We start from the raw sequence: 50,892 nt of genomic DNA, 5'->3' as shown, positions 1-50,892 counted from the left end.
TTGCCGTCCCACTCCACATCCGCCAGCGCTTTGCGGGAAGCCTCCGCGGCGTCGTCCAGGCCACTGGCCAGGTGCCGCCACTTCTTCGCGATCTCGCGTACCCCGTCCGGGTCCACCGCCGGATCCGTGAGACCCAGGAACTCCAACTGGGTGGCGAGAGTGTCGCCGAACATGTGGTTGTACTTGTTGATCCCAGTGCAGCGGGTTGATGTCGACCATGATGCTGCCGCTCAGCCCCTCTGACCCCGGGCCGCGGCCGGGATCAGCAGCTGCTTTGTCAGGTCCGACATGTCACCCGCCCCCGTACTTCACTCTGTGCACATGCCAACCCACGACATTAGAGAGAGGGGGTATGCGGCAGGTATGGCGAGCGCCAAGGGCGTGTAAAGATCGTCAACACGTTGGACGCCGGACAGGCGGTCAGCGCTGTGGCTGACCGCCCTTGTTGTCCGGTGAGGTGCGGCCTTGTCAGAAGGCCTTGTTGTCGCAGCCCATCTTCGAGCCGAGCTGGGCGTTCTGGGCCGCCGGGTCGCCCTCGCCGTTGAGGCCGTTGCCGAGTACGCCGTCGAGCAGGCCGACCGCACCGAGGATGTCGATGTTCAGGTCGTGGGAGCGGCAGGTGGTGCTCTGCTGGACGCTGACCTGACCGCCGCCCGGGCCCGTGCCGTCGGCGTGGGCGGTGCCGGCGGCCAGGATGCCGACGCTGCCGAGGGCGGCGAGCAGGACGGCGGCCTTGTGAAGCTTGTGCATGTCATCTCCGGTGAAGAGGTAGATGCGAGACGCGAAGGATCGACTCCTTACAGCCACCGGAGATTAGTGACAAACGTCCCAAATGGTCCCAGGGCGCGCCGGTGTTCATCCGGGGCGTCGGCGGGGGAAGAGGGCGCGGCGGGTGGGAGTGGGGGAGGGGGCCGGTCAACGGGTCTGCCCGCAAGCGGAGTTGAGGGAAACGCCTGGTGCGGGCGGGTGTTGGGTGGGGTGTGGCAGGCGGGTGGCCTGTGGGCGCGGTGAGTTACGCCGTTTCGGCGCGCAGGCCGTCGCGCAGCCGCCGGAGGTCGTCGGCATGGCGGCCCAGGCCGTTGAGGCGCAGCCGGGCGGCCTCCGTGCGCGGGGTCGGGTGGAGGGTGAAGGCGAGGTTCAGGGACTCGCGGAGCATCCACAGGTCGTAGGCCAGCAGCCGGGACGCGTGGGCCTGGACCGCCACCAGGTCCGGCTCGGTGAGATGCAGGTCCTGCAGGCGGGCGCGCAGCCGGTGCAGGGCGATGCTCTGCTGTCCGCAGGAGCGGGCCGTCTGGCGGGAGACCGGGCCCGGTTCGCCGCAGGCCGCCACCGCCGCGTCGGCCGGCGTCTGTGCGCTCACCGCCTCGTCCAGGACCGTGAGCAGGCCGTGCAGCTGGGCCGGGCGCGAGGGGCGGGCCGCGGCCGGGTGGTGATGGAGGCGCGCCAGGGTCCGCATGGCACGGTGCCACGGCGCGGTGCCCGGGGGTGGGCGTCTGCGCATGCCTCCAGTGTGCGCCTGTGCCGCCGGTCCCCGGCAGCCCCCGGTACGGACGGAAAAGCCGGTCAGGGAGCGGTCGACCGGCGTTCCTCGTCGGTCAGCGGCGGGCTCTGGAGGTGCGGCGTGCGCGGGCCGAAGAGCAGCGGGATCAGCATGTCCGGCGAGAACAGGCGGGGTGCCGGTTTCGACAGGCTCATGACGTCCAGCAGGGCGCCCAGCGCGCGCGGGCTGCGCGCGCCGGTGGCGACCGCGCGGTCGATGAACCGGCTCAGGCCGCGTTCCACCGCCGTCGGGGGCGTGCTCGCGGCGCCCGGGTAGAACACGTCCTGTCCCACGGCCAGATTCCAGGCGGCGCCGACCGGGCGGGCCGCGGCGCGCTGCAGGCGGCGGGCGGTGCCGGGGGCGGTGAGCGCGGCCGAGCGCAGGACGGCGCGGACGGCGAGCGCGCACTGGGCGGCGACGGTGACGCCGTGGCCGTAGACCGGGTTGTAGCCGGCGATGGCGTCGCCGAGGACGGTGAAGCCGTCGGGCCAGGGGCGCATCTTCTCGTAGTAGCGGCGGCGGTTGGCGGTGCTGCGGGTGGTGACGACGCCGCCGAGCGGCTCGGCGTCCTTGATCAGTTCGCCGATGACGGGGTCGCCGAGCGTGAGGGCGAAGTCCGCGAAGGCGTCGGCGTCGGCGGTGGGTTCGCCGCCGCGGGTGCCCGAGAGGGTGACGATCCAGCGGCCGTCCTCGACGGGCAGGATGATGCCGCCGCGCCCGGGCGCCTTCGCCGGGTTCGCCTGGACGTTGACGATCGGGAAGGCTCCGGCCGCTTCGCCCGGGGCCCGGTAGAGGCGGGTGGCGTAGGCGACCCCGGCGTTGACCTCGCGCTCGGTGACCTGGGGCAGGCCGAGTTCGGTCAGCCAGCGCGGGGCCTGGGAGCCGCGGCCGGAGGCGTCGACGACGAGGTCCGCGGTGAGGGTGAGGTCCTCGTCGCCGGTGCGGACGCGGACGCCGGCGACGCGGGTGGCGTCGCCTTCCAGGGACAGGGCGGTGGTGTTCGCGCGGAGCGTGACGCGGTCGTCGGCGAGGACCCGGGCCCGGATCACCGCGTCGAGCAGGTCGCGCGAGCACACCAGGATGCGGTGCTCGGTGGAGGTGAAGCGGCGGAACCAGACCTCGTTGGGGGCCCGGGAGACCATGTCGCCCATGATGTGCGGCAGATGGGCGCCGGCGTCGACGATCTCTCGCACCAGCCCGGGCAGCAGCGCGTCGAACGCCCTTACGCCACCGGTCCACACGAGGTGCGCGTGCCGTGCCTGGGGGACGCCGCGGCGCGGCTCGGGCCGCTCGGGGAGCGTGTCGCGCTCGACGACGGTGACGTCGGCGAACTCGGCGAGCGCCGCCGCCGCGAACAGGCCGGAGATGCTGCCGCCGACGACGACGGCACGGGGCCGGCGGGCGGTGGGTCTGTCAGGCATGGGTGCTCGTGCTTTCTGTGCTGTTCAGCCGTCGCCGGAGGGCGTCGACGGTGTGCGGGCGGCGCAGCGCCCGCGAGACGGACTCGAGGTCGCCGGTCACCAGGGTGCCGGTCGGTGCGGAGCCGGCGCCGGCCGCGCCCGGCGCACCCGCGCGCCGGGCGTCGACGGCGGCGAGGACCACGACGGCACCGGCCGTCCCGCGCGCCCTCTCCTCGTCGTGGTCGAGCAGCGCGGCCTCGTAGGCCCGGTGGTAAAGCCCTTGGTCGAAGTACGGGTTGAGCAGGCGCAGCGCGTCGTGGATGCGCTGGCGGCGCTGCATCAGACGCAGGTCCAGCGGGGCCCACAGGCCGAGGCGGGCCGGTGCCGCGGACGCCCCGAGGACGTGCACCGCCCGCGACAGCGGCCGTAGCCGCAGGTGTTCGCGCTGGTCCCGGATCCACCGCTGGAAGAACGGGCCCACCTGCGGCACCAGGAATCCGAGCGCCACCAGGGCGGCCTCCAGGAGCGCGAAGGGCGGGGCCGCCCGGGTGCTCAGGCCGTCCCAGTCGGTGCCCGACCAGCGGGCGCCGATCGCCGTCAGCTTCGCCGCGTCGAAGAGCAGGCCGGAGGCGAAGCCGAGTTGGAGCAGGACGACGCCGGTGCGCAGCCAGCGGTTCTCGATCTCCGGGAACCACTTCCACAACATGGAGGCGGCGACCAGGGACGACACCATGTGCGCGGTCAGGTAGAGCAGGATGTGCTCGCGCATCCACGGAGTGCCGGCGTAGTAGGTGTCCAGGTCGTAGATCCGCGGCTCGGGCGCGTGCGCCAGCAGGAAGGTCCCCCACAGGGCGACGACCACACCGGCGTAGACCCAGTAGATACGGCGCATCCGGCGCCGGCGGCGCTCCGAGGGCTCCTCGCGCCAGCGGATGATCATCGTCAGGCCGGTGGCGCAGAACGCGGTGAGGAACGAATACGCCCAGGGCGAGGCGATGTTGGGGACGCCCGTCAGCTCGTTGAGCCGCTGGATGTTGACGGGGGTGATGACGACGAGGACGGCTGTCGCCCAGGTCAGCAGCAGGGTGGTGGCCCGTACGTCGGGGTCGCGCCAGGCGCGCACGAACGTCGGGAGCTTGACCAGCAGCGCCGTCGCCAGCAGCGCGGTCGGCACGGCGTAGGGGATGTGGAAGTGGTCGGCCATCAGAGCAGGCGCCCGCCGCGGTTGCTCAGCGACAGGTTGATACGTCCCTCCACCGTGGCCGGCGTGACCGGGCCCTGCGCGTACCGGCCCGTCATCCAGGTGCGCACCTCACGGGCGAACAGCAGGCCGAACGTCTCGGCGTCCACCTCGTGGTCGTCGGCGCAGGCCGAACGCGCCGCCACCGTACGGCAGACGTCGCGGGGCACCTCCTCGGAGGCGAGGATCTGCCGGGCGGCCCGGCGCAGCAGCTCGGGGGTCCGGCCGCCGTCGAGGGCGCGGGCGGCCGCCGGGCCGACCGGGTGGTCCTCGCAGGAACCCTGCTCCTCGTGCCACAACTCGTGTCCCAGGATGACCAGTTGGGCCTCGGGGACGGTGCTCTCCTCGACCACGATGATGGACCGGTCCCCGCAGTCCAGGCGCATGCCGGAGACCGGGATCTCCGGCGGGAACGCCCGGAACACCAGCTGTACGGGCCGCTCGACGCGCACGCTCATGGCGTGGCAGAACCCCTCCATCACGGTCCGCGGCTCCGAGGGCCGCGGGACGGACTTCGACGCCTCCCGGCCCAGCGCGGCGAGCAGGGACTTCATCGCCCTGGTGGTCATCGCAGGCTGTCCCTCTCCAGCGCCTCGCGCGCCGGCGCGTCGTGCGGGACCGCGGAGCGGATGACGCCCTCCAGCAGGCGGTCCAGCTGCTCCGGGGTCATCGCGCCGTGGCGCCGCAGGTCCGCGGCGCGTACGCCGTAACGGTCCATCAGGGCCCGTACCGGATCCGGCTGTTCGGACCGGCGCTCCAACGTCCGCAGGGCGGGCTGCAGGACGCGTTCGAGGGCGTCGGGGGCCGGGGCGGTGAAGAACGCCTCGCCGCCCTCGACACCGAAGAACTCCACCAGTCCGTGCAGGAATTCGACGCTCGGCACCTTCTTGCCGGCGCAGACCTGGCGGGCCCAGTACTCGGAGACGCCCAGATGGGCGCGGACGTCGGCGGCGAGATCCGACATCCGGCCGCCCGTGCGGGCCAGATGGGCCTCCGCGAGGGTTCTCAGCCGGGCGCAGACACGGTCGTTGACCTTGTCGGCCGGGGTGGCACCGCCCGCCAGCAGGGTGCGCACGGTGCTTTCGGGCAGGGCCGTCCTGGCGGCCAGTTCGCGTGGGTCGAGCACGTCGGACCGGGTCAGGCCCTGCTCGTCGGCGAGTGCCTCGAGACGCCGAAGGGTCTCGGGGAGGTGTGTGGGCGGCTCCACCATGTGCTTCGTCATGCGTTCCCTGAGCCCGGCTCGACAGCTGTGTGTGGCGCCTCGCAGCCTAGGGCCAGTTTCGCCTCTCTCAACGATCGTTTATCGGCCAAAAAACGATCGTTGAACGGTCAGCGGGTTACAGCGACCGGATCGCAGGAGAAGAAGAGAGGGAGAGACGCCTAGGGGGCGTCTCCTCCCCGGGGAGTAGCGGACGGCGGGCCCGCTCCTGCTGCGGAGGCAGTGCAGATGCCTCCGTGGGCACGATGTGCCGGAGGGCCGCGCGGACCAGGCTGGTTCACATCAGCCAGTAGGCCGAGAGGCTCGAGGAGGGCGTCATGAACCGCCAGATCCGTGTCCGCGTCATCCGCCGGCCCAGCGCGCCCCGCGACACCCCGATCGACCGCAGGACGCCTTCGGGACGGGTGCTGCCGTACTGAGCGAAGGCCCCTCGTACCGAGCGAAGGCCCCCAGGTACTGATGCGAAGGTCCCCCGGGACCCGTGCGAAGGCCCCCCATCTGGCCGGAAGCGATCGTGCCGATCGCGCGGCCGGTCGTGCCGGGGCCTTCGCGATGTCCGGGAATGCCGGTCGCGACCCGGGGTAAATGGGTCGTACATGGACCGACGTATCGAGGTGATCACGTCATGAGCGTGACCGAGTGCCGCACCGGCCCGCTCCCCGCCGTCGACCCGTTCGTGCACCCGGCCCTCTTCTACGCCGACGCGCACGAGTACCTCGCGGGCACGCTGCCCTTCGTACGCGACGCCCTCGCCGCCGGCGAGCCCGTGGCGGTGGCCGTGCCCGCGGAGAACCTCGCCCTGATCCGGGACGGGCTGGGCGCGGACGCCGGCGCCGTGCAATTCGTGGACATGCGGGAGGCGGGCCGCAACCCCGGCCGGATCATCCCCGGTGTGCTGCGCGCCTTCGCCGACGCGCAGCCGCCCGGCACCCGCGTCAGCATCGTCGGCGAACCGGTCTGGGCCGGCCGGGGACCCGCCGAGTACGCCGCCTGCGTCCAGCACGAGGCGCTGATCAACGACGCCTTCCGCGGCCGGGAGGCCACCATCCTGTGCCCGTACGACACCCGGCGGCAGGCCCCGCACGTCATCGCCGACGCGCACGCCACCCATCCCACCGTCGTACGGGGCGGCTCCGGGCGCCAGGAGAGCAGCCGGGCCTACGCGCCCGCGGACGTCGTGGCCCGCTACAACCAGCCGCTGCCGTCCGCGGCGCACGGGCCGGCCTTCCGCTTCGAGGAGGAGTCGCTCGGCGACGCCCGGCACTTCGCGGCCGACGAGGGCGCGCGGCTCGGCCTGACCTCCGCGCGGCGGGGCGATCTGGCGCTGGCCACCGCCGAGCTGGCCACCAACAGCGTGGTGCACGGCGGGGGTTCGGGCACGCTCGCGCTGTGGGCCGAGGACGGGCACGTGGTGTGCGAGGTGCGCGACCGGGGCCATCTCACCGATCCGCTGGCCGGGCGCCGGCCCGCCTCCCGCGAGCAGCGCGGCGGCCGCGGGCTGCTGATGGTCAACCTCGTCGCGGACCTCGTCCGCATGCACACCGGGCCCGGCGGCACCACGGTCCGCTGCTGGTTCGCCCGCTGACCGCCCGCACCCGCCGCGCCCGGCCGGTCACAACGGGGCCTCCCACGTCACGGTCGTGCCGGTCCCTCCGTCCGCGGAGCCCTCGGGCTCGGTGCCCACGTCCGCCGCGGCCCCGTCCTCGGTACCGCTGCCGCCGTCGTCGCGCACCGTCAGCCGTACGCCGGCGCGGCCGTCCGGGGGCTTCGCCGTCACGTCCACCGCGACCTCGATACGGGAGACGCCGGGGCGGCGGGAGGCGGTGGCGAGGGCGCGGCGCAGGGCGTCGAGGAGGCGGGTGGCGACCCGGCCCGGGACCCGGCTGTCGACGGGGCCGGTGAACCGCGTGGACGGCTGGAAACCGAGGACGGCCGCCGCGCCCGCCGTCTCGCGGAGCACCTTGCCGCGGAAGGTCGTCGGCGCCTCGGCGGGCGGCTGCTGGAGGGCGAAGATCGCCGTACGGACCTCCTGGACGGTCGACCGGAGTTCGTCGACGGCCCGCGCGAGGGTCTCCTGGACCTCGCCGCCGGGGCTTCTGCGCTGGGTGGACTCCAGCATCATGCCGGTGGCGAACAGCCGTTGGACGACGAGGTCGTGCAGATCGCGGGCGATGCGGTCGCGGTCCTCGAAGACGGCGAGGCGCTCGCGGCTGTGCTGCGCGTCGGCGAGCACGAGGGCGACGGCCGCCTGGTAGGCGAACTGGCAGGCCAGCAGCCGCTCGACGGCGGTGTACGGCCGGTCGCCGCGGCGGCGGGGCAGGGCGAGCGTGCCGATGAGCCGCCCGTCCGCCTCCAGCGGCAGCATCATGCTGGGCCCGAACCGGTGCCGCACATGCGTGGTCATCCGGGGGTCGGTCGCCGAGTCGTCGATGAACACCGGTTCCCCGCCCAGGAGTTGTTCGAGGACCGGGCTGCCGGGCCGGATGGTGGCGCCCACGATGTCGCCGGGGTCCTCGTACGTCGACGCGGTCACGATCTCCATGCCGCCCTCGTCGGTGCGCTGCAGGATCACGCCCGCCGCCGCGTCGGCGAGGATCCGGGCGCGTTCGGCGACGGTGGTCAGCGCGTCGGCGGCGCTCTCGCCGGTGAGCAGGGCGGTGGTCACGGCCGCGGCGCCCTCGATCCAGCGCTCGCGCTGCCGGGCGGCCTCGTAGAGACGGGCGTTGCCGATGGCGATGCCGGCCTGGGTGGCGAGGACGTGCAGCAGCTGCTCGTCCTCGGCGGTGAAGGGCGCGGCGTGCCGCTTCCCGGCGAGGTGCAGGTCGCCGAAGTGCTCGTCCTGGACGCGGATGGGCACGCGCAGGCTCTCGGGGCAGCGGGGCACGGCCCCCGGGGTGCTGATCCCGGTGAGCCCGTCGCGGCCCGGGTCCACGGTGTCGAGCGCCGCGTGGCGGGCGCCGGTCAGTTCGGCCGCGCTGTCCACGATGTGCTGGAGGGTGGTGCGCAGTTCGAGGTCGGTACCGACGCTGAGGACGGCCTCCAGCAGGGGCGGGAGGCGGGTGCCGGCCATGCCGCGCCGCTTCCGGGGCTCATTTGCTCGCGATCGGTTCGAGCGTCAGCGGCTCGATCTTGCCCTCCAGCATGTAGCCCAGTCCCTGCACGGCGCAGATGTCGGGCCGTTCGGCGATGTGCACGGGCAGCTTGGTGGCCTGGCGCAGCATCTGGTCCAGGCCCGGCAGCAGGGCGCTGCCGCCCACCATGGTGATCCCGCTGTCGACGAGGTCGGCGACCAGGTCGGGCGGGCAGCCGCGCAGCACCCGGCCGATGCCGTCGAGCACGGCGGTCAGCGGGGTCTCGATCGCGTCGCGCACCGCGGCGGTGTCCACCCGCACACTGCGGGCGAGCCCGGTGGCGACGTCCCGCCCGTGGATCTCGGTGGACTCCGGGCCCTGGCGGGTGAGGCCGTTGCCGGACAGGGCGATCTGCAGCGGCCGTACGGACTGGCTGGGCAGCATCAACTCGTGCTCGTGGCGCAGGTGCTGGACGATCGCGTGGTCGACGGCCTCCCCGCCGACGGGGATGCGCTCGGCGGTGACGATCGAGCCGAGCGAGAGCACGGCGACCTGGGTGGCCGCCGCCCCGCACACCATGATCATGGTGGCCTCGGGCTGCTCCACGGGCAGTCCGCAGCCGACGGCGGCCGCGATCAGCGTGTCCACGAGCTCCACGCGGCGCGCGCCGAGCCCGACGAGCGTCTCGACGGCGGCCCGCCGGGCCAGCGGATCGGCGTCGTGCGGGGTGCAGGCCGCGGCGCGCAGGAAGGGCTTGCGGCGCAGCGTGCGGCGCATCTTGTCGCCGAGCAGCTGCCGCAGCATGCGCTGCGCCATCTCGATGTCGACGACGGTGCCGCCGGAGACCGGGCGCACGACGCGGATGTAGTCCGGGGTGCGGCCCTTCATCTTCTCGGCGAACTCGCCCACGGCGATCAGGGCGCCGGTCCGTGTGTTCACGGCGGCGGCGGACGGCTGGTCGACGACGAGGCCGGAACCCTTGACGTAGACGCGGGTCCGGGCCGCCCCCAGGTCGACGGCGAAATGGCAGCGTCGCAGCTGCTCCAGACTGGCGGTCATACAAGGTCCTCCCGAGAGCGCAGACCGTGGAGGTGCCGCCGGGCGGCGGGCCTCATAGGCATCGTGCGGCTGCCGGGGTGGGGCGCGCCTTTTATGGGGGGCCGGGCGGGGGTGCCGCTGAATGGGGGTTTTGCGGCTTATGTCCCGATGTAAATCCAAGATAAGCACGCGCATGGTGGTTATAGGGAGCGGGCCGCCTCCAGGAGGGGAGCCAGCGAGGACACGGTCACGTCGCAGCCTGCCTCGCGCAGGCTCTGGCCGATGGTCGGATTGCGGGCCAGGCCGATGAAGCGCAGGCCGAGCTGCTGGGCGGCGGTGAGCTCCGCGACGGTGGAACCGATCATCACGCCCGTGGGCGCGGGCGCGCAGGGGGAGGCCAGAGCGCGCAGCAGGCAGTCCGGGTCGGGCGTCAGCCGGCCGAGGTCGGCGGCGCGGCCGTGGAGGCCGGACAGCGGGAGCCGGTAGGGGTCCAGATAGCGGTGCGCCGCAGGCTCGCAGACGTCCGTGACCACGGCGACCCGGCGGCCGGAGCCGTGCAGGGTGCGGACGAGGACGACGCAGTTGTGGGTCAGGGGGGCGACCGGGACGGCCTCCAGTTCGAGCTGGTCGAGACGGTCGCGCAGCAGCGGTCCCAGCAGGTCGTGGGCGAAGGCGCGCAGCAGGTCCAGCGGATGCGGGAACATGCCCTGCTCGGCGGCGCTCGGCAGCGGACGGCCGGCCGGCGCGTCCCCGGGGTGGCGGTGTTCGGCCACCACCGAGAGCAGAGCGAGCACGGCCTCGTGGGCGGTGTGCGCCGAGAACAGCCGGGTGACGGGTCCGTCGAAGCCGAGCAGCACGGTCTCGGCGCCCGCGAGGAGGTCGGACGGCGACCGGGGCGCCGGGCCGTGCGGGGCCGGGAGCCGGGACCCCTCCGCGGCGAGCTGCACCGAGTACGAGACGGCCAGCCCCGGCACCGGCCATCGGTGCAGGCCGGTGTTGACCGCGCGCTGGGCCGCGCCCGCCCGGCGCAGGGGGTGGCGGCGGGTGATGCGGCCCGCCGCGTCCAGCAGATGGTCGAGCAGCCGGCCCGAGACGCGGGCGGTCTCGCTCCGCACGAAGGCGACCGGGTCGGCGACGTGCCAGGACAGCGCCACCGTGGCGGCGAAGGCTCCCTTGCCCGAACTCGGCAGGGACACGTCGTGCGCGGCCTGGTGCGTGGTGAGGTCGACCTCGTAGTACGTGGTGCGGCGCGGGGGGCGGGTGCCGAGCGGCTGGGCCGGGTTGAGGAGGGTGAGCGGGCCGTCGGGGCGGGTGTGCACGATCGCCGTACGGCCCGGGGCGGGGATGCCCAGCCGGCGCAGGTCGTGGGCGAGGAACGGCCCCTTCACCAGATCCCGTTCCTCGGGCTCGGACCCGCCCGAGTGCAGCGGGTGGTACCAGGCGACCGGCGAGGTGTCCGGCGCGCCGGCGAGCAGCGGCCGGAACCGCGGTCGGTCGAGCGCGGCGGAGCTGGCCGCGAACTCCTCGTACCAGGAAGGGGAGATGACGACCAGGACGTCGGCGGTCGTACGCTCCTGGAGCGTGCGGACCTCCGGCGGCAGGACCGGGTCGCCGGCGCCGGCCGTGTGCCAGAACGTCACCCGCAGCCGTGGCGTGCCGGGCGGCTGGGCGACCACGTCGGCCAGCTCGCGCAGGCCGGCGACGAGCACGGGCAGGGCGTAGCCGCCCGGTTGCGACCGCACCAGGTAGCCGTCGTCGCGCACGCGCACCTCCCGGTGGGCGAGGGCTGCCCGGTCGAGGATGCGGGTCACCGCGTACTCCAGGGCGATCCGGGCCTCGGGGCGGCCGGTGAGGTCGTCGGCCTCGAAGAGGACGGCGGGGCACGGCGGTTCGGGCGCGGCGCTCTCCGCCACGGGCGCGTGCACCGGCGCTCCCGCGAGCCGCCGCACGCTCTCCGCGCTGACCGTCGCGAACGCCTCGCCGTCCGCCGCCGGTTGCGTACCAAAGGACGCGGGCGTCGAGGCGACGAACTCGCCCGGTGCGCGTCCCGCACGGTGGTCGATGAGGCCGCCGACCCGGTCGAGGAGTGCGGTGGTGCGGCCGCGGGCCGAGCGGGGGAGGCTGCGCAGCAGCAGCTCGCGCACGCCGTCGCGGAAGGCGTAGGAGCCGGTCGGGCCGGGGACGGTGGTGAGCATGCCGCTGAGGATCACCTCGGCGAGGTGCTGCGGCCGCGGGTCCGGCTCCAGCGCGGCGTGCACCAGCCGCATCACCGGCAGGTCGGGCCGTCCGAGGGCGAGATGCCCGGCCAGCCGGAACGCCTCCGAGGACGCGGTCGCCCGGAACCGCAGCACCAGCTCCTCGGGGGAGAGCAGCCCGACGTCCGTACGGTCCTCGGAGGCGTCCGCCGGGCGGTCCAGCAGGGCGACGGCGGCGGGAAGTTCGGCGCCTCCCGGGGCGGCGAGCAGCGCCGCCCAGTTCGCCAGCCAGCGGGGGTCCGGCTCCATCACGGGCAGCGGGACGGCCGGCATCGTCCGCGCCTCGTACGACGTGAAGCACAGCGCCGCCGTGGGCGCCGCCGGATGCGGCGCCGACAGCCGGCCGGGCGTCGTCGGCAGGGCGGTGTCCCGCCACAGGTGCTCCGGCAGCGGCTGTACGACGGCCAGGGGCATCCGGCGTGCCCAGCGGCGCAGCGTGTCGTACCAGCGTGTGCCCGCCGGGCCCTGCCGCCACTGCGGGCCCATGCAGTCGCTGATCAGCAGGGTGACGGTGCGGCCGTCGGCGGGTGCGTGGACCGCCCCGCCCCGCACCGTGCCGTCGGGCTCGGCCCGCAGCGCTGTGACCGTGCGAAAGACGCCCGACTGGGCCAGCACCGTGTGCAGTTCGCGGATCAGCGGGCGCCAGACGGGCATCGTGGGACCGGTGTCGTGGACCAGGTTCAGGCGCAGCCAGCGCTCCCGCGTGGGGCGCATGACCGGGAGCCACCACTCGGGGTCGGCGCCGAGGCGGGCGATGCGGTCGGCGGTGGCGTGCTCGTCCAGCTCGTGGCCCGCGGGCGCGGCGACCCGGCGCTTGAGCGGGCGCAGCGCCCGCTGCAGGCCCAGGGGGCGGCGCAGCATCGGTGGCGACGGGGCGAGCAGGGTGGTGTGCGGACCGCCTGCCCCGCCCGCCGTGGCGTCGCCGCCGTGAGGGAGGTGAAGAGGCGCGCGCGGGGTGTCCCCGTCCCTTTCCCCGTCCCCTGCCCCTCCCTCTCCCCCTTCCCCGTCCCCGGAGCGGGGCGGCGCGGTGTCCCGCGGTCCCCGGGGAGGGGAAGGCGCGGTCTCGGACGGGTCCTCGGCGGGGCGCGCCTCCCCGGCGGGCGACTCCGGCGCGGCCGGCTCCGGCGACTCCATCTGCCCCGCCAGCCAGAGCAGTTCGGCCAGTTCGCGGGGGCTCGGGCGGGGGCCCGGGCCGGCCTTGGCCAGGAGGTCGGCGAGGCGGGACAGGGAGTCGCCGGGCATCAGAAGGCGTCCGTCTGGGCGGCCTCACCCAGATACGGCATCAGCCGCTCGGCCAGCTCGTCGAGGGACTCCGCGCCGAGGTCGGAGGAGCGGGCCAGGTAGATCGCGTTCAGGAGCTGGTCGGTGGCCAGGTCGCCGCCGCCGACCCGGGACAGGAAGCGGCTGATCAGGGTCTGCGCGTAGGCGTCGGGCTCCTGGTCGAAGTGGGCGCGGACGATCGCGGCGAGCTGGCCGTCGTCGGGCTGGCGCAGCCGCAGGGTGACGCAGCGGCGCAGGAAGGCGGGCGGGAACTCGCGTTCGCCGTTGCTGGTGAGCACGACGAACGGGAAGGCGCGGCAGCGGACCCGGCCGCGCTCCACCGGCACCCGCTCGCCGGTGCCGTCGACCATGACCTCGGCGGTGGGGGTGGCGCGGGCGCCGCGGACCAGTTCGGGGATCTCGTACTGGCCCTCCTCCAGGACGTTGAGCAGGTCGTTCGGCAGGTCGAGGTCGCTCTTGTCGATCTCGTCGATGAGCAGGGCGCGCGGACGGGCGTAGGGGAGGAGGGCGGTGCCGAGGGGGCCCAGGCGTAAGTGGTCCTCGATACCGACCTCGGCGTCCGGGGCCTGCCGGGCCGCGTACAGCCGGGAGAGCGGGTCGTACTGGTAGAGGCCGTCGTGCAGGGTGCTGCGGCTGGTGATGTTCCAGCGCAGCACCGGGCCGAGGCGCAGTTCGCGCGCGACCGCGTACACCAGGGAGGACTTGCCGGTGCCGGGCGGGCCGGTGACCAGCAGCGGGCGCCTCAAGTAGAGGGCGGCGTTGACCAGTTGGACCGTGTCCTCGGTGGCCCGGTAGGTCGTGGCGCGGTGGGCGCGGTCCGGGGAGACGGCGGAGGCGTCGGCGGCCTCGTCGGGCGTCCGCACGACGGGCGTGCCGTCGAACGCGCGCCACGGCGGGGGCGGCGGCAGCCGGGTGATGCCGTCGTGCGGCTCGTTGCTGCCGGTGTAGACGGGCCACAGGGGCATGGATCTTCACTCCGGGGGGTGGGGCTCGGGCTGTTCAGGCGACGGGCGAGTGGAGGGAGGCGGCGGGCTCGGGGAAGCAGCGGGGGTCGTCCCACAGCAGTTGCACGTCGCGCGCCCAGTGCCGGTCCGGCTCCTCGTCGGCCTCCGCGGTCTCGCGCAACTCCATGACATGGCGCGGGAGTTCGGCGGGCGGCACGCCCGTGAGGCGGTCGGAGAGCTCGTCCAGGAACGTCGCGCCCGGGCAGGGGCCGTCGTGCGGGGAGCCGGTGCAGCCGGTGCGCGGCCACAGCAGCACCGCGACCGGGGTGTTGAGGCCGACCTCGAAGTGCGGCGGGGCGCCGCTGGGCGGGAAGGAGAATCCGGTCAGGTCCGCGTCACCGTCGCGCAGCCGTTTGCGCAGGCTCTGCGGCCGCTCCGTGGTGCCGCAGTCGACGCGGTGCAGGTGCGCCCCGGGGGAGGTGTCCAGCTTCTGCCACCGCTTCGCCAGCTGGTGGCGCAGCCGTCCGCTGCGGTGCCGGGAGCGGTCCACGACGACCAGCGGATAGGCGCAGCCGAGCGGAGTGGTGTCGTCGGCCCCGCACTCCCAGTGCGCCACCGGCTCGTTCAGCCACTCGCGCGGCAGTACGAAGGTGATCAACTCCTCGGCTTCGGGAGCGAGTTGGGTGAAGGCCTCGTCGATGCGCTCCTGCACCCAGGCGCGTACGGCGGCGCGCGGCAGCCGCTTGGAGCCGACCCGTCTGCGCTGGCCGTCGCGGTAGGCGGAGACCTCGACGGTGACCTGGTCCCCGCCGGCGCCGCTGCGGTCCATCTCCACGACGATCGGCGACCACACCGGCGCCGCGGTGCGCCGTGCCCGCGGGGCGTCCAGCATCTCCTGGAGCCGGTCGGCGAACCGGGTCACCGCCTCGCCGTCCTGCACCTCCCACTGCACATACCCGGCCGCCGCGCCGAGCGAGGCGAAGCCGCCCTCGGGCAGCTCCGGTCCGAAGGGGCCCACGGCGTCGTTGAACAGGCGGTCGGGATCGCAGTCCGCGCCCTCGGCGACCGCCCGCCGCACCAGCCCGTACAGCCGGCGCACCGCCTCCTGTCCGTGGTCCGGGGCGGCGATCAGGGCGCCCAGTTCGGGCCAGTGGCGCGCCATGACCTGGGTGGGCAGCATGCGGCCGACCCGACCGTCCCGCGCGCCCGCGATGGTCGACACCATGCCCACCACCCGGCCGTCCGCGAGCGTCACGGCTGCCCCGCTGAACCCGGGGGCCAGCGCCTGCCCGTGGGCGGTGGCGGCCTCCAGTTGGCGCCACTCGTCCGAGACCAGGGTGCCGGGTACGGCGTGGTAGCGGGCGAGCATGCCCTCGTCGTAGCCCTTGGGGAAGCCGTACACGACCAGCGTCGGGGCGGGCTCGCCCGCGAGTTCGGCACCGGGTGGCGCGAACTGCGCCGGTTCCAGGGGCACTTCGCGGTCCAGTTCCAGGACGGCGAGGTCGCCGGGGTCGGCCGCGTCGCCCGCCCAGCCGCCGAGGAAGGCCACGGTGGCGGGCAGCGTTCCCAGGCTCCGGCTGTTGGGGAAGGACACGGTCACCGCGCGGGCGGCGCTCGCCCGGACGACGTGCGCGCAGGTGACCACGCGGCGGCCGGAGATCAGGAACCCCGCTCCGACCTCGTTGCCGCAGACGATCCGGGCGTGCCAGGCGATGCCGCTCATGACCGGGCGGTGGGCGCCGCGTCCGGCCGGGCCGGCCCCGGGGACCAGCTGAGTTTCACCACCAGGTGACCCTCGGCCGCGCCCTTGGCGATGACGGCTCCCGCCTCCGCGCTCAGCTTCACACCGAACTCCAGCTCCACCGCGTCGGGTCGGAGCGCGCCGTCCCGGAAGACCCGGAGCGCCGACTCGGCGGCCGCCCGCACGCCGTCCAGCGCGCTCTCGAAGGTGCGGGCCGCCTGCGCCGGCCCGTCGCCGCGGGAGACCATCCGGGCGCCGGGCCCCTCGTCCGCGCCCTCGACGACCACCAGTGCGCCGTCCTCGGTCTTGAACTCGACCAACGCGTCCATGTCGGTACCGCTCCCCCCGTGCTATGTGACGCAGGCAAACTCCATTGTTACGTACGGTGTTGGGCGCTGTCGCGCTTTCGGATGTGCCGTTTCGGTGAGGCTGGCGGGAAACCGCCAATGCGCCAATCCGCCAGCGCCCGAACCTCCCATCCACCACCGGCCCCCCGAGACTCTTCGCAGCACGCGACGGCGCTCGACGCGGCGGACGGCCGCGAGACGAAGAGAGGCGTGGATGAGCAGACGACCAGTCAGACGTGGGGCGGTCCTCCTGTCGGCGGGGCTCGTGATCGCCGTGTTGCCGGCCGGTGCGGGGGCGGCGGCCGGGAGCGCACCGGCCGCAACGCGGGCCGCACCCCCGGCGGCCGCCGCCCGGACCGTCACCCTCGTCACCGGCGACAAGGTCACCGTCACCGATCTCGGGCACGGGCGGAAGACGGTGTCCGTCGCACGTCCGCCGGGGGCGACCGGCGCCGTCCGCACGCAGACCGCGAACGGCGAGATCACCGTCGTACCGGACGAGGCACGCCCCTACCTGCGGGCCCACGCCCTCGACCAACGGCTGTTCGACGTCAGTGAGTTGATACGGCAGGGGCTCACCGACCAGAAGACCGGCGAGCTGCCGCTGATCGTGACGTACGACAAGGGGGCGAAGGCCGTCACCCCGCGGTCGTCCGAGCGGACGCGGACGCTGGCCAGTGTGCGCGGGGCCGCCGTCCAGGCCGACAAGGGGCGCGCCTTCTGGCGGGCGTTCACCGAGCAGGACGGCGTCAAGGCGCTGTGGCTCGACGGGCGCGTCACCGCCGACATGGCCGAGAGCAACGCCCAGATCGGGACGCCGACGGCCTGGGACGCCGGGCTCACCGGCAAGGGGGTCACCGTCGCCGTCCTGGACTCGGGCGTCGACACCTCCCACCCCGACCTCGCCCAGCGGGTCTCCGTCACCCGGTCCTTCATCGAGGGCGAGGATGTCGCCGACCGCAACGGCCATGGCACGCACGTCACTTCGACGGTCGGCGGCAGCGGGGCCGCCTCCGGCGGGAAGGAGAAGGGCGTCGCCCCGGACGCCACCCTCGCCGTGGGCAAGGTGCTCAGCGACCAGGGGTCGGGCAGCGAGTCCCAGATCATCGCCGGGATGGAGTGGGCCGCGCGGGACGTGCACGCCAAGGTCGTCTCCATGAGCCTCGGCTCCACCGAGCCCAGCGACGGCACCGACCCCATGGCGCAGGCCGTCGACACCCTCTCCGAGGAGACCGGCGCCCTCTTCGTGATCGCCGCGGGCAACACCGGCGCCCCCTCCTCCATCGGCTCGCCCGGCGCCGCCGACGCCGCGCTCACCGTCGGGGCCGTCGACGCCGACGACCAGGCCGCCTACTTCACCAGCGCCGGGCCGCGCTACGGCGACAACGCCCTCAAGCCCGACCTCTCCGCACCCGGCGTCGACATCCTCGCCGCCCGGTCCCAACTCGTCGACGGCAGCGGCTACTACACCACCATGAGCGGTACGTCGATGGCGACGCCCCACGTCGCCGGAGTCGCCGCCCTGCTCGCCCAGGAGCACCCCGACTGGAGCGGCGCGCAGCTCAAGGACGCCCTGATGTCGACCTCCGCACGGCTCGACGCGTCCGCCTACCAGCTCGGCGCGGGCCGGGTGAGCGTGCCCGCCGCCGTCCGGGCCGACATCACCGCCACCGGGAGCGCGGACCTCGGGTTCTACGGCTGGCCCTACCCCGCGAACACGCCGGTCACCAGGACCGTCACGTACACCAACTCCTCGGACAAGGCAGTGGAGTTGAACCTGTCGGTCGAGGGCGCTCCGGCCGGTGTCGCCACACTCGCCGACACCGCCCTCACCGTCCCCGCCCACGGCACCGCGTCCACGACCGTCACCGGTGACGGCTCGAAGGCCGCCGTGGGCGACACCAGCGGGCAGATCGTGGCCTCGGTCGCCGGGACACCCGTCGCGCACACCGTGTTCGGGCTGGTCAAGGAGGAGGAGCGGTACACGCTCACCGTCCGGGTGAAGGACCGCGACGGCGCCGCGACCCCCGCCGACCTCGTGGTGCAGCAACTGGCCGAGGGCGCCGACGCGACACCGGCGCACGTCGGCGACTCCGGCATGCTCGCGCTGCGGCTCCGGCCGGGCACGTACAGCCTGACCTCCTTCCTCGACGTGCGCGGCAGCCACGGCGCCGACTCGCTCGGCCTCGGCTTCCTCGCGGCGCCCGAGATCACCCTCGACCGGGACCGCGCCGTCACCCTCGACGGACGCAGGCTGAGGGAGCTCAGGGCCGTGGTCGACCGCCGTACCGAGACCCGGCAGCTGCTCATGGAGTACGACCGCGACGCGAACGGCTCCGACCTGTTCGGTGCCGTCCAGGTGCCCGTGAAGTACGACAGCGTCTTCGCGGCGCCGACCGCCAAGGTCACCCAGGGCGGCTTCGAGTACCGGACCGTGTGGCGGCTGGGCAAGCCGCAACTGGATGTCAAGGGCGTCGGCGAGGCGGTGGTCCAGCCGGGCGGCACGCTCGTCGAGGGACACACCGTGCTGCCGCTCGTGGACGTGGGCAGCGGGCCCTTCGACGGGGTCCGCGGCAAGGCGGTGCTCGCCCGCCTCGCCGGCGGCGCCGATCCCTCCGCCCTCGCCCAGGCCGCGCAGGACGCGGGCGCGAAGGCGCTGTTCGTGACCGACGACGCCGCCGGCCGGCTCAACACCTGGTGGGGCGGCGACGACAACAGCGACCGACCGCTGCAGATCGCCACGGTCAACGCCGCCGACGCGGCACGGCTGCGGGCAGCGGGCCGCGCCGACATGACCGGCACCCGCAACACCCCGTACATGTACGACCTTTCGCAGGGGCACCGCGGCGCCGTGCCGGACCGCGACCTGACCTACGCGCCGGGGGGCCGTGAACTCGCCACACTGGACACGAAGTTCCACGCCGCCCGGCCGGTGGACGGGGGCGAGTTCCGGTACTCGATCACGGACACCTTCCCCATCGGCCTCGGCTTCCTGGAGCGGATCGACTACCCGGCCGAACGCACCGACTACGTCTCCACCGGCCCCGGGCAGCTCTGGCACGAGTCCGTGACGGCCGCCGACGGCGCCCTGGAGGAGCGCAGCGGACTCGTCGACTACGACGGCGGCACGCACCGCACGCTCGACTGGTTCCGTCCCGTCTGGCATTCGTGGCTCGGCACGGGGCTCGGCTGGGGGCAGCAACGCGCCGGGAACCAGCTCCAGTTCAACACGCCCGGCTGGGGCGACTCGGGGCCCGACCACACCGGGTTCGGGGACGTGTGGAGCGACGGCAGCGGGATGTCGCAGACCACCGAGGTCTACCTCGACGGCACGCTCGTCGACCGGCGCACGGGCTCCGGCGCGTACGTCTACGACGCGCCCGCCGACGAGCACACCTACAAGGTCGTCACCGACACGGCGCTGGACGCCGGCCGCTGGAAGCTGTCCACCGAGGGCCACGCCGAGTGGACCGTCCGGTCCGCGGCCACCCCCGACGACCGCTGGACCTTCCTGCCCCTGATCAACCTCGGACTCGACGTCGGCACGGACCTCAAGGGCGACGTGCCCGGCGGGAAACGACTGCCGGTGGGGGTCTTCGCCGAGTACGTGAAGGGAGCGCCCGGCACCGGCACGATCGGCGGCCGGACGCTCCAGGTGTCCTACGACGACGGGACGTCGTGGCGGGCGGTGCCGCTCACCGGCGGCCGCGGCACGCTGACCGTGCCGCGCGACGCCTCGTACATCTCCCTGCGGGCCTCGGCCGCCGACGACCGCGGCGGCTCGGTGACGCAGGAGATCATCCGGGCGGTGGGGGTGCGGTAGCCCCTACGACGCCCCGGACGACACCCAGCTCCACCAAGTCCTGCGGACGGATGCGGAGTTGGTCCGCGGTGGACTCGACCCGGGCGGGCGGCCGCTTCAGGATGGCGGCCGCGAGCTCGGGCGCGATGACCGAGAAGTAGCTGTCCGGGGTGGCCCAGGTGCTGCCCGGCGCGGCCAGCGCCAGCGCGCCGCCCGAACCGCCCTCGCCGATGACGAGCGTGGTGACGGGCGTGCGCGCGGCCGCGACCGCGGCGAACACCTCCGCGATCGCGGCGCCCGCGCCCTGCCGCTCCGCCTCCGCGTCGTTGGCCGCCCCCGGGGTGTCCACCAGCGTCAGCACCGGGATGCCCAGCCGGTCCGCGAGGCGGATCAGCCGCGCGGCGGTGCGGTAGCCGGCGGGACGCGTCGCGGTCCCGGTCTGCGCGGCGTAGGCGACCGTACGGCCCTCGTGGTCGCCGAAGCCGCAGAGCATGCCCTCGGGATCGGCGCCGCCGCAGCGGTCGCCGCCGAGGACGGTGCGCCGGCTGAAGTAGGCGTCCAAGTACGCCTGCGCGCGCGGGCGTTGCGGGGAGCGGGCCCGCGTGACCGCCGCCCAGCCGGTGTCCGGGAGACCGGCCTCACCGAGGGCCGCGGGCACGGGCGCCTCGCTCGCCGGCGAGGTCAGCAGCCGAAGCCAGGTGCCCAGCGTGTCCCGCAGCTGCGACGCGGGAACCACCGCGTCCGCCGACCCCGCCGCGACCTGCGCCTCGGCCGTGTACGCCGCCGTGTCCGCGCCGGGCGGCCGGACCCGGGAGCCCGCGAAGCCGACCTGGGCACCGGGCAGGGCGAGGATCACGTCGGCGCCCGCGCCCAGGGTGGCCCAGCCGCCGCCGGTCGTCGGGTCCCGCAACACGGCGATCTGCGCCAGCCCCGCCTCCCTGGTGAGCACCGACTGCCGCGCCAACCGCTGGAGCTGGGTCAGCGCTAGCATGCCCTCCTGCATCCGGCTGCCGCCCGTCGCCACCAACGGCACCACGGGCAGTCGGTGTTCACGGGCGTGGACGTACGCCGCCTCCAGCCGGTCGCCGGTGCGCTCGCCGAGCGAGCCGCCGAGGAAGCCGAACTCGAAGGCGATGAGCACCGCCCGCGTGCCCGCGACGCTCGCGGTGCCGCACACGACGGACTCCTGCTCGCCGGTGCGCTCGGCGGCACGGGCGCGCGAGGCGTCGTAGCCCTCCCAGGCGAGCGGCCCGTCGGGCCCGGACCCCCTTGCCGGACAGGGGAGTTCGGCGAAGGTCGAGTCGTCCGCGACCAGCGACAGGAACGCGCGGGCGGAGAGACGCTCAGTCACGGGTCAGCGCCCGCTTCATGATCTTCCCCATGTCGTTGCGGGGCAGCGCCCCGAGGAGGTGGACGACGCGCGGGCGCTTGTGCGGGGCGAGCCGGCCGGCCACATGGTCCGCCAGCTCCTGCGCGCCCGGAGGCGCCTCGGGGTCGGCCGGCACCACCCACGCCACGATCCGCTCACCGAGGTCCGCGTCCGGCTCCCCGGTGACGGCCGCCTCCCGCACCCCCGGATGCTCCAGGAGCGCGTTCTCGATCTCGCCCGCCCCGATCTTGTAACCCCCGCTCTTGATCAGGTCGGTGGCCTTGCGGCCGACAATGCGGACGTAGCCGTCGGGGTCGCGCACCGCCATGTCCCCGGTGCGGAACCAGCCGTCCGGGGTGAAGGCCGCCTCGGTCGCGTCCGGCCGGTTGAGGTAGCCGGTGAACAGGTTCGGGCCGCGCACCTGGATCTCGCCCACCGTCTCCGCGTCGTACGCGCTGATCGGCGACCCGTCCTCCTCCACGAGCCGCAGCTCGACGCCCGGCAGCGGCACGCCGACCGTGCCGGCGCGCGCCTCGCCGTCCGCGCGCACGCTGGTGTTCATCAGGGTCTCGGTCATGCCGTACCGCTCGACGACCCGCCGGCCGGTCGCGGCCGCGATCCGCTCGTGGTCGTGGACCGGGAGGGCGGCGGAGCCGGAGACGAGCAGCCGGGCCCGGCCGAGCGCCTTGGCCAGCTCCGGCTCCTGCGGCAGGGCCTGGGCGATCCGGTGGTACATCGTCGGCACCCCGAACAGCATGGTCGCGCCGCCGTTCAGCTCGCGCGCCACGCCCTCGGTGGAGAACCGTCCCAGATGCCGGACGGAGCCGCCGCGCCGCAGCGGGCCCAGGATGCCCAGCACCAGGCCGTGCACATGGAACAGCGGCAGCCCGTGCACGAGCACGTCGTCACCGGTCCACTCCCAGGCGTCGGCGAGCGCGTCCAGCGTCGTGGCGATCGCCCGGCGGGGCAGGACGGCGCCCTTGGGCGGGCCGGTGGTGCCGGAGGTGTAGACGATCAGGGCGGGGTCCTCGCCGGTGGCGGAGGGCGCGGGGCCGGGGCTCCCGCCGCCGCGCACGTCCACCTCGATACGCGGCAGGTCCGCGAGTACGGACGGCAGTTCGTCACCCGCCGCGGCCAGCACCGCGGACGGCGCGCTGTCGGCCACGATGTGCCCGAGCTCCTTCTCGCCCGACTTCGGGTTGAGCGGCACCGCGGCCACTGCGGCCCGCAGCGCCGCCACCACCGCCACGGCGGTCTCCAGCGCCGGGGTGGCCCACACGGCGACCCGGCCCCCGAGCGGGAGCCGGGCGGCCAGGGCGGCGGTCGCGGCGGCGAGCTCCGCGTAGGTCAGGGTCCGGTCGCCGAAGGTGAGGGCGACCTCCTCGCTCGGGCTCTCCAGGGCGGCAAAGAGTGGGGACACGCGAAGCACTCCATCCGTACGGGGCGGCAACGACACCTCCGTTCCTACACCAGCCGCCCCGCCGCCGACGATCAGGCCTCCGTCCGCACCACGTCCGCCACCACGCAGCTCACGTTGTCCGGACCGCCGGCCTCGTTCGCCGCGTCCACCAGGGCCGCCACGGCCTCGTCCGGGGTCCCGGCGGCGAGCAGCTCCCGTATGCCCGCGTCGGGCAGGACGGCCGGGAGGCCGTCCGAGCACAGGAGATAGCGGTCGCCGGGCTCCGCGTCCCGCAGCCGCAGATCCGGCTCGCCCGTGCCCAGGGCCCTGAGCAGCAGGGAGCGCTGGGGGTGGGCCGTCGCCTCCTCCGGTGTCAGACGGCCCTCGTCGATCAGCGACTGGACCACGGTGTGGTCGTGGGTGATGCGGAACAGGGCCCGGTCGCGGAGCAGATAGACGCGGCTGTCGCCGATGTGCACCAGGGCGAGGCGGGAGCCCGTCCACAGCAGGGCGGTCAGGGTCGTGCCGTTGTCGCCAGAGCCCTCCGTCGCGTCCCGGACCGCCTCCGCCGCGCCCCGCACGGCGTCCTCGAGGACGTTGAGGACGTCGCCCGCGGGCAGCTCCTCCCGGTCCAGGAACCGCAGCGCCCGCACGGCGGCGCTGCTCGCGGGCGCACCCGCCGGGCCGAACCCGTCGGCGACCGCGAGCAGCCGGGCGCCCGCGTACGCCGTGTCCTGGTTGGCGGTGCGGACCCGGCCCCGGTCCGAGTGGGCGCAGTAGCGCAGCTGAAGCATGGTGGTGTCCTTCCTCGGTGCGTCCAGCAGGTGATCCACCAGGAACGCGGCGAGGTCCCGCCGCTGCGCCGTCTCCGACTCGACCCGCGACCAGTAGGCGCGGATCTCCCGCGCCGCGTCCGCCGGGCCGAGGGCGCAGACCTCACGGATACGGGCGAGCGGCATGCCCAGCCGCCGCAGCCAGGCCACCAGCCGGGCCCGCTCCAGCTGCTCCACCGCGTAGTAGCGGTAGCCGGAGTGCGGGTCGACCCGGGCCGGGCGCAGCAGCTCCAGCTCGTCGTACAGGCGCAGGGCCTTCGGCGACAGCCGGCTGGCCCGCGCGAAGGCACCGATCGTGAGCATGTCCGTCCGCACCGCACGTCCTCTCCGCGTTCCTGCCGCCGATGCTGGGGCCTCACCGAAGGGGAAGGTCAATCCGGTTGGTCCGGTTGCGGGCGGGACGGTTAGCCTGCGGAGCGATCAGCCGCCCGAGGACGTACGGGATGACGTACGAGTCTGGAGACCGCCGTGCCCCGTGTCGCGCTCGCCACCTACGACCCCGGGCCGCGGCCCAGCAAGGACCGCGACCTTCCGGTGCTCGTGCGGGAGCTGCGGGCGGCCGGGGCCGACGCCGTCGGCGTGCCGTGGGACGACCCCGGCACCGACTGGGGCGGGTTCGACCTCGTCGTCGTCCGGTCGACCTGGGACTACAGCCGGCGCGCGGGCGAGTTCGTGGCGTGGGCGCAGAAGGTGGCCGCGGTCACCCGGCTCGCCAATCCGGCCGAGGTGGTGCGCTGGAACACCGACAAGCGCTACCTCGGGGATCTCGCCGAAGCGGGCGTGCCCGTCGTGCCCACCCGCTACCTCGCGCCCGGCGACGCGCCCGTCCTGCCCGCCGGCCACGAGTACGTCGTCAAGCCGGCCACGGGCGCGGGCGCGCGGTACGCCGCGCGGTACACGCCGGACCGCCGCGACGCGGCCCTGCGGCACCTCGCGCGCATGCACGAGGAGGGGCTGACCGCGATGGTGCAGCCGTACCTGTCCGGCATCGACGCCGGCGGGGAGCGGGCGCTGCAGTTCTTCGGCGGCCGCTTCCTGCACGCCTCCCGCAAGGGCGCCGTGCTGGCGCCGGGCACGGCCTACGACGCCGACAAGGTGGCGCACCCGGACCTGGTCCCGTGGAGCCCGACGCCGGCGGAGCTCGCGGTCGCCGAGCGCGCGCTGGCCGCCGTACCGGATGCCGCCGAGCTGCTGTACGCGCGCGTGGACATCGCGGACGGGGAGGACGGGCGGCCGGTGCTGATGGAGCTGGAGCTCGTCGAGCCGAACCTGTTCCTCGGTCTGCACCCCGGCTCGGTGGCCGCGGTCAGGGACGCGATCCTGGCGGCCGCGGCGTAGCGGTACGGGGTCAGTCGCCGGTCGCCGTCCGCTGCAGCAGTCCCCAGGTGAACTCGGCCGCCACCTTCCGCGGCACCCCCTGTGCGTCCGGCGCGGTGAAGGCCAGGCCCCAGCGCGTGGGGGCCGTGCCCTCCAGGGGGCGGGCGGGGGCGAAGGCGCGGGCCGCCTCGTCGACCGTGCAGGACCAGGGGGTGAGGTGCTCCAGCGTCCGCAGCTCCGGGGCGGGGGTGCCGGGGGCGCGGATCAGCCACTCGTTCCAGACGGAGCCGTTCGGTGCGAGGAGGACCTCGAAGCGCAGGCCGGGCCAGAGGGGGACGGGCCACAGCAGGGCCTCGCAGTCCAGGTCGCCGATCCGGCGGGTGAGCACCGACTCGGGGGCGCCGAGGACCGAGCGGTACCGGGAGACGGCCGCCCGCCCGCGAGAGGAGTGCAGCATCGCCTGCCAGCGCTTGTTGGCCTCTCTCATGTCGGCGATGGAGACGCCCAGTTCGTGCCGGGCGTCCTCCACCAGGTCCGGGTTGTGATCGGCCATGCGGCGCAGCAGGACCAGCTGGAAGTCGAGCGGGGTGAAGGGGCTAGCGGGGCGCTTGGCGGACGGCATGGGACCCATGGTCGCCCATGGGACCGGCACCGGGGCGGCGGCCGTCCGGGAGGAAGAGGACGGAGTTGACGTAGCGCGGATGGCTGCGGAAGGGCAGGACGCGGCCCAGCAGGCCCTGGGAGACGACGTGCGAGGCGGCGGCCTGGTGCTCCTCCAGCGGGAACTTCGCCAGCGGCACCCAGGCCGAGCCGGGCAGCACCCAGCCGTCGTAGCGCAGCAGGGAGAGATAGGTGACGACGGGGGCGATCGGCTGGATGCGGGACTCCAGCTCCACGAAGAGGGCCGGGCGGTCGCGGGCCAGCAGGCCGGTCGCCCCGCGCAGCACCGCGAGCTCGCTGCCGTCCACGTCGATCTTGATGAAGTCGACGTCGCGCAGGCGGAGTTCGTCGAGGGTGATGCAGGAGACGTGCAGGGCGTGGGCGTGGATGTCGCGGCGGACCAGGGAGGACACGCCCCGGTCGCCGGCGTCGTCCGGCGGCAGCCAGAGGCGGGCGGCGCCGGGGCGGTCGGAGGCGGCGGCCTGGACGACGCGGACGTTGTCCGGGGCGGTGGCGGACAGCAGTCCGGCCAGGTGCGGGACCGGTTCCACGGTCACCACCTGGCGGGCCCGGCCGGCCAGCCGCCGGGTCCATGGGCCGTACCAGCCGCCGACGTCCACGGCCGTGCCGCAGCCGGCCGGGCACAGGTCGCCGAGCCGGGCCAGCTCCGGCTCGAAGCGCGGGTAGACCGCCCGTGCGGCGGCGGCCACCAGGCGGGTGGGCAGCAGCGGCGCCAGGCGGGCGGCGAGGGTGCGGGTCATCACCGGGCCATCCGCTCCAGCAGGGCCTCGTGCTCCTCGTCCGACACCTGCTCCCCGGACGACGGCAGCAGCTGCGGGATGCCGTCGACGATCGGGTAACGGCGGTGCAGGCGCGGGTTGTAGAGGGCCTCGTCGCCCGCCGGCCCGTCCGGCACGAGCAGATGCAGCGGGCCCTTGTCGAGCGGGCACGCCAGGATGCGCAGCAGCGGGTCGTCGGGCTTCATGGAGGGGTCAACTCCTTGGTGGGGATGGGGGGTTGAGGTTCCTGCTGGTCGTGTTTCGGCATGGTCAGCAGGACGGAGACGGCCAGCAGGGTGCCCGCCAGGCGCAGCGACAGCCGCAGCGGGTCGTGCGGGAGCGCCTCACCGAACGAGAGCGTGCCGAGCACCGCCGTGAACAGGCAGGTCACGGTCGTGCACACCGGCACGATCAGCGAGGCCCGGCAGCGCTGCAGCGCGGCCTGCGACATCACCAGGCCGAACGCGCCGGTGAACAGCAGGAGATAGGGGTACGGCGAGCGCAGCACGCCCGCCACGGCGTGCCCCACCCCGCCGGACGTCAGGTACGACAGATAGCTCGACACGCCCTTGATGGCGAGCGAGCTGACCCCGTACAGCAGACCGACGGCCACCCCGTACTCCACGCCGGTGGTCGGCGCGCGGTGCCGTTTGCGGGTACGGCGCTCCGCGGAGCCGTACAGCCACACCCCGCAGGCCAGCGACGGCACGCACACCAGCAGGATCAGCGGATACGGCGCGCTGCGGCTGACCGTGTCGGCGCCCGGTCCGCCCTCCTTCAGCGACAGCACGACCATGAGCAGCGCGCCGAGGATCGCGCCGAGGGCGTAGCGCTCCCGGCCGGTGGTCTCCTCGCCCAGCAGCCGGGCCGAGAGCAGTACCAGCAGGACCAGGCCGGAGACGAAGATGCCCTGGGCGGCGGCGATCGGCAGGGTGCGGTAGACGACGAGCTGCGCGCCGAAGCCGGCGGCCAGCGCCAGCGAGCCGCCGATCCACAGCGGACTGCCGAGCACCAGCCGCAGCAGCCGGGCAGGCTGACGGATCGTCACCTCGGGGAGGGAGGTGAGCGCCCGTTTCTCCAGGACGAAACCGAGGCTGTACAGGGTGTTCGCCATCAGGGCCGCGGCCACTCCCCACCACATGGTGCCCCCTCTAGGTCTTCCGCGCGTGCAGGAGAAGGATCGAGGCGAGGGGTGGTCTGGAGCAGGCCAGCCGGTCGAGGGCGCGCAGGGGGCGGGGCACGCCGTGGAAGGGCGCGCCCTTCAGCGCGACGACCTCGAAGCCGGTCGCGGCGACGAACTCCCGCAGCGCGCGGGCGGTGTAGAGCCGCAGGTGCCCCACCACCTCCCGGCCCGGCCGGCCGTGGATCGCGCGCAGGCTGACCTCGGAGAAGACGGGCTGCACCCCGGCCAGCAGCAGGCCGCGGTTGTACCAGGCGGCCAGGTTCGGGGTGGAGAGCATCAGATGGCCGCCCGGGCGCAGCACCCGCCGGATCTCGTCCAGCGCCGCGTCGGGGTCGACCAGGTGCTCGACGACCTCGCTGAACAGCACGGCGTCGGCGCAGCCGGACCGGAACGGCAGCCCGCCGCCGGTGAGTTCACCGCGGACGGCGTACGCCAGGTGGGTGCGGGCGCGGTTGAGGGCGTCCTGGGACCAGTCGACGCCGACGATGCGGTGGCCGCGCAGCAGCGGGGCCGCGGTGGCGGCCGCGGTGCCGTCGCCGCAGCCGATGTCGAGCACGGTGCACGGGGTGCCGGTGGCCGGGCCGAGGGCGGCGGCCAGCATGCGGGCCTGGCGCAGGCTGCGGGAGGAGCCGGAGGCGACCGGGACGGCGGGGTCCTCGTAGAAGTCGCGCAGGTCCGGGTGGTGCACCGGGGCGGTGGTCACGGGGTCACCTCCGTGGAGTGCAGGTGGTGCTCGAACAGGTCCCGCAGATGGGCCCCGTCGCCGTGGCTGAGCAGGGCGCGGGACCAGCGCAGGGCGAGGTGGAGGCGGCCCGCGGTGGAGGCGGTGGTGACGGTGAGGCCGCGGGGCATGCGCGCGGGCGCCGAGAACCAGACCGCGTGCGCGCGGCCCGCCTCCTCGCCGAAGTCCAGCGGGTACGGGACCCGGCCGATGTTGCTGAGCAGGGTCGTCGACGTCCAGGGCGCGGCGGCTCTGCGCAGGCCCCGGGTGAGGGCTGCGCGCCAGGCCACCGGGGTGACCGGGGCGGTCAGGAGGGCGGCGCCGTGGCCGAGTTGGGGGCGGGGGAGGGACTTCAGGGCGCGGGTGCGGACGGCCGTGCGGCGCAGCAGGGCGGACATGCCGTCGGGGCCGTCGACCGTCAACTCCTCGGGGGAGAAGGGGACTTCCACCAGCCGGGTGCCGTTGCCGATGGGCATCGTGGCGTCCCGGGGGCGGTCGTCCACGGGCATGGTGATGCGCAGCGGGCGCGGGCGGGCGCCGTGCTCGCGGTTCCAGTGCGCGACGGTGCGGGCGGTGGCGACCATGAGCTGGTCGTTCACCGTGTACGGGGAGCCCTTGGGGCGGTGCGGCAGAGGCAGTTCGGTGACGAGCATGCCGTTGCCGGGGGAGGGCTCGGGCGTGCCGGAGGCGACGCGGGCCGGCGGGGACCAGTTGGAGGGGGTGTCGCCGGGGTCCTGCGGGGCGTCCGGCGTCCGTACGGGCGGTGCGGCGGGGGAGTTGTCGCGGCCGCCGTAGATCTCGGCGGCGGTCGCGAGCACGCGGAGGCAGGCGGGGCCGTCGAGGGCGGTGTGGTTGATGGTGAGGAACAGGACGGTGCCCCGGGGCTGGGCCGGCGGCGGCTCGTCGGGCCGGTGCGGCGGCATGCCCACGCCGTCCGTGGCCTCGCTGCCCTCCGCCGGGCCCGCCCCCTCCACCACCTCCAGGCGTATCGGCGGGGACAGGGACAGCGGGGGAGCCGTGGTCAGCGCCCGGGTCCGCGCGTCCCGGAGGGCGCAGCGGTCCGCGGCGGGGAAGCTCACCACCTCCACGTCCGGGTCGGCGGTCAGTTCCCACTCGTAGCGGCGCCGGTACCAGTGGCCGGCGGCCTCGCGCATCAGGATGCGCGGGTGGCGGCGCAGCGCCTCGCCGAACGCGGCGCGCAGCCGCTCGCGGTCGAGGTGCCCCGGCAGGTGCACCTCGATGTGCACGGTCTCCGGCTCCTCCTCCTGGAGGCAGTGCCGGGCGACCTCGTCGACGACCGGGAAGGGGATACGGCCGGGCGGACGCGCCGGACCGTCCGCGCGGGCGGGATGGTCGAGTGCGGTCATGACGGGCCACCCTTCCTCGGCAACCGCGTGGTCGGCGGATCGGGATCGGGCTCGGGCTCCCCACGCCCACGGGCCGAGACGATCGGGCCGGCGTCGGGGCGGGGAGGTGGGGGCGGAGTGCCGGTGCCTGGGCGGGCGCCTGTGCCGGTTCCGCTGTCCGGGCCGGTGCGGGTTCCGGTGCCGGTGCCGGTGCCGGTTGTGGAGCCTGTGCCGGTTCCGGGCGTCGGGCGGTCCTCAGGTGCGGGCCCGCCTTCGGGCGCCGGGCCGCTTCCGGGTGGCCGAGCGCCTCCGGGTGTGGCACCACCCCCGGGTGCCCCTCCACCGTGGGGTGCCGGTCCGCCGGCGGGTCCCCCTTGACCGTGGGGCGCGGGTGGCCGTCCGCCCTCGGGTGGCGGGCCGCTCCCCGGCAGGGGTTCGCTCTGCGGTACGGGCCCGTTCTCGCCCCGGACGCGGTGGGGGAGGGGGCTGGTCGGGGCCTCGGAGCCGGAGGCCGGGGCCGGTCCGGGTACGACGGGCAGTACCGCCGTGGAGCCCGGGCCCTCGCCCGGCTCCCGTACGCTCGCCGCGCCCGCGAACAGGCCGATCAGGGCGAGCAGTTGAGCGGCGTGCCCGAACGCGCCCCGGCCCGCGCCCGCCGGTTCGCCGGCGCCCGTCGCCGCCGCGATCCCGGCCCCCGCGAGGGCGGCGAACGCGATCGGCACGAGCAGGGCGTGCCGCCGGTACGCGAGCAGCGCGAGCGCGGGCACCAGCAGCGCGAGCCACCCGGCGATCACGATGCCGACCAGGGTCAGCACCACCGTGCCGAGCCACAGCCCCGGCAGCGGCGGCACCGGCTGCCGCGGGTCGGGGTTCGGCGCGCGCCGGCGCCACACGACCAGGCCCACCAGCACCGCGAGACCGACCGCGCCGCCGATCAGCCCGGCCTCGTACGTCGTCGCGGGCTCGTACGACAGCTTGACGGTGCCGCCCGCCCCGGCCGGGACGCGCCAGCCCTGCTGCCAGCCGTCGAGGCGGACCGGGGTCAGCTCCTTGCCGCCCAGCGTGGCCTTCCAGCCGTCGTTGTAGTTCTCGTACGTCGTCAGGTACGTCGCCGCGCCGGAGCCGACGGTCACCTCGCGCCGGTCGCCCAGCCAGTCCCTGATCGTCAGCTGCCGGGCCGCGGCGGCGGGCTCGGCGACCGTGCCGCGGGTCAGCGTGACGTCCGTCAGGACGAGCGGCCCGGCGTCCCCGGCCTCCAGCCGGTGGCTGCCCGCGGACAGCTCCAACCCGGTGTCGTTGCGCCCCTCCTGGCAGAGCGTCACGCTCACCTGCCGGTGCTCGCGCAGGTCCTGGACGGTCCCCTTCACGGCCGTCTGGTACAGCTCGCCGTCCACGGCGACGTCCGGCCCCCGCCCGCACGGCAGCGAGAAGGTCCGGCTGTCACTGGGCTGCGGGGTGCGGTACTGGTCCAGGGCCGGGATGTAGGCCTCGGTCAGGCCCACCGGCAGCTGGAGGTCCTCGTCGGCGACCGGGTTGTGCAGCGTCAGCGGCGCGGTCTGCGTGATCGTGATGTCCAGGCGGTCGGTGGTGATCGGGTCGAAGCGGACCACGCCGTTCTCGTCGACGCCGGCGATCGTCGAGCCGTCCGGGGAGCTGATGTCCACCTGGGTCGGGCGGGTGGACAGCCCGCCCGCCGGGGCCAGTACGACCTCGCCGATCGCCTGTTTCCCGCTCCAGCCGAGATGGATCGTGGGCCGGTCGCCGGCGATCCACGCCGTCGTCAGATCGCCGTCGGTGAGGTTGCGCGACGACACGCCCGCGCCGAGCGCCGCCGTCGAGTCGGCGGTCGCCACGATGCGGTTCTGCTGGTCGGGGGCGACGTCGTAGAGCAGCTTGTCGAGCTCCTCGCCGGGTACCGGCACCGCGCTCGCCCTGATCTCGAACGTCCCCGCCGTGGCCGTGGAGAAGCGCCGGTGCAGGCCCGCCTCCATGCCCGTCGCGGAGATGCCGGTGGGGTCGGCGGCGCGGTGCAGCGAGATCTGCTCGGCGGCCGCGTCGGAGGACGCGGCGTCCGTCGGCAGCCGCAGCAGCCGGGTCACCTGCACCTGGGGCAGGTCGATCTCCGAGAAGCCCGCACCGGTCAGACCGGCATGGCGGGCCACCGACTCGGTGATCGTCAGCTTCATCCAACTCGTCGGGCCCTTGGGCGCCTTGATGGACTGCGTCTGGCCGTTCGGGCGCAGGAAGCTGGTCGCCGACCCCTTCTCGGTCTCCACCCGCACCTTGGTCGCCGCCGAGCGTACGCTCTCCTGCGGCAGCGGGGTGACCTTGAACGAGGACGGCATGTCGTAGCGGTCCGAGAAGCCGATGCGCAGCCACTGCCCGTCCGCCGACTTCGGCGAGCCCTCCGCCCACGCCGTGTTCGGGTTGCCGTCGAAGGCGTTCACCGGGTCGTACTGGGGGAGGTGGAAGAGCCAGTTGCCGCTGGAGGACGCCGTCACCGAGCGGGCGCCGCGCAGCTGGGCCACCGTCTGGTGGTCGAGGCCCGTGGCGGGCAGGATCTGGTGCGGCTTCTTTCCCGGGTCCTGCACGGCGTCCGGCGCGTTGTGCTCCGAACTCGTATAGGTGTACGACGTGTTGGCGGTGACCAGCCCGAACCGCGTGTCCGCGCGGCGCAGCCCGTCGCCGGTGATCTGCAGCGGCGGCGAGCCGAGGCCGGGGTGGTTGTCGCCGGTCAGCACGGCCGGCCGGCCGCGCAGCTCGGAGGCGAGCGGCAGCAGCGACTCGGGCCCGCCGGAGACGACGGCCGTGTCGGACACGGGCAGCAGGTGCGCCTGGCCCGGCCGCGGCACGTCCGTACCGGTGGGCTGGTAGATCTCGACCGCCCGCCGGCGCGGATACAGCCCCTCCACCTGGAGCGGCGCGTCATGGGCGATGACCCCGCCGGTCATGATCGGGCCGAAGCCCGTCACCCGCTCGTAGCCGGACTGCTCCAGCGTCCGCTTCACGGTCGAGGTCGGCACCGAGTCGGTCTGGGTGGGGTCGAGGTCGTTGCGTACGACGACGTAGTGGATGCCCGCCCGGCTCAAGTAGTCGGCCAGGCCCGGGACATCGCTCCCGGTGGCCAGGGCCTGCTCGACGGCGTCCATCGCGCGCCGGTTGCCCGGGGTGCCGAAGGGGACGAAGTCACGTTGCGCCCAGCGGGACTTGGCGAGCACGTCGAGAGGCTCGTCGATCGGGGCGCCCCAGCTGTAGAGGCCGTGCGCGGTGGCCGGGACCACCAGCGCGCGGGAGTCGGGCGAGTACTTCTGCAGCCAACTGGCCGTGGTCTTCCAGTACGTGGGCAGTCCCTGGAAGGAGCCGGGGCCGAGGATCGAGCCGTTGAGGTACGGCCACATGAGGCCAGGCAGGATCAGGACCGCGGCGATCAGCGGGGCGAAGCGGCGCCCGCGCACCCGCCGGGCGCCGCGCGGCACGGTAGCCATGCCCACCAGATGGGCGAGGCCCAGGACCAGCGCCAGCGCGAGGCCGGTCTGGAACTTGTAGATGTTGCGGAAGGGCACCAGCCAGCCGTTCAGCCAGTCCTGCACGGTGCCGTGGAAGGGCGCGCCGAACGCGCCGCCGTATCCGGCGAACAGCACCAGCACCACGGAGATCACGGTCAGGACCAGCCACCGCCGCTCCGGCATGTCGCGTCTGGCGAGGCCGGCGAGGCCCAGGCCGGCCGCCAGCGCCGAGCAGACGATCACCACGACCGAGGAGGCGACGGTCCAGCCGGCCGGCAGCCACGCCTCGCCGAAGTGCAGATACGCGACCCAGTTGCCGGCCCCGCGCAGCCCCTCCGTCGCCGACATCGTGGACGTCGTGGTCTGCGAACTCTCCACGTACGGAAGGAAGTTCTCGCCGTAGACGCCGAGCATCAGCAGCGGTATCCACCACCAGGCCGTCGCCACGATCACGCCGGGCACCCACCAGGCGATCAGCTTGCGCTGCCGTGGTCCGGGCGGGCGGGACAGGAGGTAGAGCCCGACCGGCAGCAGCGAGGCCAGCGTGGAGGCGCCGTTGACGCCGCCCATGAACGGCACGACCAGCGCCGAGCGCAGGGCCGCGACCCGCGCCGAGTACCGCTCGTCGGTCAGCGGCAGCAGCACCCAGGGCAGGAAGGCGCCGGGCAGCACGGCCGCCGAGGTGGACCCGACGACGATGGTGAACACCGGCCACAGCGCGTACGCCACCGCGGCGAGCAGCCGGGAGCCGCGGCTGCCCACGGTGAGCCGCTCGGCCAGCCGCAGCGCACCCCAGAAGGCGACGGACACCAGCAGCGACATCCACAGCCGCTCCGCCAGCCACACCGGCAGCTGCAGCGCGTGCGCCAGCCAGTAGAACGGCAGCATCGGCCAGAGGTAGCCGGCGTACTGGTCCTGGATCCCGCCGAAGGAGCCCTGGTCGTGCCAGAGCTGCCCCAGGTCGGAGAAGAAGGCACCCGGGTCGACCGTGACACCGAGCTTGGTGTCGAAGGTCTGCCGGCCCGGGTGCACCGCGACGAACAGCACGAACGCCACGGCCCAGAACCCCAGCAGCCAGCGCCGCGACCTCGGGCCCTCCGGGGGGCCGGAGGTGGCCGCGGTGGTGGGGACGGCTGCCGGGGGAGGAGCCTGGACCGTGGTCGTCATGGGGGACACCGCCGGAGGATGAGGAGGAGGTTCCAGGTGGCCACCTCGCGGATGCCGGGCGCCTTGACGACCGTCTCCGCGAGCAGGGGCCAGTAGCGGGAGCGCGCCGAGACGATGGCGACGTCGTCGCGGGCGCGGACCTGCCGCAGGGTGGCGCCGATGTGCACGGCGAAGAGGTTCTCGCCGAGGGTGTGCTTGGCGGGTCTTCCGGTACGCCGCAGATAGCGGGCGCGGGCCCGCTCGGCACCGAAGTAGTGCCAGGGGGCCCACTCGTGACCGCCCCACGGGGACAGCCAGTTGGTGAAGGAGACGTAGATCAGCCCGCCGGGCCGCGTCACCCGCGCGAGCTCGCTGAGGAACGTCTGCGGATCGGCCACGTGCTCCAGCACGTTCGAGGAGAAGGTCACGTCGGCGACCCCGTCGGACAGCGGCAGCAGATAGCCGTCCGCGATCACGGTCCCGTCGGCCGGCTTCTCGCCCAGTTCCTCTACGTCGGGCTCGAAGAGGTACGCGTGCGCACCCCGCCGCCGGAACTCCTCGGTGAAGTAGCCGCCGCCCCCGCCGACGTCGACGACGATCCGCCCCTGGACGGCGCCGCCGTAGGCCTCGACCTGGTCGGCGGCGTCACGGGCCAGCAGCTCGTAGCACGACCGCGGATCGTCCTGTTCGTGCCGGAAGGCCCGGAAGAGGGCGAGGGACCGGCGAAAGGAGGGATCCTTGAATGCACGGGTCCCGGGAGCGCTCCGGCGGGGGCGCGGGGAAGTGCGCGACCAGCCGCGACGGGCCGGCAGTCGCGAACCGGCCTCGGCACCCCGGCGCTTGGGCGTCACGGCCCCCAGCCCCTCACCGCCTCGGCGGCCACGGCTCGGAACTGTCTCACCGTCCGATGCCAGCGATACCGCGCCGCACGGTCCCGCGCGGCCTTGCCCATCAGCTCACGCCGGTGTCCGGACAGGGCGAGCGTGCACCAGGCGGCGGCGAAGGAGGACTCCCCGTGCGCGAGCACACCCGTCTCCCCGTCCACGACGGAGTCCCGCAGCCCCGGCACGTCGAAGGCGATCGTGGGGGTCTCCCGGGTGGCCGCCTCGGTGACGACGAGACCCCACCCCTCCACGGCGGACGGGTGCAGCAGCAGCCACGCCGCGCACAGCAGCCGGTGCTTCTCCGCCTCGGACACATGGCCCGCGAACTCCACGCCGGGACCGGCCAGTTGCTCCAGGCTCGCCCGCTCGGGCCCGTCGCCCACGATCACCAGCCGGCCGCCGGTGACGGGCCGCACCCGCTCCCAGAGTCTGAGCAGCAGATCGATCCGCTTGTACTCGACGAGTCTGCCGACCGCCACGAACAGCGGCTCCGGGGAACGGTCGGCGCGCGGTCCCGGCTCCTCCACACCGTTGTGGACGACACGGATCCGGTCCCGTTCCACGCCGATGTCCCGCAGGGCGTGCGCCGTGGAGGGGGAGACGGCGACCAGCAGGCTCCGGTGCTGGGCACCGGTCAGCGCCCACTGCTCGAGTCTTCGGCCGAGCCGGGCGGCGGGCAGCAGGGGCCCGCCGAAGCGCATCTTCCACAGGTCGCTGTGGACGTGGTTGACCAGGCACAGGGTGGGGCCCCGGTGCCACAGAGGTGCCAGATACGGCATTCCGTTGCAGACCTCGACCAGCAGATCGGTCTCGCCGACCTGACGGGCGAAGGCGGAGCGCGCGCGCAGATAGTGGCCGAACTCCCCGCCGGCGGACACGACCCGGTAGTCCCGGAATGCCGCGGGACCGCCGCAGATCAGCGTCACCTGGTGACCGAGGGCGGTGAGCCCCTCGGCCAGCCGGTCGACCAGCAGCTCGGAGCCGCCGGCGGCCGGATTGTCCAGATCACGGTGGGCGAGGAAAACGATTCGGCGCGGTTGTGGGGGGTGCGCCGGACGGTGCTGCGACGCCCAGAGGTGACCGGTGCGCAGCGGGGAAGGCACGTGCTGGGGCATGGGTGCTCCAACTCGTCTCAGGGTGCGGAACTCAGCGGTAGTTTTTGGACTTGCTGTGGGGGGACTGAGCTCTTCATGGGCGGGGCATGTGGACAGCTTGTGCTCGGGTGGGGTTGGACAGTTTTCGCCCACCCGTTCGCCACGGCTACTCACCGGGATGACAATTTGCGGCTTTATTAGAACTGACGTCATGTCACTTCGTGAGCTGAGCCGGTGAAGTTCCGCCCGTATCGGGACGACGGCGACTTTCCCGCCCTCGTAGCACCAAAACCCCACCCACTACCGCCAGGACGAAACCGGCCACAGCGGCGCCGATCGGCAACGTCTGCCCCACCATGCGCAGCTGGCCACTCTCCTTCTTGGCCTGCTTCACCTGGTCCTTCTGGGTCGCCGTGGTGAACGCCAGCTTCTGGCTGTCCAGCAGCACGACCGCGTCCTTCTTCGACCCCGGCGCGCGCAGTGTGCGGCGCGGGCCGACCTGGGCGTAGAGCACCCGGCCGGTGCGCTGGTCGACGACGAGCTGGACGCCGTGGTTGGAGTACCACTCCTCGGCGAGCACCTGCGGCTTGTTCTTCTGCCCGACGATCGTGCCCGGCACCAGCCGCGTGCCGATCTTCGTCGGCGCGACCGAGCCGGTGAAGCGGTAGCCCTGGTAGCCCTGGATCTTCCTGGTGCCCGCGTAGTGCAGCACGACCGTGTCGCCGAGGGAGTTGTCCCACCAGGTGTAGGAGCGTTTGTGCACGTCGAAGGGGAACTTCAGGTAGGAGTCGCCCTCGAAGTACGGGTTCTCCTTGCAGCAGTGCACCGGCTCGTTGGTGTGCCGGTCGGTCACCCACCGGTTCAGGAAGAACTCCAGCGCGTCGTGCGGATCGGCGGCCGGCAGCGACTTGTCGGTGTCGACCGTCGTCGTCACGTCCCACACCGCCCGGCCGCTCTTCTCGCTGTCCTTGACGTTGCCGCGCACCTGCTGGGTGACCGTGATCCGCTTGTCGTGCAGGGTCTCGATCGCGTCGGTGTCGAAGTAGCTGCCGGTGCCTTGGTAGACGGCCGTGGTGTCGATGTCGATCGGGTTCACGGCGGCCCGCGGCTCGACGTACCAGACCAGCATCGGCGCCAGGACCAGCAGAAACGTGCCGAGTCCCAGAAGGATCAGCGAAAGGGGGGAGGCTGTACGGCGCATCCGGACTCCAGGGGGATGGATGTCTCCAGTTCGGGCCGCTCCATGTGGCCGGAGACCGTAGGCGCCTCTTGACGCGGTGTCAATGCTTGTCGAGACTGGCTCGACAGGCAGGGGTGGGACCGCCGGGTGGGGACGACCTTTCGGACAGAGAGGCTGACCCTGCGATGTCCAGACTGCTCGCCACCGCAATCACCGTCGTGGCCGCCGCGGCCCTCGCCGTGGGCGCGGCCCTCGGCATCGTCGCGCTGCTCGACGCGACCCCCGACCAGCCCAACACCCCCTTGATCACCTACGAGCATGCCCAGCAGGGGAGTTGACGGTGACACCCGCCCGCTCCCCGGCCGTCACGACCCGCTCGGCCTGGCACGACGTCCCCCGCCTCCAGGTCCGCCGCTTCGCCGCGATCGCCATGGCGGAGGCGCCCTCCCTCGCCGAGGAGATCCTGAGCGAGATCCGCCGCGAGTACCCCCACCTGCCCGTCGTCCTCGACGAGTCCGGCGAGCCGATGGCCCTGGTCGGCATCCGGCGCGCCATCGAGGTCTTCGTCCAGCACCTGGAGCTGTCGGAGGGCCGCCCCTCGGTCCCGCCGGGCGTGTTCCAGGAGTTCGGACGGGGCGAGGGTCTGCACGGCCGGTCCCTGGACTCGCTCCAGGCGATCTACCGCATGGGCGTCCGCCTGGCCTGGCGCCGCTTCGCCGAGATCGGTCAGCGCGTGGAGATCCCGCCTCCCGCGATGTACGAGCTCGTCGACGCGGGGTACGAGTACCTGGACGGCCTGGTCGACCAGTCCGTGCGGGGCTACGCCGAGGCGGCCGCCCGGCAGGCCGGTGAACGCCTGCGGCTGCAGCGGCGGTTGATGGAGCTGCTGCTGGCCGAACACCACCGGGGCGATCCGGCCGACGCGCTCACCGAGCGGGCCGCGCGGGTCGGCTGGCAGCTGCCGCGCAAGGTCGCGGTCGGGGTGCTGCTGCGTCCGGCCCGGGAGGCGGTCGCGCCCGCGGTCGGGCAGGGGGTGCTGCTCGACATGGAGTACGAGCAGCCCCGCATGGTCGTCCCCGAACCCGACGCGGCAGGCCGGCCCGAATTACTGCACCGGGCGCTGACCGGCTGGTCCGGGGCGATCGGACCGCCCGTACCGCTGGCCGACGCGGCGAAGTCGCTGCGCTGGGCCGAGGCGGCGGTACGGCTGATGGAACGGAAACTGCTGCCCGCCGGGGACGTCCTGTACTGCACCGAGCACACCGAGGCGCTGGTGCTGCTGCAGCCCGAGGAGCTGATCGACGACCTGGCGCTGCGGTGCCTCGCGCCCCTGGCCCACTGCGGGCCGACGCACGGGCGCCGGCTCGCGCAGACGCTGCTGGCGTGGCTGGAGACGCGGGGCGGGGCGCCGGAGGTGGCCGCCCGGCTGGGCGTCCACCCCCAGACGGTCCGCTACCGCCTGCGCCAGATCCGCGAGCTGTGGGGCGACGAGATAGACAACCCGGACCGCCGCTTCGAACTCGAACTGGTGCTGAGGGCACAGAGGTTGAGGGGGGTGCTGGGGGAGGCCGGGCGCGGGTGAGGTTTCAGCGAGCGCGCTTCCGCTGAGCCCGCCATGCGTCGTAGTGATCGAGCAGGGTGTCCTCCACGGGCCGGTAGCTGACGCCCAGTTCGCTCACACTGCGGCTGTTGTCGACCGCGAACCTGATGCCCAGATGCTTGCGGATGTAGTCCTGACTCAGCCCGAAGGCGGGGCCGAGGAGGCGAACGGGCCAGTGCGGCAGGCGAGTTCGCGGCAGCCGCAGGTCCCTGGGGTGGCGCGCCCGGATGACGCGGGCCATCTCGTGGAAGGAGGTCATCCGCTCCGCCGCGACGATGTACCGCCCCTGCGCGTCGGGCCGCTCGGCCGCGGCGATGTGGGCGTCGGCCAGATCCCGGACGTCGACCGTGGTGAAGCTGAAGTCGGGGGCGCCGTAGCAGAAGTAGCCCTTGAAGAGCTCGTCGAGCAGGAAGAGGCTGCCCGACTGCGAGGCGGGCGTGAGCGAGGGCCCGAGCACGAGACCGGCGTTGACGGCGACCATGCGCCACCGATCCTGTGCCTCGGCGGCCTCCCAAGCGGCCTGCTCCGCGACGGTCTTGGCGTAGTGGTACGGGTTGTTCTCGACGGTGCTGGTCGTGTTGCAGTAGCTCTCCCGCAGCACCTGCCCCTCCATCTCCAGCACGTCGGCGTAGTCGCCGAAGACGGCCCCCACGGTGGAGGTGAACACGAACCTCCGCACACCGGGAGTCCGCTCCACACTCCCGACCACGTTCCGCGTCCCGACGAGCGCGGGCTCGACGACGTCCCGCTGCCCGTCCTTGATCTTCTCCGGCATGAGAAAGGGCGAGGCGACATGAAAAACGACCTCGCACCCCTTCATCGCCTGGTCGAACGACCCCTCTGCGAGCAGATCGGCCTCGAACAGGTCGAGCTGTCCGGGGAACCGCTCCTGAAGGGTCTCCAAGGGCGTCATTTTGGGGGTGTCCGCCGCGCTGCGGACGGTGGCGCGGACCCGGTGGCCGCGCTCCAGCAGCCGCTTCACCAGGTGGCAGCCGACGAACCCGCTGCCACCCGTCACCAGCACGTCCATCCGCGCTCCGATCATGTCCGGACGGTCGAGGAGGACCGCGCCGTCAGGCATTCTGGCCGGTTCTCATGGTCACCGGAACGCTTGGGACCCGCAGAACCATTGCCGGGGCAAACGCTCTATGACTAGCCTGTGTTCGTCATGCCGATCGTCTGTTGAAATCTCGAACATAGACGCCTCAGATAACAAGGGAGGGGGCCGGTCGTGGGACGCCTCGTACCTGCCGTGACCCGGGCTCTCGACATTCTCGAGCTCTTCCTCGACGGGGACGGGACGCTCTCCGCCCCCGACATAGTGCGCAAGCTGCAGCTGCCGCGCACCACCGTGCACGAGCTGGTGACCACGCTCGCCGCCCGGTCGTACATCGTGCAGGTGCCCGGGCAGCCGGGACGCTACCGGCTCGGTGTACGGCCGTACCAGCTCGGCAGCCGGTACGCCGAGCAGCTGGACCTCGCCGCCGAGGGCCAGCAGGTCGCCCGGTCCGTCGCCGAGACCTGCGACGAGACCGTGCACGTGGCCATCCTGGAGGGTACGGACGTCATCTACATCGCCAAGGTGGACTCCACCCATGCGGTGCGCATGGTGTCCGCAGCGGGGCGCCGGCTCCCGGCGCACTGCACCTCCGTGGGCAAGATGCTGCTGGCCTCCCTTCCGGAGCCGGAGCTCACCTCGCGCATCCCGGACGACGCCGAGCTCGTCGCGATGACACCCAACAGCATCACCGAGCCGGGCGCCCTGCGCGAGGCCCTCGCACAGATCCGGCAGCACGGGATCGCCGTGGAGAGCCGTGAGTCCAACCCGGACGTCAGCTGCGTGGCCGCACCGGTGCGGGACCGCACCGGCCAGGTCGTCGCCGCCCTCTCCATCTCCGTCCCCATGATCCGGTGGAGCGACGAGCGCCGCGCCGAGCTGGAGCAGCTCGCCGCGAAGGGCGCAGTGGAGCTCTCGGAACGACTCGGACACCGGAGCGTGGCATGACGTACAAGTTCGAGGTGGCGGTGCAGGCCGAGGCCACCCTGGGCGAGGGCCCCACCTGGGACGCCGCCCGCGAGCGGCTGATCTGGGTGGACATCCTCGGCTCGCGCGTGCACACGTACGAGCCCGGGTCCGGCCGCCGCGGCGTCCGCACCACCGAGCAGCACGTCGGCGCCGCCAAGCCGCGCGCCGGCGGCGGTCTGGTGCTGAACCTGCGGGACGGCGTCGGGCTCGTCGACCCCGACGACTCCTTCCGCTGGCTGCACCACGAACCCGTCCCCGGCCGCCGCGGCAACGACGCCGCCGTCGCCCCCGACGGCTCCCTCTGGGCCGGCACCATGCGCTACGACGAGGCACCGCGCGGCGGCACGCTGTCCCGGCTCACCGGCGACGGCACCACCGCGACCGTCCTCGACGACGTGGCCGTGAGCAACGGCACCGGCTGGAGCCCCGACGGCCGGCTGATGTACTACATCGACTCGCCGACCCGCCAGGTCGACGTCTTCCACCACGAGGACGGCCGGGTCGCGGACCGGCGCCGGTTCGCCCAGATCGAGGAGGGCGCCGGCTTCCCCGACGGGCTGACGGTGGACGCCGACGGCTGCGTGTGGGTCGCGCTGTGGGACGGCGCAGCGGTACGCCGCTACACCCCCGACGGCGAGCTCGACCGCGTGATCGAGCTGCCGGCACCCCGCGTCACGGCCTGCGCCTTCGGCGGCAAGGACCTGACCGACCTGTACATCACGACGGCCCGCGTGGGTCTCGACCGGCCCCACCCGGTGGCCGGTTCCCTCCTGGTCGTCCCCGGCGCCGGAAAGGGCCTGCCCCAGCCGGCCTTCGACGGCTGAGCGATACGGGGCGGCACGGAGCGGTACGTCAGGGAAGAGCGGGAGCACCACCCTGCTCCTGCCCCACTCCTCCTGGCTCCTGCCCCGTCGCTCCCGACTCCAGCACCACCTCGCCGTCCCCCTCCGCCGCCAACCGCCCCCGCACCCCCGCCAGTTCCTCCACCCGGCGCAGCGCGCGGGAGACCGTGGCGATGTCGTGGAGCAGGTCCGTCGTGTCGGGGTCGTGGGCGGGCTCGGTCTGCGGTGACCGGCGCCGGCTCTCCACGGCGTCCTGGATCGCGGCGGCCGACGCGAGCGCCTTGGCGTGCTCGGGGGTGTGGCCGAGCGAGAGCGCGGTCTCGTACGTGCGGCGGCGCCGGTCCTCGTCGATGTGCCGGGCCAGCGGCAGCAGGACGTCGCGGATGAACGTCTCCCGGCGGACGAGCCGCAGTTCGGGTGTGGCGCGCAGGACGAACGAGACGCCGCCGCCGTCGACGGTGCGCAGGAGGACGTAGAGCGGGCGCAGCCGGTGGTGGGCCAGGCGGACGCGCCAGCGTTCGTGCAGATACTGGCCGGCGTGCGGCAGGATGAAGCCGATCGCGATCAGGATCGCGGAGAGGCAGGCGAGGGGCGGCGCCGCGCCCGTGCTCAGCCAGTCCAGGTCCCGGCCGAACCAACGGGCGACCACCGCCGGGAGTTTGACGGCGTAGAAGGACAGCTGCGCGGCGTAGCCGACGCCGAGGAACTTCAGGCCCCAGCGCAGCCACGCGTCGAGCCCGTCGGTGCGGACCCAGTTCCAGATCAGGCCCGAGGTGATCACGGTCGCCACGGTCTGCGCGAGCAGGTAGAGCAGGATCATCTCGCGCATGTACGGCGTGTTGGCGTAGTACGTGTCCAGGTCGCGCAGCCGCTCCACGGGCGCGTCCGCGAGCGCGAACAGCGTCCACAGCGCGGTGATCACCGTGAGGGAGCCCGCGACCACCCAGCGCACGGCGCGCACGGTCGACCTGGAGCGGTCGCCCAGGCCGTTGCGCCAGGCGATGATCAGCAGCAGGCAGGAGCCGCAGAACGCGGTGAGCAGCGAGTACACCCAGGGCGCCGAGATGTTGGGCACGCCCGTGACCCGGTTGACCCGGGCGATCGTCGACGGCGCCACGGACACGAACACCGCGCAGGCGAGCAGCAGCACGCCGCCCACGGCGCGCAGCAGCGGGTCGCTCCACAGCCGGACGATGGTGGGCAGTTTGATGGCCAGGGCGGTGATCAGGACGCCGGCCGGGATCCACCAGAAGGACGGGTAGAACTCGTTGACGAACGCCGCGGGGGACCAGGCGAGTGGTGCCGGGCCCGTCGTCACCGTGCCGTTCCCCTGCGCCCTCGGTAGCCCAGGGACCGCTGGAAGGGGTCGAGCGGCGCGTCCGCGTCCCGCCCGGACAGCAGTGGCCGGAACGCGGCGGCGAGCCGGTGCCCGAAGTCGTCGGCCTCGGCCTCGTCGGCCACCCGGGAGCCGTCGCGCGCGGCCACGGACAGCGCCACGTCGGTCCACGCGCTGCGGCCGGCCAGCGCCGCCCCGGCCACGTGATGGTGGCTGTGCCCGGCGTGCAGATGCCACAACTCGTGGCCGAGGATGACCAGTTGCTGCACCTCCTCGGCCCGTTCCTCGACGATGACCAGGTCGAAGTCCTGGAACTCCACCCAGAGCCCGGTGACCTCGATCTCGTCGGGGAAGCGCTCGAAGCGCAGCTCGACGGGCCGTCCGCCGCGCAGCGCGCTCATCTCCTTGCACAGCACCCGGCACAACTCATGGGCGTCGGACGGTGCTTGAGGTCTCGCCCGGACGGCGGCGCCGAGGCCCTCGGTCAGCTCCCGCATCCCGGAGACCCGCCGCGAGCGCCGCAGCCCAGCAGCGATCCGGACCGCCTTCCTCCGTGCGCCCGCGATGTCCACCGTTCCCCCTTCCGACGCCTCCCGCAGCTCAACAGGCGTCCGAGACTACGCGGCCGGTCCGGTCCACGTCAGGTCATCCTGCGCCGGAAATTGAAGCCGGAACGATCTCCCTGGCCGGAAAGTCATGCCGAAAGCATTGACTGGCAAGCGCTTACTCCTTACGGTCCCGTTCGAAGTTACGAGCGCAATTCGATATGTCGAACGACATCGAATCACCGTCGAATCCCGGACGGGCACGGGATCTCGCACAGATGGGGCAGGCAATGGGACGACCTGACCTGAGTCGCAGGCACCTCCTGGCAGCCGCCGGCGGACTCGCCGTCGCCGGCAGCTTCGGCTTCGCCGCACTCGGCACCGGCGCCGACGCACTCGCGTCCGGTGCGGACACCCGGGTGCGGTACTGGAACCTCTTCAGCGGCGGCGACGGCTCCAACATGATCGCCATGCTGGACGCCTTCCGTAAGGCCAACCCGGCCATCGACGTCAGCGACGCGACCCTGCAGTGGGGCAGTCCGTACTACACCAAGCTCGCGATGGCGGCGGCCGGAAACCGCGCCCCCGACCTGGGCGTCATGCACCTGGGCCGGGTCACGGGCTTCTCCCCGGGCCGGCTGCTGGACCCCTGGGACATGGACCTGCTCGCCAAGTACGGCGTACGCGAGGAGGACTGGAACCCCACGCTGTGGCAACGCGGCGTCATCGACGGCACGCTGTACGCGCTGCCGCTCGACATCCACGTCCAGCTCTGCTTCTACCGCAGGGACGTGCTGAAGAAGGCGGGCCTGCTCGGCGACGACGGCCTGATGATCCCCGTCACCTCCACCGCCGAGTGGTTCGACGTCCTGAGGAAGGCCAGGAAGGCGCAGAAGAAGGGCCTGCAGACCATCGGCCTGTGGACCAACGACCAGAACTTCCAGTGGTGGTTCTTCGTCGCCTTCTACACCCAGCTCGGCGGCAGATGGTTCAACGACGCGAACACCGAGGTGCTCTTCGACGTCGACAAGGCCACCGAGGTCCTGGAGTTCTTCCGCAAGCACGTCACCGACGGCTACGTCATTCCCGGCGCGCCGACCGGCGAGCAGTTCATCAACGGCGCCCCCTTCACCTGGGAGGGCAACTGGTCGGTGCCCGTCTTCTCCGGCGCCAAGGTCGACTACGGCGCCACCCCGCTGCCGCCCGTCTTCGGCAGGCAGGCCACCCACGCCGAGTCCCACTCGTTCGTCCTGCCCCACCAGGCGGGCCGCGGCGGCGCCGCCAACGAGGGCGCGCACCGGCTCGCGGCCTACGTCGTCAAGCACGCCCTCCAGTGGGCGGCGGGCGGCCACATCCCCGCGTACACGCCGACGCTGTCCACGCCCGCGTACAAGAAGCTCACCCCGCAGCACGAGTACGTGTCCGCCATGGGCCACCAGGCCACCGAGCCGAAGGTGTGGTTCGCCGGGTCGACCGGCATCCTCGCCCAGGACCTCGGCCCGATCGTCGTCTCCTCGACGATGGGCTCGGCCAAGCCCGCCGATGCCGCGCGGCGGATGAAGAAGCAGCTCAGCAAGCTCCTCGCCACGAAGAACCCGATGGACGGCAGGACCGCCGCGCAGGGAGGTGCGACCGCATGACGACCAGTGCCGAGACCGTCGTCGTACCGGCGCGGACGAAGGCCGCCGCGGCGGCCGCGACCGTCCGCCGCAAGCAGGGCTTCCAGCACGGGGGCTGGTTCGTCGCCCCGTTCCTGGCCCTGTTCACCCTGTTCGTGATCTGGCCGCTGCTGCGCGGCCTGTACCTCAGTCTCACCGACGCCAACATCTCGGGCGACGACACGCACTTCGTCGGCCTCGACAACTACCGCGAGGCACTGGGCGATTCGGCGATGTGGGACGCGCTCGGCCACAGCGCGTACTTCACGCTGCTCGTGGTGCCGTGCCTCACCGTGCTCGCCTTCCTGCTCGCGATGCTCGCGCACAACATCGAGCGCGGCAAATGGCTGTGGCGGCTGTGCTTCTTCGCGCCGTTCCTGCTGCCGTCGACCGTCGCGGCCAACCTCTTCCAGTGGCTGTTCACCCAGGGCATCGGCATGTTCAACCACGTCCTCGGGATCGACACGCCCTGGCTGACCGACAAGTCCTACGCGATGCTCGCCATCGTCATCGAGACCCTGTGGTGGACGGTCGGCTTCTCCTTCCTGCTCTACCTCGCCGCCCTCCAGGGCATCCCCGACCACCTCTACGAGGCCGCGAAGCTGGACGGCGCGAACGCCTGGCACCGCATGGTCCACATCACCCTGCCGATGCTGCGCCACATCACCGGCCTGGTGCTCGCGCTGCAGATCCTCGCCTCGCTCCAGCTCTTCGACCAGGCCGTCGTGATGATGGACTTCGGCCCCGGACCGGAGCTCAGCACCCGGGCGTTCGTGCAGTACACCCTCGAACAGGGCTTCACCAGCTACCGCGTGGGCTACGCCTCCGCCATGTCCGTCATCTTCTTCGTACTCATCGCAGTCGTCGCCCTGGGGCGGATGTGGCTGCTGCGCAACCGTGAGGAGGGCGGCCGATGACCACCGCCGAGGCTACGACCCGTCCGACCGTACGCACCAAGTCCCGCAGGCCCTGGACACCCGGCCAGATCGTCCTCACGCTGATCGGTCTCGCCGTCTCCGCGGTGTTCGTGGCGCCCATCGCGGCGGCCCTGTTCACCTCGCTGAAGTCCGAGGCCGAGGCGGCCGAGATCCCGCCGCACTGGCTGCCCAGGGTGTGGACCGGCCAGGCCTGGAAGGCCCTGTTCGAGACCGGCAACATCACCAACTGGCTCGTCAACTCCCTGGTCGTGTCGGTGTGCGTGACGTCCGTGGTGGTGCTGGTGAGCGCCCTCGCCGGCTACGGCTTCGCCCGCACCGAGTTCCGCGGCAAGTCGGTGCTCATGGGCGTCGTCATGGCGGGCCTGATGATCTCCCCGGCGGTGCTCGGCGTGCCCCTGTTCACCACCGTCCAGCAGATGGGGATGGTCGACACCTACTGGGGCATGGTCCTGCCGCAGTGCGCGCCCGCCGCCATGGTCTACATCCTCTACAAGTTCTTCCAGGGCATCCCGCACGAGCTGGAGGAGGCCGCCTTCATCGACGGCGCGGGCCGCTGGCGGGTCTTCTTCACGATCATCCTGCCGCTGTCGCGCCCCTCGCTCGCCGCGGTCGGCATCTTCACCTTCATCAGCTCGTGGAACAACTTCCTGTGGCCGTACATGGTGACCAACAACCCCGACCTGATGACCATGCCGAACGGCATCGCGACCGTCATGAACTCCTACGGCATCCAATGGGCCCAGCTCATGGCCGGTGGCCTCATGGCGGGCCTGCCCCTGATCATCGTCTTCGTCTTCTTCCAGCGCCAGATCGTGGCAGGCGTGGCCCACACGGGTCTGGCCGGCCAGTAGGGGCCCCGGAACGAACCCGCAGCCGCCCCCGAACAAGAACCATCCTCTGCGAAAGGCGACCATGCACAGCGCCCGCTTCACCCTCGACCCCGCCTTCACCGTCGGCGAGGTCAGCTCCCGTCTCTTCGGATCCTTCGTCGAACACCTCGGACGCTGCGTCTACACCGGCATCTACGAACCGGACCACGCGACCGCCGACGAGGCCGGCCTGCGCCAGGACGTGCTGGACCTCGTCCGCGAACTGGGCGTCACGGCGGTCCGCTACCCGGGCGGCAACTTCGTCTCGGGCTACAAGTGGGAGGACTCCGTCGGCCCCGCCGAGGACCGCCCCCGCCGCCTCGACCTCGCCTGGCACTCCACCGAGACCAACCGCTTCGGGCTGTCCGAGTACATCGCCTTCCTGCGCAAGATCGGCCCCCGGGCCGAGCCCATGATGGCGGTCAACCTCGGCACGCGGGGCGTCGCCGAGGCCCTGGAGCTCCAGGAGTACGCCAACCACCCCGAGGGCACGGCCCTTTCGGACCTGCGCGTCTCCCACGGCGACAAGGACCCCTTCGGGATCAGGCTGTGGTGCCTGGGCAACGAGATGGACGGCCCCTGGCAGACCGGCCACAAGACCGCCGAGGAGTACGGCCGCGTCGCCGCCGAGACCGCCCGCGCGATGCGCCAGGCCGACCCGGGCGTGGAGCTGGTCGCGTGCGGCTCCTCCAGCCAGGCCATGCCCACCTTCGCCGAGTGGGAGGCGACGGTCCTGAAGGAGACGTACGACCTCGTCGACTACGTCTCCCTGCACGCCTACTACTGGCCCGAGGACGGCGACATCGACTCGTTCCTGGCCTCGGCCGTCGACATGGAGTCCTTCATCGAGAACGTGATCGCGACCGCCGACCACGTGGGCGCCCGGCTGAAGTCGAAGAAGCGGATCAACCTCTCCTTCGACGAGTGGAACGTCTGGTACCTGCCCGAGTGGGAGGCGCGCGCCAAGACCTTCGAGCAGCACGACTGGCCCGAGGCGCCGCGCCTGCTGGAGGACAACTACAGCGTCACCGACGCCGTCGTGTTCGGCTCGCTCCTCATCGCCCTGCTCCGGCACGCGGACCGCGTCACGGTCGCCTGCCTCGCCCAGCTCGTCAACGTCATCGCCCCGATCATGACCGAGCCCGGCGGCCCGGCCTGGCGCCAGACGACCTTCTTCCCCTTCGCCCAGGCCGCCCGGCACGGGCTGGGCCAGGTCCTCGACGTGCAGGTCGACTCCCCGACGTACGAGACGAAGAAGTACGGCGAGACCGACCTGCTGCACGCGACCGCCGTGCGCGCGCAGGACGGCACCGTCACCGTCTTCGCCGTCAACCGCAGCCGCACCGAGTCCCTGCCCCTCGACGTCGCCCTGAACGGCCTGGACCTGACGTCGGTCGTCGAGCACAGCGTCCTCGCGGACGGCGACCCGGACGCGCGCAACACCCTCGACGACCCCGACCGCGTCACGCCCCACCCGGCCGAGGGCACCGCCCTCACGGACGGCACCCTCAGCGCCACGCTCGAACCGCTGTCGTGGAACGTGATCCGGCTGGCGTAGGAACACGGCGGCCCCCGGCCGCCGGACCTCCCGTCACGGCACCGGCGTCACCGTCACCCCTCCCGCCGCCGACCCGAGCAGGACGAGCCGTGGCTCCGGCGGTCCGGAGGGGGTGGTGCCGTCGGACAGGACCGCCAGGGCCAGGGTGTTGGCGCCGCGGGTGCGCAGGATGCCGTTGGGGAGGGCGAAGGTGTGCTGGGGGCCCACGTCGTTGATGTACTGGCCCATGTTCCAGCCGTTGAGGAAGATCTGGACGCGGTAGGCGCGCATCGGGTCGTCCTCGAGCGTGAGCCCGATCGAGGCGTCGGTGGCGGCGTCGACGGCGAGGCGGAAGCCCGTGCGGTACCAGGTGACGCCCTGCCGCCGCTCCGCGACCGGCAGCCGGACCGGCTGCCAGTCGCCGTCGGTGTGCTCCGGCAGATGCCAGCCCTGCCGCTCGCCGTACAGCCCGCCGTTGTTCTGCGGCCCGCGCACGGGGTCGGGCGCGGCCTCTCCCTGCAGCCGCCAGCTCACCGCCGGGGCGGCCCCCTCGAAGGTGACCGCCGTCAGCCCGCGGGCCACCTTGTGCGTGTCCTGCGCCTTGCCGTCCTGGTCGTGCTGCATCCGGCGGACGAGGACGGACAGCACGTGCGCGCCGTCCGTGCGCAGCTCCTCCGGCACCTCGAACACCGCCGTGTCGGCCCAACTGCCCTGCCGCACGCTCTTGTTGTCCGGCACCGGCATCCGGTGCGTGCCCAGCGGCCGGCCGTCCAGCCAGGCCATCAGCAGCCCCTGGGTGCCGGTGCTGTAGGCGAGCGACACGGACCGCGCGCCGCCCGCGCCGGTGAAGCGCCCGCGGTACCAGACGTCGCCGTAGTGGAAGCCGTAGTCGTCGGCGAACAGCAGCGGCTGCCCGTCCGGGACGGGGGTGGTGCTGTACGACGTGGTCCCGTCGGCGGCCCGCCAGGCCGAGTCGTCGAAGCCGGGCGCGGACTCCGGGTTCTCCCGCTTCCTGCGCCAGCCGTCGTGCAGCGCGGGCAGCGCGACCGGGCCCACACCTGCCAGCGGGCGCGTGCTGCGCAGGCTTCCGGACGAGGTGGCGCCCGTCGTCAGCGCACGGCCGTTCCAGCTGACGTGACCGATCCCGCGCGGTCCCCACACCTCCACCTCGGCCGCCAGGACGGTGTCCCCCGTCAGCCTGACCGACGCACCGTCGACCGCCGCGGTCCGCAGCAGCGCCGGCCCGTACACCAGCACCGGGCCGGACGGGGTGTCGCGGGGCCACAGCCGTACGGAGGTCTCGTCGTCGGCGAGGAGCAGGAGGAGGGGGGCGGAGACACCGCCGCCGGACACCAGCACCCTTGTCAGACCGCCGAGTTCGGCCTCGATACGCAGCAGGCCGTCCGCGTACGCGCAGTCGGCTGCGCCCTCCAGCACCCTGACCGCCGGCCTGCTCGCGCACTCCAGCGCCGTCACCGTCGCCTCGCCCCGGCGCCCGGTGAACACGGCGACCTCCTGCCGTCCGGCGGCGAGGGCCAGCATGGGCTGGGCGCTGGAGTGGCGGACCCTGCGCCGCCCCAGCCCGAGCCCGGCGGCCAGCAGCCGCGCGTCCTGCGGCGGTACGACGACCGGGAGTTCGGCCCCCGGGACCGGAAGGGTGGTGGTGACCGGGTCCTTGCCGTCGTTGCGCAGGACGTAGACATGGGCGCCGGTGTCGGCGTTGGTCAGGTGGTACACCCTCAGCCCGTCCGCGGTGACGTCCGCGGCGCGGTCCAGCTTGGCGAAGTCGGGGAAGTAGCGCAGCAGTTGGCCGATCTGGTGCATGGGGATCAGCTTGGAGGTGGGCTGCCGGCCCTCGTCGATGGCCGCGCCGTAGTCGTACGACGTGTAGACGACCGGTGCGGGCAGCCAGCCCCAGGAGGTGCCGCCGAAGGTCATGTAGACGCTGTGCAGCGTGATGCCGTTGGCGAGGTTGGTGAGGTAGAAGCGGCGCTCGTACGCCGCGTCGCGCTGCCGCCGCGACTCCGCGTACCCCTTCTTGTCGAACCAGACCCCGCCCCACGGGTCGAACCAGCCGCCCCCGAACTCCGGGATCAGGCCCGGGGTGCGCGGGCTGGCCGTCGCACCGCCCTTCAGGCCGCCGATGCCGAAGTGCCCCCAGTCGGGCGGGGTCAGCGAGGGCGAGGGATAGCCGTCGAAGCCGTAGAGCCAGCCGCCGTCGTCCCCGCCGGTGTCGAAGGAGCCGG

40 protein-coding genes (1 of these 40 only partly in view) are annotated in these 50,892 nt (G+C 73.4%); 11 read left to right on the top strand and 29 right to left on the bottom strand.

Going from position 1 to position 50,892, the window contains the following annotated elements; translation table 11 throughout:
- Nucleotides 1-468: 468 nt before the first annotated feature.
- From ACFU97_RS01830 to ACFU97_RS01805, 6 genes are all read right to left on the bottom strand, one after another.
- A complete protein-coding gene (locus tag ACFU97_RS01830; protein WP_384249466.1) occupies nt 469-750 on the bottom strand; it encodes a hypothetical protein in 282 nt (93 codons plus the stop codon).
- 262 nt (nt 751-1,012) lie between these two features.
- The gene (locus ACFU97_RS01825) at nt 1,013-1,501 is read right to left on the bottom strand and encodes a hypothetical protein (RefSeq protein ID WP_384249464.1); all 489 of its coding nucleotides are present in this window, start codon (nt 1,499-1,501) and stop codon (nt 1,013-1,015) included.
- A 62-nt stretch (nt 1,502-1,563) separates the two neighbouring features.
- A complete protein-coding gene (locus tag ACFU97_RS01820; protein ID WP_384249462.1) occupies nt 1,564-2,961 on the bottom strand; it encodes an FAD-dependent oxidoreductase in 1,398 nt (465 codons plus the stop codon).
- Nucleotides 2,954-4,144, bottom strand: a complete 1,191-nt coding sequence (locus tag ACFU97_RS01815; RefSeq protein ID WP_384249459.1) for an MAB_1171c family putative transporter — start codon at nt 4,142-4,144, stop codon at nt 2,954-2,956. Before ACFU97_RS01815 ends, ACFU97_RS01820 begins: the two co-directional genes overlap by 8 nt.
- Nucleotides 4,144-4,749 carry a toxin gene (locus tag ACFU97_RS01810; RefSeq protein WP_384249457.1) on the bottom strand — a complete coding sequence of 202 codons (606 nt, stop codon included), beginning with the start codon at nt 4,747-4,749 and terminating at the stop codon, nt 4,144-4,146. Before ACFU97_RS01810 ends, ACFU97_RS01815 begins: the two co-directional genes overlap by 1 nt.
- On the bottom strand, nt 4,746-5,402 hold the full coding sequence (locus ACFU97_RS01805) for a hypothetical protein (RefSeq protein ID WP_384249454.1): 657 nt from the start codon (nt 5,400-5,402) through the stop codon (nt 4,746-4,748). Before ACFU97_RS01805 ends, ACFU97_RS01810 begins: the two co-directional genes overlap by 4 nt.
- 622 nt (nt 5,403-6,024) lie before the next feature.
- Here ACFU97_RS01805 and ACFU97_RS01800 point away from each other — a divergent pair.
- Nucleotides 6,025-6,984: an anti-sigma factor RsbA family regulatory protein gene (locus tag ACFU97_RS01800; RefSeq protein WP_384249452.1), complete on the top strand. Its 960-nt coding sequence runs from the start codon at nt 6,025-6,027 to the stop codon at nt 6,982-6,984.
- A gap of 27 nt (nt 6,985-7,011) precedes the next feature.
- Here the strand turns inward: ACFU97_RS01800 and ACFU97_RS01795 are convergent, their stop codons facing one another.
- The 6 genes from ACFU97_RS01795 to ACFU97_RS01770 all read right to left on the bottom strand — a co-directional run bounded on the left by ACFU97_RS01795 (nt 7,012) and on the right by ACFU97_RS01770 (nt 16,058).
- Nucleotides 7,012-8,469, bottom strand: a complete 1,458-nt coding sequence (locus ACFU97_RS01795; protein WP_384249450.1) for a GAF domain-containing protein — start codon at nt 8,467-8,469, stop codon at nt 7,012-7,014.
- A gap of 19 nt (nt 8,470-8,488) precedes the next feature.
- Nucleotides 8,489-9,529 (bottom strand): rod shape-determining protein, encoded by a 1,041-nt coding sequence (locus ACFU97_RS01790; RefSeq protein ID WP_384249447.1) that lies wholly within the window; start codon nt 9,527-9,529, stop codon nt 8,489-8,491.
- A 179-nt stretch (nt 9,530-9,708) separates the two neighbouring features.
- The gene (locus ACFU97_RS01785) at nt 9,709-13,005 is read right to left on the bottom strand and encodes an SAV_2336 N-terminal domain-related protein (protein WP_384249445.1); all 3,297 of its coding nucleotides are present in this window, start codon (nt 13,003-13,005) and stop codon (nt 9,709-9,711) included.
- The gene (locus ACFU97_RS01780; RefSeq protein WP_384249442.1) at nt 13,005-14,009 is read right to left on the bottom strand and encodes an AAA family ATPase; all 1,005 of its coding nucleotides are present in this window, start codon (nt 14,007-14,009) and stop codon (nt 13,005-13,007) included. The genes ACFU97_RS01785 and ACFU97_RS01780 overlap by 1 nt, the downstream gene beginning before the upstream one ends.
- 34 nt (nt 14,010-14,043) lie before the next feature.
- The gene (locus ACFU97_RS01775) at nt 14,044-15,711 is read right to left on the bottom strand and encodes a trypsin-like peptidase domain-containing protein (protein ID WP_384249440.1); all 1,668 of its coding nucleotides are present in this window, start codon (nt 15,709-15,711) and stop codon (nt 14,044-14,046) included.
- On the bottom strand, nt 15,708-16,058 hold the full coding sequence (locus ACFU97_RS01770) for a CU044_2847 family protein (protein ID WP_384249438.1): 351 nt from the start codon (nt 16,056-16,058) through the stop codon (nt 15,708-15,710). Before ACFU97_RS01770 ends, ACFU97_RS01775 begins: the two co-directional genes overlap by 4 nt.
- 232 nt (nt 16,059-16,290) lie before the next feature.
- Here ACFU97_RS01770 and ACFU97_RS01765 point away from each other — a divergent pair, with 232 nt between their 5' ends.
- Nucleotides 16,291-19,899: a S8 family serine peptidase gene (locus tag ACFU97_RS01765; protein WP_384249436.1), complete on the top strand. Its 3,609-nt coding sequence runs from the start codon at nt 16,291-16,293 to the stop codon at nt 19,897-19,899.
- Here the strand turns inward: ACFU97_RS01765 and ACFU97_RS01760 are convergent.
- The 3 genes from ACFU97_RS01760 to ACFU97_RS01750 form a co-directional block, all read right to left on the bottom strand.
- A complete protein-coding gene (locus ACFU97_RS01760) occupies nt 19,874-21,229 on the bottom strand; it encodes a carboxyl transferase domain-containing protein (RefSeq protein WP_384249433.1) in 1,356 nt (451 codons plus the stop codon). The genes ACFU97_RS01765 and ACFU97_RS01760 overlap by 26 nt on opposite strands.
- Nucleotides 21,222-22,667: an acyl-CoA synthetase gene (locus ACFU97_RS01755; protein ID WP_384249431.1), complete on the bottom strand. Its 1,446-nt coding sequence runs from the start codon at nt 22,665-22,667 to the stop codon at nt 21,222-21,224. Before ACFU97_RS01755 ends, ACFU97_RS01760 begins: the two co-directional genes overlap by 8 nt.
- Before the next feature lie 71 nt (nt 22,668-22,738).
- Nucleotides 22,739-23,782, bottom strand: coding sequence for a MerR family transcriptional regulator (locus tag ACFU97_RS01750; RefSeq protein WP_384249429.1), 1,044 nt, complete (start codon nt 23,780-23,782; stop codon nt 22,739-22,741).
- Between the two features lie 165 nt (nt 23,783-23,947).
- On the opposite strand from ACFU97_RS01750, the gene ACFU97_RS01745 reads away from it, so the two are divergent.
- Nucleotides 23,948-24,817: a RimK family alpha-L-glutamate ligase gene (locus tag ACFU97_RS01745; RefSeq protein WP_384249427.1), complete on the top strand. Its 870-nt coding sequence runs from the start codon at nt 23,948-23,950 to the stop codon at nt 24,815-24,817.
- Nucleotides 24,818-24,827: 10 nt separating this feature from the next.
- On the opposite strand, the gene ACFU97_RS01740 is transcribed toward ACFU97_RS01745, so the two are convergent.
- From ACFU97_RS01740 to ACFU97_RS01695, 10 genes are all read right to left on the bottom strand, one after another.
- Nucleotides 24,828-25,427 carry a hypothetical protein gene (locus ACFU97_RS01740; protein WP_384249424.1) on the bottom strand — a complete coding sequence of 200 codons (600 nt, stop codon included), beginning with the start codon at nt 25,425-25,427 and terminating at the stop codon, nt 24,828-24,830.
- Nucleotides 25,393-26,217, bottom strand: coding sequence for an FkbM family methyltransferase (locus tag ACFU97_RS01735; RefSeq protein WP_384249422.1), 825 nt, complete (start codon nt 26,215-26,217; stop codon nt 25,393-25,395). Before ACFU97_RS01735 ends, ACFU97_RS01740 begins: the two co-directional genes overlap by 35 nt.
- Nucleotides 26,217-26,441, bottom strand: a complete 225-nt coding sequence (locus ACFU97_RS01730) for a Trm112 family protein (RefSeq protein ID WP_384249420.1) — start codon at nt 26,439-26,441, stop codon at nt 26,217-26,219. The genes ACFU97_RS01735 and ACFU97_RS01730 overlap by 1 nt, the downstream gene beginning before the upstream one ends.
- Complete coding sequence (locus ACFU97_RS01725; RefSeq protein WP_384249503.1) at nt 26,438-27,364, bottom strand: hypothetical protein; 927 nt, start codon at nt 27,362-27,364, stop codon at nt 26,438-26,440. The genes ACFU97_RS01730 and ACFU97_RS01725 overlap by 4 nt, the downstream gene beginning before the upstream one ends.
- Nucleotides 27,365-27,386: 22 nt before the next feature.
- The gene (locus tag ACFU97_RS01720; protein WP_384249417.1) at nt 27,387-28,121 is read right to left on the bottom strand and encodes a class I SAM-dependent methyltransferase; all 735 of its coding nucleotides are present in this window, start codon (nt 28,119-28,121) and stop codon (nt 27,387-27,389) included.
- The gene (locus ACFU97_RS01715; RefSeq protein ID WP_384249415.1) at nt 28,118-29,506 is read right to left on the bottom strand and encodes a condensation protein; all 1,389 of its coding nucleotides are present in this window, start codon (nt 29,504-29,506) and stop codon (nt 28,118-28,120) included. The genes ACFU97_RS01720 and ACFU97_RS01715 overlap by 4 nt, the downstream gene beginning before the upstream one ends.
- Complete coding sequence (locus tag ACFU97_RS01710) at nt 29,503-34,158, bottom strand: alpha-(1->3)-arabinofuranosyltransferase family protein (RefSeq protein WP_384249413.1); 4,656 nt, start codon at nt 34,156-34,158, stop codon at nt 29,503-29,505. Before ACFU97_RS01710 ends, ACFU97_RS01715 begins: the two co-directional genes overlap by 4 nt.
- Nucleotides 34,155-34,949, bottom strand: a complete 795-nt coding sequence (locus ACFU97_RS01705) for a class I SAM-dependent methyltransferase (protein WP_384249501.1) — start codon at nt 34,947-34,949, stop codon at nt 34,155-34,157. Before ACFU97_RS01705 ends, ACFU97_RS01710 begins: the two co-directional genes overlap by 4 nt.
- A gap of 35 nt (nt 34,950-34,984) precedes the next feature.
- Nucleotides 34,985-36,136, bottom strand: coding sequence for a glycosyltransferase family 4 protein (locus tag ACFU97_RS01700; protein ID WP_384249410.1), 1,152 nt, complete (start codon nt 36,134-36,136; stop codon nt 34,985-34,987).
- Nucleotides 36,137-36,329: 193 nt separating this feature from the next.
- Nucleotides 36,330-37,316, bottom strand: coding sequence for a DUF3068 domain-containing protein (locus tag ACFU97_RS01695; RefSeq protein WP_384249408.1), 987 nt, complete (start codon nt 37,314-37,316; stop codon nt 36,330-36,332).
- Nucleotides 37,317-37,480: 164 nt separating this feature from the next.
- Between ACFU97_RS01695 and ACFU97_RS01690 the strand changes: the two genes are divergently transcribed.
- A complete protein-coding gene (locus ACFU97_RS01690) occupies nt 37,481-37,633 on the top strand; it encodes a hypothetical protein (protein ID WP_384249405.1) in 153 nt (50 codons plus the stop codon).
- 2 nt (nt 37,634-37,635) lie between these two features.
- Nucleotides 37,636-38,877, top strand: a complete 1,242-nt coding sequence (locus tag ACFU97_RS01685) for a PucR family transcriptional regulator (protein ID WP_384249403.1) — start codon at nt 37,636-37,638, stop codon at nt 38,875-38,877.
- Between the two features lie 4 nt (nt 38,878-38,881).
- Here the strand turns inward: ACFU97_RS01685 and ACFU97_RS01680 are convergent, their stop codons facing one another.
- Complete coding sequence (locus tag ACFU97_RS01680) at nt 38,882-39,940, bottom strand: NAD-dependent epimerase/dehydratase family protein (RefSeq protein WP_384249400.1); 1,059 nt, start codon at nt 39,938-39,940, stop codon at nt 38,882-38,884.
- Between the two features lie 186 nt (nt 39,941-40,126).
- On the opposite strand from ACFU97_RS01680, the gene ACFU97_RS01675 reads away from it, so the two are divergent.
- Both ACFU97_RS01675 and ACFU97_RS01670 read left to right on the top strand, forming a co-directional pair.
- Complete coding sequence (locus ACFU97_RS01675; RefSeq protein ID WP_384249398.1) at nt 40,127-40,900, top strand: IclR family transcriptional regulator; 774 nt, start codon at nt 40,127-40,129, stop codon at nt 40,898-40,900.
- Nucleotides 40,897-41,745, top strand: a complete 849-nt coding sequence (locus tag ACFU97_RS01670; protein WP_384249396.1) for an SMP-30/gluconolactonase/LRE family protein — start codon at nt 40,897-40,899, stop codon at nt 41,743-41,745. Before ACFU97_RS01675 ends, ACFU97_RS01670 begins: the two co-directional genes overlap by 4 nt.
- A gap of 28 nt (nt 41,746-41,773) precedes the next feature.
- On the opposite strand, the gene ACFU97_RS01665 is transcribed toward ACFU97_RS01670, so the two are convergent.
- Nucleotides 41,774-43,081, bottom strand: coding sequence for a DUF6545 domain-containing protein (locus tag ACFU97_RS01665; RefSeq protein WP_384249394.1), 1,308 nt, complete (start codon nt 43,079-43,081; stop codon nt 41,774-41,776).
- On the bottom strand, nt 43,078-43,671 hold the full coding sequence (locus tag ACFU97_RS01660) for a toxin-antitoxin system, toxin component family protein (RefSeq protein WP_384249393.1): 594 nt from the start codon (nt 43,669-43,671) through the stop codon (nt 43,078-43,080). The genes ACFU97_RS01665 and ACFU97_RS01660 overlap by 4 nt, the downstream gene beginning before the upstream one ends.
- A 263-nt stretch (nt 43,672-43,934) precedes the next feature.
- Here ACFU97_RS01660 and ACFU97_RS01655 point away from each other — a divergent pair, with 263 nt between their 5' ends.
- The 4 genes from ACFU97_RS01655 (at nt 43,935) to ACFU97_RS01640 (ending at nt 48,667) form a co-directional block, all read left to right on the top strand.
- Nucleotides 43,935-45,284 (top strand): extracellular solute-binding protein, encoded by a 1,350-nt coding sequence (locus ACFU97_RS01655; RefSeq protein ID WP_384249390.1) that lies wholly within the window; start codon nt 43,935-43,937, stop codon nt 45,282-45,284.
- Nucleotides 45,281-46,219: a carbohydrate ABC transporter permease gene (locus ACFU97_RS01650; protein WP_384249388.1), complete on the top strand. Its 939-nt coding sequence runs from the start codon at nt 45,281-45,283 to the stop codon at nt 46,217-46,219. The genes ACFU97_RS01655 and ACFU97_RS01650 overlap by 4 nt, the downstream gene beginning before the upstream one ends.
- Nucleotides 46,216-47,091, top strand: coding sequence for a carbohydrate ABC transporter permease (locus ACFU97_RS01645; RefSeq protein WP_384249386.1), 876 nt, complete (start codon nt 46,216-46,218; stop codon nt 47,089-47,091). The genes ACFU97_RS01650 and ACFU97_RS01645 overlap by 4 nt, the downstream gene beginning before the upstream one ends.
- A gap of 61 nt (nt 47,092-47,152) precedes the next feature.
- Nucleotides 47,153-48,667, top strand: coding sequence for an alpha-N-arabinofuranosidase (locus tag ACFU97_RS01640; RefSeq protein ID WP_384249383.1), 1,515 nt, complete (start codon nt 47,153-47,155; stop codon nt 48,665-48,667).
- A 33-nt stretch (nt 48,668-48,700) separates the two neighbouring features.
- Here ACFU97_RS01640 and ACFU97_RS01635 read toward each other — a convergent pair whose 3' ends face one another.
- Nucleotides 48,701-50,892, bottom strand: partial view of a beta-galactosidase gene (locus ACFU97_RS01635; protein ID WP_384249381.1) — the 3' portion only. Its footprint extends 754 nt past the window's final position; 2,192 of the gene's 2,946 nt are visible here — the last part of the coding sequence; its start codon lies off the right edge, out of view; the stop codon is at nt 48,701-48,703.

The organism is Streptomyces sp. NPDC057616, from assembly GCF_042800575.1.
Lineage (GTDB): Bacteria > Actinomycetota > Actinomycetes > Streptomycetales > Streptomycetaceae > Streptomyces.
Note: the sequence above shows the minus strand (reverse complement) of the source record. Positions and strands in the feature narration are given on the sequence as shown.

What these genes read in the sequence shown, in the direction of transcription:
- ACFU97_RS01830 (WP_384249466.1), bottom strand. Translation starts at nt 750, where the DNA reads ATGCACAAGCTTCACAAGGCCGCCGTCCTGCTCGCCGCCCTCGGCAGC.
- ACFU97_RS01825 (WP_384249464.1), bottom strand. Translation starts at nt 1,501, where the DNA reads ATGCGCAGACGCCCACCCCCGGGCACCGCGCCGTGGCACCGTGCCATG.
- ACFU97_RS01820 (WP_384249462.1), bottom strand. Translation starts at nt 2,961, where the DNA reads ATGCCTGACAGACCCACCGCCCGCCGGCCCCGTGCCGTCGTCGTCGGC.
- ACFU97_RS01815 (WP_384249459.1), bottom strand. Translation starts at nt 4,144, where the DNA reads ATGGCCGACCACTTCCACATCCCCTACGCCGTGCCGACCGCGCTGCTG.
- ACFU97_RS01810 (WP_384249457.1), bottom strand. Translation starts at nt 4,749, where the DNA reads ATGACCACCAGGGCGATGAAGTCCCTGCTCGCCGCGCTGGGCCGGGAG.
- ACFU97_RS01805 (WP_384249454.1), bottom strand. Translation starts at nt 5,402, where the DNA reads ATGACGAAGCACATGGTGGAGCCGCCCACACACCTCCCCGAGACCCTT.
- ACFU97_RS01800 (WP_384249452.1), top strand. Translation starts at nt 6,025, where the DNA reads ATGAGCGTGACCGAGTGCCGCACCGGCCCGCTCCCCGCCGTCGACCCG.
- ACFU97_RS01795 (WP_384249450.1), bottom strand. Translation starts at nt 8,469, where the DNA reads ATGGCCGGCACCCGCCTCCCGCCCCTGCTGGAGGCCGTCCTCAGCGTC.
- ACFU97_RS01790 (WP_384249447.1), bottom strand. Translation starts at nt 9,529, where the DNA reads ATGACCGCCAGTCTGGAGCAGCTGCGACGCTGCCATTTCGCCGTCGAC.
- ACFU97_RS01785 (WP_384249445.1), bottom strand. Translation starts at nt 13,005, where the DNA reads ATGCCCGGCGACTCCCTGTCCCGCCTCGCCGACCTCCTGGCCAAGGCC.
- ACFU97_RS01780 (WP_384249442.1), bottom strand. Translation starts at nt 14,009, where the DNA reads ATGCCCCTGTGGCCCGTCTACACCGGCAGCAACGAGCCGCACGACGGC.
- ACFU97_RS01775 (WP_384249440.1), bottom strand. Translation starts at nt 15,711, where the DNA reads ATGAGCGGCATCGCCTGGCACGCCCGGATCGTCTGCGGCAACGAGGTC.
- ACFU97_RS01770 (WP_384249438.1), bottom strand. Translation starts at nt 16,058, where the DNA reads ATGGACGCGTTGGTCGAGTTCAAGACCGAGGACGGCGCACTGGTGGTC.
- ACFU97_RS01765 (WP_384249436.1), top strand. Translation starts at nt 16,291, where the DNA reads ATGAGCAGACGACCAGTCAGACGTGGGGCGGTCCTCCTGTCGGCGGGG.
- ACFU97_RS01750 (WP_384249429.1), bottom strand. Translation starts at nt 23,782, where the DNA reads ATGCTCACGATCGGTGCCTTCGCGCGGGCCAGCCGGCTGTCGCCGAAG.
- ACFU97_RS01740 (WP_384249424.1), bottom strand. Translation starts at nt 25,427, where the DNA reads ATGGGTCCCATGCCGTCCGCCAAGCGCCCCGCTAGCCCCTTCACCCCG.
- ACFU97_RS01735 (WP_384249422.1), bottom strand. Translation starts at nt 26,217, where the DNA reads ATGACCCGCACCCTCGCCGCCCGCCTGGCGCCGCTGCTGCCCACCCGC.
- ACFU97_RS01730 (WP_384249420.1), bottom strand. Translation starts at nt 26,441, where the DNA reads ATGAAGCCCGACGACCCGCTGCTGCGCATCCTGGCGTGCCCGCTCGAC.
- ACFU97_RS01715 (WP_384249415.1), bottom strand. Translation starts at nt 29,506, where the DNA reads ATGACCGCACTCGACCATCCCGCCCGCGCGGACGGTCCGGCGCGTCCG.
- ACFU97_RS01710 (WP_384249413.1), bottom strand. Translation starts at nt 34,158, where the DNA reads ATGACGACCACGGTCCAGGCTCCTCCCCCGGCAGCCGTCCCCACCACC.
- ACFU97_RS01700 (WP_384249410.1), bottom strand. Translation starts at nt 36,136, where the DNA reads ATGCCCCAGCACGTGCCTTCCCCGCTGCGCACCGGTCACCTCTGGGCG.
- ACFU97_RS01695 (WP_384249408.1), bottom strand. Translation starts at nt 37,316, where the DNA reads ATGCGCCGTACAGCCTCCCCCCTTTCGCTGATCCTTCTGGGACTCGGC.
- ACFU97_RS01690 (WP_384249405.1), top strand. Translation starts at nt 37,481, where the DNA reads ATGTCCAGACTGCTCGCCACCGCAATCACCGTCGTGGCCGCCGCGGCC.
- ACFU97_RS01680 (WP_384249400.1), bottom strand. Translation starts at nt 39,940, where the DNA reads ATGATCGGAGCGCGGATGGACGTGCTGGTGACGGGTGGCAGCGGGTTC.
- ACFU97_RS01670 (WP_384249396.1), top strand. Translation starts at nt 40,897, where the DNA reads ATGACGTACAAGTTCGAGGTGGCGGTGCAGGCCGAGGCCACCCTGGGC.
- ACFU97_RS01655 (WP_384249390.1), top strand. Translation starts at nt 43,935, where the DNA reads ATGGGACGACCTGACCTGAGTCGCAGGCACCTCCTGGCAGCCGCCGGC.
- ACFU97_RS01650 (WP_384249388.1), top strand. Translation starts at nt 45,281, where the DNA reads ATGACGACCAGTGCCGAGACCGTCGTCGTACCGGCGCGGACGAAGGCC.
- ACFU97_RS01645 (WP_384249386.1), top strand. Translation starts at nt 46,216, where the DNA reads ATGACCACCGCCGAGGCTACGACCCGTCCGACCGTACGCACCAAGTCC.
- ACFU97_RS01640 (WP_384249383.1), top strand. Translation starts at nt 47,153, where the DNA reads ATGCACAGCGCCCGCTTCACCCTCGACCCCGCCTTCACCGTCGGCGAG.